Annotated in this window: 55 protein-coding genes, 1 tRNA gene and 2 pseudogenes (1 of these 58 running past the window's edge); 40 read left to right on the top strand and 18 right to left on the bottom strand. The window is 39.2% G+C overall.

Annotated features, from left to right (window positions below):
* A protein-coding gene (locus tag SMSK597_RS09750; RefSeq protein WP_000459710.1) for a hypothetical protein crosses the window boundary here: on the bottom strand, window positions 1–1,034 show its 5' portion. The gene continues 16 nt to the left of window position 1, outside the view; only the first 1,034 of its 1,050 coding nucleotides appear in the window; its start codon is at window positions 1,032–1,034; the stop codon falls past the left edge of the window.
* Between the two features lie 128 nt (window positions 1,035–1,162).
* Here SMSK597_RS09750 and SMSK597_RS09745 point away from each other — a divergent pair, with 128 nt between their 5' ends.
* From SMSK597_RS09745 to SMSK597_RS0102855, 10 genes are all read left to right on the top strand, one after another.
* A complete protein-coding gene (locus SMSK597_RS09745; RefSeq protein ID WP_001015616.1) occupies window positions 1,163–1,423 on the top strand; it encodes a hypothetical protein in 261 nt (86 codons plus the stop codon).
* A gap of 9 nt (window positions 1,424–1,432) precedes the next feature.
* On the top strand, window positions 1,433–1,633 hold the full coding sequence (locus tag SMSK597_RS09740; RefSeq protein ID WP_000969570.1) for a hypothetical protein: 201 nt from the start codon (window positions 1,433–1,435) through the stop codon (window positions 1,631–1,633).
* A 157-nt stretch (window positions 1,634–1,790) separates the two neighbouring features.
* Window positions 1,791–1,958, top strand: a complete 168-nt coding sequence (locus SMSK597_RS13605) for a hypothetical protein (RefSeq protein WP_000733224.1) — start codon at window positions 1,791–1,793, stop codon at window positions 1,956–1,958.
* 2 nt (window positions 1,959–1,960) lie between these two features.
* Window positions 1,961–4,180, top strand: a complete 2,220-nt coding sequence (locus tag SMSK597_RS09735) for a type IV secretory system conjugative DNA transfer family protein (protein ID WP_000823104.1) — start codon at window positions 1,961–1,963, stop codon at window positions 4,178–4,180.
* Between the two features lie 92 nt (window positions 4,181–4,272).
* The gene (locus SMSK597_RS09730; RefSeq protein ID WP_000871892.1) at window positions 4,273–6,000 is read left to right on the top strand and encodes a recombinase family protein; all 1,728 of its coding nucleotides are present in this window, start codon (window positions 4,273–4,275) and stop codon (window positions 5,998–6,000) included.
* A gap of 605 nt (window positions 6,001–6,605) precedes the next feature.
* Complete coding sequence (locus tag SMSK597_RS09725) at window positions 6,606–7,226, top strand: CadD family cadmium resistance transporter (RefSeq protein ID WP_000531715.1); 621 nt, start codon at window positions 6,606–6,608, stop codon at window positions 7,224–7,226.
* A 253-nt stretch (window positions 7,227–7,479) separates the two neighbouring features.
* Window positions 7,480–8,526: a FecCD family ABC transporter permease gene (locus tag SMSK597_RS09720; RefSeq protein ID WP_000949315.1), complete on the top strand. Its 1,047-nt coding sequence runs from the start codon at window positions 7,480–7,482 to the stop codon at window positions 8,524–8,526.
* Between the two features lies 1 nt (window position 8,527).
* Window positions 8,528–9,283: an ABC transporter ATP-binding protein gene (locus SMSK597_RS09715; RefSeq protein WP_000366208.1), complete on the top strand. Its 756-nt coding sequence runs from the start codon at window positions 8,528–8,530 to the stop codon at window positions 9,281–9,283.
* Between the two features lie 19 nt (window positions 9,284–9,302).
* Window positions 9,303–10,313, top strand: coding sequence for an ABC transporter substrate-binding protein (locus SMSK597_RS09710; protein WP_000753246.1), 1,011 nt, complete (start codon window positions 9,303–9,305; stop codon window positions 10,311–10,313).
* A complete protein-coding gene (locus SMSK597_RS0102855) occupies window positions 10,294–10,986 on the top strand; it encodes an alpha/beta hydrolase-fold protein (protein ID WP_000175763.1) in 693 nt (230 codons plus the stop codon). Before SMSK597_RS09710 ends, SMSK597_RS0102855 begins: the two co-directional genes overlap by 20 nt.
* 43 nt (window positions 10,987–11,029) lie before the next feature.
* Here SMSK597_RS0102855 and SMSK597_RS09705 read toward each other — a convergent pair whose 3' ends face one another.
* Complete coding sequence (locus SMSK597_RS09705) at window positions 11,030–11,779, bottom strand: lysophospholipid acyltransferase family protein (protein WP_000500204.1); 750 nt, start codon at window positions 11,777–11,779, stop codon at window positions 11,030–11,032.
* A 132-nt stretch (window positions 11,780–11,911) separates the two neighbouring features.
* Here SMSK597_RS09705 and SMSK597_RS09700 point away from each other — a divergent pair, with 132 nt between their 5' ends.
* Complete coding sequence (locus SMSK597_RS09700) at window positions 11,912–14,248, top strand: cation-translocating P-type ATPase (RefSeq protein ID WP_004238310.1); 2,337 nt, start codon at window positions 11,912–11,914, stop codon at window positions 14,246–14,248.
* 434 nt (window positions 14,249–14,682) lie between these two features.
* Here the strand turns inward: SMSK597_RS09700 and SMSK597_RS09695 are convergent, their stop codons facing one another.
* Complete coding sequence (locus SMSK597_RS09695) at window positions 14,683–17,829, bottom strand: SNF2-related protein (RefSeq protein ID WP_000621471.1); 3,147 nt, start codon at window positions 17,827–17,829, stop codon at window positions 14,683–14,685.
* Window positions 17,830–18,066: 237 nt separating this feature from the next.
* On the opposite strand from SMSK597_RS09695, the gene SMSK597_RS09690 reads away from it, so the two are divergent.
* The 8 genes and pseudogenes from SMSK597_RS09690 to SMSK597_RS13390 all read left to right on the top strand — a co-directional run.
* The gene (locus tag SMSK597_RS09690; protein WP_000624058.1) at window positions 18,067–18,744 is read left to right on the top strand and encodes a tRNA (adenine(22)-N(1))-methyltransferase; all 678 of its coding nucleotides are present in this window, start codon (window positions 18,067–18,069) and stop codon (window positions 18,742–18,744) included.
* Window positions 18,731–19,528: a Nif3-like dinuclear metal center hexameric protein gene (locus SMSK597_RS09685; RefSeq protein WP_000881129.1), complete on the top strand. Its 798-nt coding sequence runs from the start codon at window positions 18,731–18,733 to the stop codon at window positions 19,526–19,528. The genes SMSK597_RS09690 and SMSK597_RS09685 overlap by 14 nt, the downstream gene beginning before the upstream one ends.
* 16 nt (window positions 19,529–19,544) lie before the next feature.
* Entirely contained in the window at window positions 19,545–20,648 is a 1,104-nt protein-coding gene (locus SMSK597_RS09680; RefSeq protein ID WP_000754640.1) for an NAD(P)/FAD-dependent oxidoreductase, read from the top strand.
* A 102-nt stretch (window positions 20,649–20,750) separates the two neighbouring features.
* Complete coding sequence (gene galE / locus SMSK597_RS09675) at window positions 20,751–21,770, top strand: UDP-glucose 4-epimerase GalE (RefSeq protein ID WP_001156522.1); 1,020 nt, start codon at window positions 20,751–20,753, stop codon at window positions 21,768–21,770.
* 1 nt (window position 21,771) lies between these two features.
* Window positions 21,772–22,707: a glycosyltransferase family 2 protein gene (locus tag SMSK597_RS14095; RefSeq protein WP_004238307.1), complete on the top strand. Its 936-nt coding sequence runs from the start codon at window positions 21,772–21,774 to the stop codon at window positions 22,705–22,707.
* 174 nt (window positions 22,708–22,881) lie between these two features.
* Window positions 22,882–23,160 carry a hypothetical protein gene (locus SMSK597_RS13950; RefSeq protein ID WP_004238306.1) on the top strand — a complete coding sequence of 93 codons (279 nt, stop codon included), beginning with the start codon at window positions 22,882–22,884 and terminating at the stop codon, window positions 23,158–23,160.
* Window positions 23,150–23,518, top strand: coding sequence for a hypothetical protein (locus SMSK597_RS13945; protein ID WP_255261790.1), 369 nt, complete (start codon window positions 23,150–23,152; stop codon window positions 23,516–23,518). The genes SMSK597_RS13950 and SMSK597_RS13945 overlap by 11 nt, the downstream gene beginning before the upstream one ends.
* A 38-nt stretch (window positions 23,519–23,556) precedes the next feature.
* Window positions 23,557–23,658: pseudogene (locus SMSK597_RS13390) on the top strand (group 2 glycosyl transferase); the annotation flags it as partial.
* A gap of 50 nt (window positions 23,659–23,708) precedes the next feature.
* On the opposite strand, the gene SMSK597_RS12985 reads toward SMSK597_RS13390, so the two are convergent.
* Window positions 23,709–23,915 carry a ferredoxin gene (locus SMSK597_RS12985; protein WP_080551653.1) on the bottom strand — a complete coding sequence of 69 codons (207 nt, stop codon included), beginning with the start codon at window positions 23,913–23,915 and terminating at the stop codon, window positions 23,709–23,711.
* A 50-nt stretch (window positions 23,916–23,965) separates the two neighbouring features.
* On the opposite strand from SMSK597_RS12985, the gene SMSK597_RS09655 reads away from it, so the two are divergent.
* The 8 genes from SMSK597_RS09655 (at window position 23,966) to SMSK597_RS09625 (ending at window position 29,535) form a co-directional block, all read left to right on the top strand.
* Window positions 23,966–24,433 (top strand): SAG1386/EF1546 family surface-associated protein, encoded by a 468-nt coding sequence (locus tag SMSK597_RS09655; RefSeq protein WP_000410180.1) that lies wholly within the window; start codon window positions 23,966–23,968, stop codon window positions 24,431–24,433.
* 8 nt (window positions 24,434–24,441) lie between these two features.
* A complete protein-coding gene (gene cmk, locus SMSK597_RS09650; protein WP_000849398.1) occupies window positions 24,442–25,113 on the top strand; it encodes a (d)CMP kinase in 672 nt (223 codons plus the stop codon).
* A gap of 130 nt (window positions 25,114–25,243) precedes the next feature.
* Window positions 25,244–25,582: a zinc ribbon domain-containing protein YjdM gene (locus tag SMSK597_RS09645; protein WP_001061590.1), complete on the top strand. Its 339-nt coding sequence runs from the start codon at window positions 25,244–25,246 to the stop codon at window positions 25,580–25,582.
* Window positions 25,583–25,584: 2 nt separating this feature from the next.
* A complete protein-coding gene (locus SMSK597_RS09640; RefSeq protein WP_000033940.1) occupies window positions 25,585–26,214 on the top strand; it encodes a Pr6Pr family membrane protein in 630 nt (209 codons plus the stop codon).
* Between the two features lie 121 nt (window positions 26,215–26,335).
* Entirely contained in the window at window positions 26,336–27,487 is a 1,152-nt protein-coding gene (locus SMSK597_RS09635) for an MFS transporter (RefSeq protein WP_000808698.1), read from the top strand.
* Between the two features lie 96 nt (window positions 27,488–27,583).
* Window positions 27,584–28,333 carry a tRNA pseudouridine(38-40) synthase TruA gene (gene truA / locus SMSK597_RS09630; protein ID WP_000199186.1) on the top strand — a complete coding sequence of 250 codons (750 nt, stop codon included), beginning with the start codon at window positions 27,584–27,586 and terminating at the stop codon, window positions 28,331–28,333.
* The gene (locus SMSK597_RS0102845; RefSeq protein WP_000794785.1) at window positions 28,323–29,096 is read left to right on the top strand and encodes a bifunctional hydroxymethylpyrimidine kinase/phosphomethylpyrimidine kinase; all 774 of its coding nucleotides are present in this window, start codon (window positions 28,323–28,325) and stop codon (window positions 29,094–29,096) included. The genes truA and SMSK597_RS0102845 overlap by 11 nt, the downstream gene beginning before the upstream one ends.
* Window positions 29,074–29,535 (top strand): ECF transporter S component, encoded by a 462-nt coding sequence (locus SMSK597_RS09625; RefSeq protein ID WP_000814976.1) that lies wholly within the window; start codon window positions 29,074–29,076, stop codon window positions 29,533–29,535. The genes SMSK597_RS0102845 and SMSK597_RS09625 overlap by 23 nt, the downstream gene beginning before the upstream one ends.
* Before the next feature lie 73 nt (window positions 29,536–29,608).
* Here the strand turns inward: SMSK597_RS09625 and SMSK597_RS13940 are convergent, their stop codons facing one another.
* From SMSK597_RS13940 to SMSK597_RS09575, 12 genes are all read right to left on the bottom strand, one after another.
* The gene (locus SMSK597_RS13940; RefSeq protein WP_004238297.1) at window positions 29,609–29,770 is read right to left on the bottom strand and encodes a hypothetical protein; all 162 of its coding nucleotides are present in this window, start codon (window positions 29,768–29,770) and stop codon (window positions 29,609–29,611) included.
* Window positions 29,771–29,787: 17 nt separating this feature from the next.
* Complete coding sequence (locus SMSK597_RS09615) at window positions 29,788–30,870, bottom strand: M24 family metallopeptidase (RefSeq protein WP_000040937.1); 1,083 nt, start codon at window positions 30,868–30,870, stop codon at window positions 29,788–29,790.
* Window positions 30,871–30,997: 127 nt separating this feature from the next.
* Entirely contained in the window at window positions 30,998–31,780 is a 783-nt protein-coding gene (gatD, locus tag SMSK597_RS09610) for a lipid II isoglutaminyl synthase subunit GatD (protein ID WP_000263179.1), read from the bottom strand.
* Window positions 31,780–33,123, bottom strand: coding sequence for a lipid II isoglutaminyl synthase subunit MurT (murT, locus tag SMSK597_RS09605; protein WP_000770024.1), 1,344 nt, complete (start codon window positions 33,121–33,123; stop codon window positions 31,780–31,782). Before murT ends, gatD begins: the two co-directional genes overlap by 1 nt.
* Before the next feature lie 77 nt (window positions 33,124–33,200).
* Complete coding sequence (locus SMSK597_RS09600) at window positions 33,201–34,871, bottom strand: recombinase family protein (protein ID WP_000185354.1); 1,671 nt, start codon at window positions 34,869–34,871, stop codon at window positions 33,201–33,203.
* A gap of 244 nt (window positions 34,872–35,115) precedes the next feature.
* Window positions 35,116–35,310 carry a hypothetical protein gene (locus tag SMSK597_RS0102840; RefSeq protein WP_000511383.1) on the bottom strand — a complete coding sequence of 65 codons (195 nt, stop codon included), beginning with the start codon at window positions 35,308–35,310 and terminating at the stop codon, window positions 35,116–35,118.
* Between the two features lie 136 nt (window positions 35,311–35,446).
* Window positions 35,447–35,569 carry a hypothetical protein gene (locus tag SMSK597_RS13935; protein WP_000066270.1) on the bottom strand — a complete coding sequence of 41 codons (123 nt, stop codon included), beginning with the start codon at window positions 35,567–35,569 and terminating at the stop codon, window positions 35,447–35,449.
* Entirely contained in the window at window positions 35,562–36,332 is a 771-nt protein-coding gene (locus tag SMSK597_RS09595) for a replication-relaxation family protein (RefSeq protein WP_000411026.1), read from the bottom strand. The genes SMSK597_RS13935 and SMSK597_RS09595 overlap by 8 nt, the downstream gene beginning before the upstream one ends.
* Entirely contained in the window at window positions 36,319–38,469 is a 2,151-nt protein-coding gene (locus tag SMSK597_RS09590; protein WP_000828561.1) for a type IV secretory system conjugative DNA transfer family protein, read from the bottom strand. Before SMSK597_RS09590 ends, SMSK597_RS09595 begins: the two co-directional genes overlap by 14 nt.
* Window positions 38,470–38,630: 161 nt before the next feature.
* Entirely contained in the window at window positions 38,631–39,236 is a 606-nt protein-coding gene (locus SMSK597_RS09585; protein ID WP_000192865.1) for an MT-A70 family methyltransferase, read from the bottom strand.
* A 155-nt stretch (window positions 39,237–39,391) separates the two neighbouring features.
* The gene (locus tag SMSK597_RS09580) at window positions 39,392–39,637 is read right to left on the bottom strand and encodes a hypothetical protein (protein WP_001003974.1); all 246 of its coding nucleotides are present in this window, start codon (window positions 39,635–39,637) and stop codon (window positions 39,392–39,394) included.
* Between the two features lie 10 nt (window positions 39,638–39,647).
* The gene (locus tag SMSK597_RS09575) at window positions 39,648–39,908 is read right to left on the bottom strand and encodes a hypothetical protein (protein ID WP_000937528.1); all 261 of its coding nucleotides are present in this window, start codon (window positions 39,906–39,908) and stop codon (window positions 39,648–39,650) included.
* A 202-nt stretch (window positions 39,909–40,110) separates the two neighbouring features.
* Here SMSK597_RS09575 and SMSK597_RS09570 point away from each other — a divergent pair, with 202 nt between their 5' ends.
* The 7 genes from SMSK597_RS09570 to SMSK597_RS13385 all read left to right on the top strand — a co-directional run bounded on the left by SMSK597_RS09570 (window position 40,111) and on the right by SMSK597_RS13385 (window position 50,178).
* The gene (locus SMSK597_RS09570) at window positions 40,111–41,352 is read left to right on the top strand and encodes a hypothetical protein (RefSeq protein WP_000394416.1); all 1,242 of its coding nucleotides are present in this window, start codon (window positions 40,111–40,113) and stop codon (window positions 41,350–41,352) included.
* Between the two features lie 145 nt (window positions 41,353–41,497).
* Complete coding sequence (locus tag SMSK597_RS09565) at window positions 41,498–41,872, top strand: hypothetical protein (RefSeq protein WP_000287042.1); 375 nt, start codon at window positions 41,498–41,500, stop codon at window positions 41,870–41,872.
* A 107-nt stretch (window positions 41,873–41,979) separates the two neighbouring features.
* Entirely contained in the window at window positions 41,980–44,130 is a 2,151-nt protein-coding gene (locus SMSK597_RS09560) for a Dam family site-specific DNA-(adenine-N6)-methyltransferase (RefSeq protein ID WP_000921212.1), read from the top strand.
* A complete protein-coding gene (locus SMSK597_RS0102835; RefSeq protein WP_001237273.1) occupies window positions 44,127–46,139 on the top strand; it encodes an AlwI family type II restriction endonuclease in 2,013 nt (670 codons plus the stop codon). Before SMSK597_RS09560 ends, SMSK597_RS0102835 begins: the two co-directional genes overlap by 4 nt.
* A gap of 71 nt (window positions 46,140–46,210) precedes the next feature.
* On the top strand, window positions 46,211–48,769 hold the full coding sequence (locus SMSK597_RS09555; RefSeq protein WP_419992004.1) for a TrlF family AAA-like ATPase: 2,559 nt from the start codon (window positions 46,211–46,213) through the stop codon (window positions 48,767–48,769).
* A gap of 520 nt (window positions 48,770–49,289) precedes the next feature.
* Window positions 49,290–49,667 (top strand): hypothetical protein, encoded by a 378-nt coding sequence (locus tag SMSK597_RS09550; RefSeq protein ID WP_000275053.1) that lies wholly within the window; start codon window positions 49,290–49,292, stop codon window positions 49,665–49,667.
* 187 nt (window positions 49,668–49,854) lie between these two features.
* Window positions 49,855–50,178, top strand: a complete 324-nt coding sequence (locus tag SMSK597_RS13385; protein WP_141553907.1) for a hypothetical protein — start codon at window positions 49,855–49,857, stop codon at window positions 50,176–50,178.
* 612 nt (window positions 50,179–50,790) lie between these two features.
* On the opposite strand, the gene SMSK597_RS13930 is transcribed toward SMSK597_RS13385, so the two are convergent.
* Together SMSK597_RS13930 and SMSK597_RS09535 are read right to left on the bottom strand one after the other, a co-directional pair.
* Window positions 50,791–51,081 (bottom strand): DUF6900 domain-containing protein, encoded by a 291-nt coding sequence (locus SMSK597_RS13930; protein WP_000410614.1) that lies wholly within the window; start codon window positions 51,079–51,081, stop codon window positions 50,791–50,793.
* A 241-nt stretch (window positions 51,082–51,322) separates the two neighbouring features.
* A complete protein-coding gene (locus tag SMSK597_RS09535) occupies window positions 51,323–52,639 on the bottom strand; it encodes an FAD-containing oxidoreductase (RefSeq protein WP_000958909.1) in 1,317 nt (438 codons plus the stop codon).
* A 329-nt stretch (window positions 52,640–52,968) separates the two neighbouring features.
* Between SMSK597_RS09535 and cshA the strand changes: the two genes are divergently transcribed.
* The 6 genes and pseudogenes from cshA to SMSK597_RS14140 form a co-directional block, all read left to right on the top strand.
* Complete coding sequence (gene cshA, locus SMSK597_RS09530; RefSeq protein ID WP_000671123.1) at window positions 52,969–54,531, top strand: degradosome RNA helicase CshA; 1,563 nt, start codon at window positions 52,969–52,971, stop codon at window positions 54,529–54,531.
* Between the two features lie 278 nt (window positions 54,532–54,809).
* Entirely contained in the window at window positions 54,810–55,598 is a 789-nt protein-coding gene (gene codY / locus SMSK597_RS09525) for a GTP-sensing pleiotropic transcriptional regulator CodY (RefSeq protein WP_000940740.1), read from the top strand.
* The gene (locus tag SMSK597_RS0102830) at window positions 55,598–56,173 is read left to right on the top strand and encodes a cysteine hydrolase family protein (protein WP_000158717.1); all 576 of its coding nucleotides are present in this window, start codon (window positions 55,598–55,600) and stop codon (window positions 56,171–56,173) included. The genes codY and SMSK597_RS0102830 overlap by 1 nt, the downstream gene beginning before the upstream one ends.
* A gap of 80 nt (window positions 56,174–56,253) precedes the next feature.
* Window positions 56,254–56,339 (top strand) — tRNA-Leu (locus SMSK597_RS0102825).
* A 199-nt stretch (window positions 56,340–56,538) separates the two neighbouring features.
* Window positions 56,539–57,510, top strand: a complete 972-nt coding sequence (locus SMSK597_RS0102820) for an Rpn family recombination-promoting nuclease/putative transposase (protein ID WP_000603346.1) — start codon at window positions 56,539–56,541, stop codon at window positions 57,508–57,510.
* Window positions 57,511–57,524: 14 nt separating this feature from the next.
* Window positions 57,525–57,671 (top strand): annotated as a pseudogene (locus tag SMSK597_RS14140) (Rpn family recombination-promoting nuclease/putative transposase); the annotation flags it as partial.

The following is a 57,671-nucleotide window of genomic DNA, read 5'->3' as shown; positions in this document are numbered from 1 at the left end:
TCCGTCTCACATAATATGAGATTAACTTGTATAGGTATTTCCTTCAGCTCTTTTCGAAAGTATTGCCCCAACTCCCTAAAAAACTCATCATTAGTTTCAATCTCCAAAATCTCAATCAAGGCTTTAGCGGTATCTGTTAGGTGGAAGGCACTGTATTCGAATGTTATTCTTTCGTTAGATTCAGTGGTGAAAGTTAAGACAAGGTTATCATTTTGGAAGCCAGATAGTTCTCCTTTTTCCACAATTATCTCATGTCTGCCACCACCAGAAATTAACCCATATTCAATTAGGCGTGAAACTTCATTGCCTTTAACGCCGTATTTAGTAAACAAATCTAAAAAATCAGCGTGTGAAATTAAGTAATAATCTAAAATATAATCGTCAGAGAGCTCATCAAAGGATTCATCATAAAAAGTAAATGGAGCGATTTTCTTGAAAAGTTGAAGTTCTTCCTCTGAAAAGCGGTTTAGTTCTTGCTTGATTCGTTTGGAATAGCCTGTTGCTTTTGAAACTAACTCTTCCAAAGGTCGGGAGACCACTTCCATTTCTTGGCTGAAATCCAGTTCAATATATTGCTGGTGTTTGTTGTGTTGGCAAGCCAAGGCGTAAAACAAACATTCTGCTAAAAACAAATAAGGTCGCTCGGCATGGTTGAGCTGGTAAGATTGCTTCAATCCTAAAAGAATGGATTTTGGTAAATTCTGTGCTTGCTCTAATAAGTCTAAGAAGTCCTCGTGTGCTTTCTGTAATTCAAATTTATTTTCTTTGTAGTTGGTATCACTTAACCGCTTTTCAGTCTTGAAAATATAAGCTGAGAATTCTGTCTCATCTATCTCATCTTGGACGATTCCGTAAAGGGTTCGTCCTTTATTTTGTCCTGTAAATAATTTATTAAAGGTTGTATCCGATAGATAAGCCAAAGAATCTGCATGTAAGACGAGTGATAAGCCGACACTAACTTTCTTCCTATCAGACCAAGTCGTTTTATTAGCGCGTTTTAAAACAATAGAAAACAAACTAGGAATATCAAACATCAAGCACCTCCGAAACTGGCAAGATTTTAGCACAATTATTGGCAACAAATCACGCTTGGACTTTTTTATAATAAAACCATAAGTTAGCTAACTTAAAACAATTATACCAAAATTAAAGGAGAAATCTCATGAATCATATTCAAAAATCGACCCCAAAAGTAGAACTTTCTCAACTTGTTAGCCCCTATCAGTTAGAAGTAGCTAAAACACTAAGTGAAGCGATGGCAGATAATCAAGCCTTGGAGCTTCTCGCTAGCGATATTTTATATAAAGTGGGCAACCTAGCGCTTACTCAGACTGAAATACTCAAAAATACACCAGAAGCTAAAGCATATACAGATTATATTCTCAAAGCGTTCACATATTACGCTACTGAAAAGATGAAATGAGGTAGCTTTATGATGGACTACTTTATAGCTTTTATAATTATCATTGTTGTTGTATTTCTTTGGGATTGGTTCGAAAAATCCAAACAAGCAAATGAAAAATACTGTAGCGAAGAAGAAATTGCCCTGGCAGAATTTCTGAAAAAACGACAAGAAATCAATGAACTTTTCTTGGTCGCTAAAGCAGAAATGCGAAAAATTTCAAGAAAATAAAAGGATTATTTAGACTAGACAAATGGTCAAAATATGTTCAAATATACTACTGTTTCATTGCTTAAAATTCATTCCAATCGCTCTAAAAACTGAAGGTAATGAAATTTAACTTTTCACCAATTTTCTTGTATAAATGGAGGCAGAAAGGAGACCAGCCATGAAAAAACTAATAGCATATATTCTTGTATTTGTTGCTTGTGCTTGGCTTATTAACTGGGCGGTGAAACTAATTCTGGAAGTTTGGTGGTTTTTGGTTTTGACGACTGCTGTTATTTTCATTGGCTGGTTCGCCTTTCGGATTATTAAATCTAAAGATTGGAGGTAGAAATGAAAAGAAAATTCGATGCACTATCTTGGAGCGAGTGGAATTGGCAACGTCCATTTTCTGAAGAAGACGTCAAAAGTTTGCTTGGTCAGTTGGTCGGTCTAACTAGACGTAAAAGCATTGTTTTTGAAGTTCGCATGACTAAAAACCGTGTGCAGTATCTTCTGGGGACGGAAGAACAAGATAAACGTCATATTCACCAGCTGATTCAATCACATCGAGCTATTCAGTTTTCAAGAGTCTCAAAACGCGAAAAACTTTCGGTTGCACGGTTAGTGAATATCAAAGAATCTCACTATGCTTTAAAAACGGATTCTGTAGAAAACATGATACGTTCAAGCCTTACAATTTCAAAAATACTTCAGCCAGACGAAACAGTAGTTGTTCAGTTGGTCATTGGCGCAAGTTCACCACCTCGTCCACAACCAAAAGATTTGCCGAATTTATCCGCTAAATGGTATCAAGTGATTACAAATAATATTCCTGAGCTTTCCGAAAATTCAAAAAAGCTGATGAAACAAAAATTGAACCAATCTACTTTTAAGTGTGAAATTCGTCTTGGTGTCCAATCTCGCAGTATTTTGCGAACAAAAGAATTTTTTGACAGCCTACTTAGTAGTTTTCGCATGATGGAATCAAATGCAACCATTGAATTAAAACCACTAGCTATACAAAAACTCAATCAAGCACAACCTTCGTGGTCTTTTCCATATAGTTTATCTGTCTCAGACTTAGCTTGTTTCATGCTTTTACCTATTGGGGAAGAAAATATTTCAGGTGTGCCAAATGTTCACCCTAAATTAGTAGTGCCACCTTTAGGCTACAATATTAATCGGAAGATTCAGCGAAGTCTGGCGCAAACGGTTGAAAGTCAACCAAGACCAATTCAAATTTCAGCTCAAGCTGGCAAAAAGCACACCGTTTTTCTCGGCTCAACAGGTTGTGGAAAAACCACCGCTATGAGTCACTTGATTTTATCAGATATACAGTCGAAAAGTCACAGCATGGTTGTAATAGACGCCAAAGGTCAACTTACTCATGAACTTTTAGAGCGCACACCAACTGAACACGATGAAGATATTGTGGTGATTTCACCCACTTCAAAGCGAATTGTCGGTATAAATCCTTTTGAGCTAACTAAGCACGGTATTGAACCAGAAGTTATTGCAGATTATCTTTTAGAACTATTTAAAGGGCTTTATCCTGAACATTTTGGAATTTACTCACTGGATATTCTATCGCACAGTTTTCTAACACTTGCTAGGATTCCAAACACTTCTTTAGTGATGCTACCAAGTCTGCTGACTAATCAGTCTTTTCGAAATAAACTATTAAGAGAGTTAAAAGACCCAATCGGGCTGGAAAGTTTCTGGAACTGGTTTGAGCTACTCAGTGAAGCTCAACGTCACCAGATGTTAAACCCCATTTTGAATAAATTCCGACAGTTTTTGCTTCGCCCGCAACTTCGGGCAATGTTGGGACAAATTAATCCAAATTTCAGTCTTGCAGAAATCTTTAAAAGCAGAAAAATCGTATTGATTCCACTAAATAAAGCGATAATTGGTTCAGAATCTGCTAAACTCATCGGCAGCCTAATCACTTCAATGCTCTGGATGTTAATTTTGCGCCAGTCTTCGCTTGAGCCAAGCAAACGCCAATCGGTCTTTATCTATATTGATGAGACACCGAGTTTCCTAGGAATCCCCAATTCTAACTTAGACGAAGCACTTTCACAATCTCGCCAATTTAATGTTGGCTGGAATATCGGCTTCCAGCATCTTGCACAGATGTCACCCCAGTTAAAAGCTGGAATTGAATCTAATGTTGCGAATAAAATTGTTTTTGGCTTAAATCTTGATGAAGCTCGCGAAATGGCAAAATATACTCTGGAGATTGATAAAGAAGATTTTTACAGCTTACCACCATTTTGGGCATATATCAGAACAGAAATCTCACCAAATACCTACCGCTGGCTTATCTGTAAGACCTACCCACCTAAACCAAAAATTAGAGATAGTCGCACGCCATTTTTAAATAGTTTGAGTCGATACGGACAAGATATTTCAGAAATTGAAAGTCAATTCGAAAACTACATTTTTGAAAAATCTGCTTCGAAAAATAAAAATTCTAACCCAAAATTAACAGATTTAGGACGTAAAAAGCGTTCCAATCGCTCTTCGAATCGTGTTGATGAAGAAGATTCTTCAACCCCTGATAAATAAAGGTTTTCAGAATTTTTACTCACACGACTTACTCCGTAACTAAGCACATTTTACGGGAGCACACCTTTAAATTTTAATGGAGAACAAAACAGATGAAATGGAATTACAAAATAGATAATGACACGCAAATTCTTTACTTTTTAAGTCAAGCAAGATATGCGACTACACTTTCAGATATTACGGTGGTATATTGTCGCCTAAGTCAAGACGACGGGCTGGACGGAGATAGTAACTCAATTATCAATCAGAAGAAAATTCTGCTTGATGTAGTTGAAAGAGAAAGTCTCCCTAATCCTATCTTGTTTGTCGATGATGGCTTTAGTGGCACAAATTTTGACCGTCCAGCTATTTCGGAAGCTTTGCGTTTGGTGGAAAATCGGCAAGTTTCGAACTTTATCGTTAAGGATTTAAGTCGTTTGGGTCGCTCTTATATCAAGGTTGGTCAACTAACGGAAATCACTTTTCCTAGTTTTGATGTTCGCTTTATCGCCCTTAATGATGGAGTAGATTCGAATAAGCCTAATGAAACTAACTCAATTTTCTTGCCAATCAAGAGTCTAATGGATGAAATGTATGCGGCAGATACCAGCAAGAAGATTCGGGCGGTGGTTCAAGCTAAAGCCAAAGCTGGTGAGCGAGTGACTACTAACCCACCTTACGGCTATCTCAAAGATTCAAATAATCCTAAAAATTGGATTATTGACTCAGTTGCCAGTGAAGTTGTGAAACGGATTTTTCAAGAAGCGAAAAGCGGAAAAAGCCTTTCAGAGATTGCGAAAGGATTAGAAAATGACAAAATTTTTAAACCAGACCGCCACCGAATAGAAATCGGATTAAAACCTATTTCCTCCAGTTCAAATGTGGAAACTTTGCCTTATTTTTGGACGCGGGAAACCCTAAGCGCTATCTTAGGACGTGAAGAATATCTCGGGCATACGGTCAATCTTCGAACACGGACAAAGTCTTACAAAGATAAGCGTAAGGTGGATAATCCAAAGGAAGGTTGGTTGGTTTTCAAAAATACTCATGAAGCGATAATTGACCAAGAAACTTTTAATATTGTTCAGAAGATGAGGAGTCATAAGCGGTCTAATCAACGGTATAAAAATCGGATTGGTCATGAAAACTTGTTTGCTGGATTAGTTTTTTGTGGAACTTGTGGGCGAAAACATTATTTTTGCCCACAAGAGAAAAACGGACTTAATCATGACCATTACAAGTGTTCTGGCTATCGTAAGCCGATTGATAGTTGCGAAAATCCACACTACATTCAAAAATCCGCCCTGATTGAGATTATAAGTGGCAAGCTCTGCCAAACCATTCAGGAAGCCCACTTCAACCAAGAAGCCTTTTTGAAAAAGTTGGAGCAACAAAGTCAAGCGCAATTCACTAGAGATAACAAGCGCCAGCACCAGCAACTCCAAAAAGATGAACAACGTTCTAAAGAGATTGACACCATTATTCAGAAGCTTTATGAAGATAATCTACTTGGTAAAATTTCAGATGAACGCTTTGTGAAACTAAGTCAGAGCTATGAAGAAGAACAGAAACAACTTCAAACTTCCATTTCTGACTTAACCGAAAAACTCGCCAAACAACAAGAAGATAGTTTGAATATCTCCAAGTTTATGGCGAGAATTTCCAAATATACAAAGTTACCAGAGCTAACCGTTGAAATAGTGAATGAACTGATTGATAAGATTGTGATTCATAAACCAACTGGTACAAAACGTAATCGTATTATTCAAATTGATATTTACTATAATTTTATCGGGAAATTAAACAATGAAAAAAGCGAGCCAAACGACTTGGCTCGCTAATATTAACCCATTTAACTAAACTGCTATATGTCAGGTCAGCATTCGGGGAGATTTTTTTGTTTCACTAAAATTTTGTACAATCTTTGCCTCGTCGCCTAGTCTATAAACGGTTTATCTAGCAAGAATCATGATGCTAAGGGCGTAAGAAATCCGTATGAAAATAGGGAAATGACACAGTGTTCGATGAACACAAGGAGTTTCATCTTTTTCACTAGGATTTTAGCCCGGGCTCAAATCAGCTCTCTGATTTTAAGAGGGCTTTTTTATTGAGGTTTTATCGGTCACAATTTTGGAGACTACAAAAACATCAAATGGTATCAGCTAATTACACCATAAAGGTGCGTAGCTACTCGGCTTGAAAAGCCGAGTAACTGTCTACAAGCCCCCTCGGAGAGCCCACACTTTACGAAGTAAAGTATAGTATGTTATACTTTACATGGAAGTAGTCACCGAATTCCAGTTAGAAATTACTTTGTAACTACGTTTTGAGGAGGAGTAAAATGCTTTCCTATGTTCGACATTACCCACTAGCGATAGCTAAATTAATGTGTCTGTGCTCTCCTAAAATCTGCTGATTTATTACTGACCAATACAGGAGGTTTTTTATGGGACAGACAATCATATCTGCTATTGGTGTTTATATTTCCACCAGTATCGATTATTTAATTATTTTATTTATTTTATTTGCACAGCTATCACAGAATAAACAAAAATGGCATATTTATGCGGGGCAATATCTAGGCACAGGCTTACTTGTAGGGGCGAGTTTAGTTGCTGCTTATGTCGTTAATTTCGTGCCTGAAGAATGGATGGTTGGATTGCTTGGTTTAATCCCTATCTATTTAGGGATTCGCTTTGCAATTGTTGGAGAAGGTGAGGAAGAAGAGGAAGAAGAGGAAGAAATTATTGAAAGATTAGAACAAAGCAAGGCAAATCAACTGTTTTGGACAGTTACATTGCTGACAATTGCGTCTGGCGGAGATAATTTAGGTATCTATATACCTTATTTTGCTTCGTTAGATTGGTCACAGACCCTCGTGGCCTTGCTTGTGTTTGTAATCGGCATAATTATCTTATGCGAGATTAGTCGGGTGTTATCCTCTATTCCGTTACTATTCGAGACAATTGAAAAATACGAGCGAATCATTGTGCCCTTAGTATTCATTCTACTTGGACTATACATCATGTATGAAAATGGCACGATAGAGACTTTTCTGATCGTGTAGATTTTTTTCACTAGGATTTTATCCCAATCTCAAATCAGCTCTCTGACTTCAGAGGGCTTTTTGCGTTGGCACCTTACCTCGATATACTCAAGTATAATCTTTGCTTATGCTTCCTAACACTGTATGGAAAAACCAACCATAATTTTTCTGATTTTAATTGTATTTTTTCCATAGCTTGTTACACAGTTGAAAATATGGTATACTTTTCATGAGAATTTTCTAAATTTTTAAGATTCTATCAAAGGAGGTTTGCATGCTTTCCAAATTTTCTGGAAGCCGACAAGACCAGCAATTTGTGTTACTTTTAGTTATTTTGCTAGGTATTTTAGGGATTTCTCTCTTTCTAGCAGTTTCTATGGGATCTGTTGCGATTGATCTAGGAGATACCTATCGGATTATTTTGAGCAGGTTGGGGTTTCCTCTTGAGATAGGAGAGGTTTCCAAGTCTACTCTTGCCATTGTATGGAACATGAGATTCCCCCGAGTATTGTTAGGTCTGATAGTAGGAGCAGGCCTTTCTATGTGTGGAAGCGTGATGCAGTCCACAGTGAACAATCCCATCGCAGAGCCTTATGTCTTAGGAATATCTGCGGGTGCAACTCTAGGAGCAACCTTGAGCATCATTCTTGGTTTAAAGGTGATGATTAGCCTTGGAGCTTTTCTTGGAGCTATTTTGGCAACAATTGCTGTCCTCATCATTGCCTCTATGCAGGGAAGGATGACGACTTCCAGTCTGATCTTATCGGGAACGGTGGTCAACGCTCTCTTTCTGGCTTTTTCAAACTTTATTATCTCAGTTGGCGCTAATGCGGATAGTGTGATGACCATTAAGTTTTGGACCATGGGATCGCTCGCTGGGACTTCCTGGGCAGACTTGGTCCTGCCAACTATAGTAGTAGGAATGGCCTTTCTATTTTTCTCTACTCAGTATCGTGTTTTCAATGCGATGATGATGGGAGATGAGGCTGCTTTAACTTTGGGGATTCCCTTACGCTTTTATTGGTATCTTTATGTGACAATGGTGGCTGTGCTGACAGCTGTCTTGGTGGCGACTTGTGGGATTATTGGATTTGTTGGTCTAATTACTCCTCACTTAGCTCGAGGATTAGTAGGAACAAATTACAGGAGACTTTTTCCTGTTGCGACCTTGCTGGGTGCCCTCTTTGTCATCTGGGCAGATGTACTCTCTCGTATCATTATTCCAAATGCTGAGTTGCCTATTGGTATTTTCACAGCCTTAGTAGGTGCTCCCTTCTTTGTCTACATTGTTGGAGGTAGGCGAAGGGAGGTGAGGGTCTGATATGGACTTGACTTGTCAGGATATCCATTTTGGACTAGGAGAGAAAAAAATCCTCAAAGGAGTCTCTCTTAAAGTTGAAGGGCATCAATTTCACACGATACTAGGGCCAAATGGAAGTGGAAAAACCAGTCTACTTAAACTCCTCTATCGTCAGGAAAAGGCGGACAAAGGCTTGATAAGCCTAGATGGAAAGTCACTGGAGCATTGGTCAATCAAAGAAACAGCCAAGCAAATGGCGGTCGTGACCCAGTTTAATCAATTGCAGTTTGATTGTACAGTTGAGGAAATCGTCTTGTTGGGAAGAACTCCCCACCTCTCTTTTTTACAGAAGGAAAAGGAAAGGGATTATGCCCTCGTTCAAGATGCTCTTGTCAAGGTGGATATGCTTGAGAAGAAAACTCGTCTCTATTCGTCCCTATCAGGGGGAGAGAAACAGCGAGTCTTGTTAGCCCGCGCCTTGGCGCAAGAACCGACTCTCTTGCTCCTTGACGAACCAACCAATCACCTGGATATCAGGTATCAGCTAGACTTGTTGTCTATTGTGAAGAATCTCAAGGTCAATGTTCTAGCTGTCCTGCATGATATTCAACTTGCTTGTCGCTATTCGGATTATCTCTATCTGATGAAAGAGGGAGAAATCCTTTATCAAGGTACTCCAAAGGAGACCATCACCCCTGAGTCGTTGCAAACTGTATACGGAGTTCAAAGTCAGGTTACTTGGACCGAGGACCAGCAAGCCATGATTCACTATTTATAAGAATGAAAAGGAAAACAAGATGAAAAAAACACTCAGTATTTTACTCGTAACAGTAGCTACCTTAACTTTGGCAGCTTGTGGTAACACTACTACAGAAAAAACTACCACACAGTCTAGCATAGAAACAAGTCAAAAGGCGAGCACAGAGACGACTTATCCGCTAACTATCAAAACTTATGATGCTAAAGGAAATGAAGTCGAACAAGTTTTTGACAAGACACCTGAAAAAGTTATTACAAACAATCTTTCAACCACTGAAATCTTATTGGAGTTGGGGTTGAAGGATAAAATTGTTGGCATGCTTAACCCTGATAATGCTGTGACGGACAAATACAAGGACGCGATTGCGACTATTCCTCAAATTGGGGATAAAAAAACAGTCTCACAAGAGACAGTCCTTTCTTATGAGCCAGACGCTGTGATGGGTCGAAACATGATGTTTTCTGAAAAATCCTTGGGGACAGTTAGCACTTGGAATGAAAACAAAATCCCAGTTTATACTCAAAAAGCTTCTCTCTCAACAATTCAGCAAGATTTGGGGAATATCGTAGAAGATGTCAAAAATCTTGGAATGATTTTTAATGTTCAGGACAAGGCCAATGAATACGCAGCCCAATTACAAACTAAAATTGACGCTGTTAAGAAAGCAAACCCAGCAAGTCAAGGTGAAAAGAAAAAGGCTTTGATTATGGTTGCTTATAATGATGAAACCTTCGGTGCCTACAAGTCTGCTTTGCAAGAAAGTTTGCTGAACCAACTTGGTTATACAAACGTTGCTACGGGGACATCAGGCTTGACCTTGGAAAATCTTGTGTCAATGGATCCTGAATTGATTATCTATGTAACCAGCGACCGCAATAAAAAATTGGATGAAAAAGCAGTAGAGTTGATGAAGGCAAATGCTGTTTTGGAAAGCGTTCCTGCTATTAAGAATCAAAAAATCATGACCATCTCTTACGATGAATTGATGGACTATGGTCCAGCAGTGATTGATTCCCTTGAGAAAATCAATGACTTTATCAATAAATAATGAGTTTGATTGGGAAGGAATTCAAGTCAAAATCAGCCTTCCTTCTAACTACGACCCCAATCAAACCTATCCGGCTATTTTATTGAATGATGGAAACTTGGATCTCCTATCCTTCCTTTCCGAATCTGTGATTTTAGTGGGCTTGACCTCTAAAAATCGCCTAGATGACTACACTCCCTGGAAGGCAGCTGCTCTGAGAGATGGAGCTCCAGATTTTGGAGGTCAGGCCAAGGTATATCATGATCATTTATTTGGAGGTCTTTTAGATAAGTTGCAGTCGCTTTATCGACTGGACGAAACTCGCCTTGCTTATGGAGGCTACTCACTAGGTGGTTTGGCGGCAGTCTATAGTCTTTTCAGCTTTGACAAGGTTTCCTGTGTCTTTTCGATCTGCGGTTCCTTTTGGTATCCTGATTTTGTGACTTACTGCAAGGAAGAAAATGTGAAAAATTTGGACTGTTTGCTGTATTTACAGAATGGTCAAACAGAAGGAGCACACCATACTAATCGCTTGGCTCAAGCACCAGCCTATGCTGAGCAGATCCATACCAGTCTTCAGAAATGCTATCCGAACGGCCAGTTTGTCTTTGATCCTTATGGACACCATGAACAAGTGGATGAGCGATTTCTAGCCTTTTCCAGCTGGTTGGCCCAAAAATGGAAAATCGAATAAAAGAATTATCCCTTGGCAAAAGCCAAGGGATTGTTGTATTTATTTAAGCAAGTTTTTCTCTATTTTTATCTGGATTCCAGATGAAGCTTGCGATAAAGCTAAAGATGATGGTTAGGATAGCGAGGATAATGGCAAGGATGAGGGCAGGGATGCGGATAAGCCACCAGAGTGGGTTTGGTTTTTTATCATTGTGCCATTGTTTGGTTTCTTCGTCCAGACGTTGGAATTCTGTTTGGATACGATTGGCGACTGTTTCAATGCCTTCATCATTCATTTTCTTGATATCTGAGATATCAATTGGATTTCCAAAGTTCATATCCACACGCTCACGGCTAACCAAGCCTTTCAAGGTCATAGGACCTGTGTAGGTAACCGGCATGATACGGACCTTGGCCATTTTGGCAATCAGAGCTACGCCCCCCTTGACATCGTTTGAGTGACGGCTCCCACTTGGAAACATGATGAGAGAGCGGTCACTTTTTTTGAGAACATTGATAGGGTATTTGATGGCTGAGGCGCTAGGATTTTCACGGTCAATAGGAAAGGCCCCGCACATACGAATCCACCAACCAAATATACGGTTGGTAAAGAGTTCTTTTTTTGCCATAAAGATGAATTGTTTTGGCTTGGTCGCAAAGGCCATGTAAACAGGATCCCACCAGGTGCGGTGAGGGGCAACCAAAATATAATTTTCATCTTGATTAGGAATTTTATCAGTATTATGATAATGGGCATTGCCATTGATGGACCATAGGAGCAAGACAACCAATCCACGTAAATAAGTATAAAACATGCGATTTCCTTCGATTCTTTTCTTGTTATTATTATACCTTATCAAAGGAGGGCTGGCAAACTTTTCCCTTGACTAGGTGTATATTTGGGATGAGATTAGAATTCTTTTAGAAAAAATGATATGATAGAATTCATGGATAAAAATAAGATTATGGGATTAACCCAAAGAGAAGTCAAGGAAAGACAGGCTAAGGGCTTGGTCAATGATTTTACCGCTTCGGCCAGCACCAGCACTTGGCAAATCGTTAAACGAAATGTCTTTACCCTTTTTAACGCTTTGAACTTTGCCATTGCTTTGGCCCTTGCCTTTGTGCAGGCTTGGAGCAATCTGGTCTTCTTTGTCGTTATCTGCTTTAACGCTTTTTCTGGAATTGTGACCGAGCTACGCGCCAAACACATGGTGGACAAGCTCAATCTTATGACCAAGGAAAAGGTCAAGACTATTCGTGATGGCCAAGAAGTGGCTCTGAATCCTGAAGAATTGGTGCTAGGAGATGTCATTCGTTTGTCTGCAGGAGAGCAGATTCCTAGTGATGCCTTGGTTTTGGAAGGTTTTGCGGAAGTCAATGAAGCCATGTTGACGGGGGAAAGTGATTTGGTGCAAAAGGAAGTGGCTGCCTTGCTTTTGTCAGGAAGTTTCTTGGCTAGTGGGGCAGTTTTGGCTCAAGTTCACCATGTTGGATCTGATAACTATGCTGCCAAACTCATGCTGGAAGCCAAGACCGTTAAACCTATTAACTCCCGTATCATGAAATCGCTGGACAGGTTAGCAGGTTTTACTGGGAAGATTATCATTCCTTTTGGTCTGGCTCTCTTGCTGGAAGCCTTGCTTTTAAAAGGCTTGCCTCTTAAGTCATCCGTTGTAAATTCGTCGACAGCCCTTCTGGGAATGTTGCCTAAGGGAATCGCCCTTTTGACCATTACTTCGCTCTTGACTGCAGTGATCAAGCTGGGCTTGAAAAAGGTCTTGGTGCAGGAGATGTATTCTGTTGAGACCTTGGCACGCGTGGATATGCTCTGTTTAGACAAGACGGGCACCATCACCCAAGGAAAGATGCAGGTGGAGGCCGTACTTCCTTTGACCGAAGAGTATGGAGAGTCAGCGCTTGCTAGCATCTTGGCCAGCTATATGGCCCATAGTGAGGATAAAAATCCAACAGCTCAAGCCATTCGCCAGCGTTTTGTGGGAGAAGTAGCCTACCCTATGCTTTCCAATCTGCCTTTCTCAAGCGACCGCAAGTGGGGAGCCATGGAATTGGAAGGCTTGGGGACAGTTTTCTTAGGGGCACCTGAGATGTTGCTAGAAAATGAAGTCCCTGAAGCCAGAGAGGCCTTGGAGAGAGGGTCACGTGTCTTGGTCTTAGCTCTCAGTCAGGAGAAATTAGACCATCACAAACCACAAAAACCATCTGATATTCAGGCTCTGGCCTTGCTGGAAATCTTGGACCCTATTCGAGAGGGAGCAGCAGAGACGCTGGACTATCTCCGTTCTCAGGAAGTGGGCCTCAAGATTATCTCTGGTGACAATCCAGTTACGGTATCCAGCATTGCCCAGAAGGCTGGTTTTGCAGACTATGACAGTTATGTAGATTGCTCGAAAATTACGGATGAGGAATTGATTGCTATGGCTGAGGAGACTGCCATTTTCGGACGTGTTTCCCCTCATCAAAAGAAACTCATCATCCAAACACTGAAAAAAGCGGGGCATACAACGGCTATGACAGGGGATGGAGTTAATGATATCCTGGCTCTTCGTGAGGCGGATTGTTCTATCGTAATGGCGGAAGGAGACCCAGCGACTCGTCAGATTGCCAATTTGGTTCTCTTGAACTCAGACTTTAATGATGTTCCTGAGATTCTCTTTGAAGGTCGTCGTGTGGTCAATAATATTGCCCATATCGCACCGATTTTCTTGATTAAGACCATCTACTCATTCTTGCTCACAGTCATCTGTATTGCCAGTGCTCTTCTGGGACGGTCTGAATGGATCTTGATTTTCCCCTTCATTCCTATTCAAATTACCATGATTGACCAGTTTGTGGAAGGTTTCCCACCATTCGTTCTGACTTTTGAGCGAAATATCAAACCTGTCGAGCCAAACTTCCTCAGAAGATCCATGCTTCGTGCCCTACCAAGCGCTCTCATGGTCGTCTTCAGCGTCCTGTTTGTGAAAATATTTGGAAGTAGTCAAGGTTGGTCTGAGATAGAAATCTCAACCCTACTCTATTATCTCTTGGGGTCAATTGGTTTCTTATCTGTATTTAGAGCCTGCATGCCATTTACCCTATGGCGTGTCCTCTTGATTATCTGGTCAGTAGGTGGTTTCCTGGCTACGGCTCTTTTCCCGAGAATTCAAAAACTGCTTGAAATTTCAACCTTAACAGGACAAACATTACCTGTTTATGGTGTCATGATGTTGGTCTTTACCGTGATTTTCATCCTGACTAGTCGCTATCAAGCCAGAAAATAAAGAAAGGCTGCAATCTGTGGATTGCGGTTTTCTTATACGACGAGTCTATCGTAGATCGGATGTGCAAGGCCTACGTGGAGATCATCTATCGGTGAACCCAAGAGCGACTCTCAAGCCTGTTTGTATTGGGATAGCAGATTCAAATGACTGTAGCTAGACTATTTGAAGTCTGACGCAAGAAATAATACTCTTCGAAAATCTCTTCAAATCAGGTCAGTTCTATCTGTAATCTCAAAGCTGTACTGTGAGAAACTTGTGGTTGACTCCCTGGTTTGATTTTCCTTGAGTATAAAAACTGTCAGATCAAATCGTATCTATACGAACAGAAACGTGATGGTAAGTCGTATAGAGCTCATAGTAGGACGAGGAAAGTCTAGAACATAAAAAAGAACTAGATAGATCCGCTAATTGTGGTTACTCTAGTTCTTTTTCGCTTATTCAACACCTAAGATTTCTTTAATATCATCAACGCTCAGATTGCTTCTGCTTTCTTGTCCTTCAAGGACGGTGTTGAAGAGTTCTTTTTTACTTTCTTGGAGTTCTTGGATTTTTTCCTCTATGGTACCAAGGGTGATGAGGCGATAGACATCTACTTGTTTGGTCTGGCCAAGGCGGTGACTTCGACTGATAGCTTGCATCTCGACTGCTGGATTCCACCAGAGGTCACAGAGGATGACGGTATCAGCTCCTGTTAGATTAAGTCCTGTTCCACCTGCTTTTAGGGAAATGAGGAAGCAGTCTTTTTCTCCCTGATTGAAGAGATTGACCATCTCTTGACGTTTATCTGACGGTGTTTGTCCTGTTATTTTAAAGTGAGACATTTCTTTTTTCTCTAATTCTTGCTCAATGAGATCAAGCATAGAGGTGAATTGTGAAAAGATAAGTGGTCGTGATCCTTTTTCACGAATAGTGTCCAGGAGCTCGAATAAGCTGTCCATTTTTCCACTATCTCCTTTGTAGTCTTCTAAAAAGAGAGCTGGGGTATTACAGATTTGTCTAAGTCGTGTCAGTCCTGCTAAGATTTCAATTTTATGACGTTTAATCTCATCAGCGCTGGCTCCTGCAACCATTTCTTGCATGCGTCGAAGTTGAGCTAGATAGAGCGTTTTTTGTGAACTGCTGAGTTCATTACTGTAGAGGTGCTCGCTCAGTTCAGGCAATTCTGTCAGAACTTCGTCTTTTTTCCTACGCAAGACAAAAGGTTGAATCAGTTTAGCAACGAGTTGAGGTGATAATTTTGAAAATTCCTTTTTACTTGGTAGGAGTCCTGGTAATACTATCTGGAAAATAGACCAAATCTCTTCGAGACGGTTTTCAATAGGAGTTCCAGATAGGGCATAGCAGGTTTTGACATCAAATTCTCTTAAAGCTTGTGCTGTTTTGGTCTGACTATTTTTTATCATCTGTGCTTCATCTAAGATGAGGTAGTCGTAAGACTGCTTTTGATAGTGTTCAAGGTCAGATCGAAAAGATGGGTAGCTTGTAATAGTGATAGTGGCAGATTTTTCAATTTGTTTGATACGCTCAGTTTTTGTGCCGTAGGCTACTTCAACCTGTTTGTGAGGTACAAATTTTCGGAATTCTTCCTTCCAATTATAAAGAAGGCTGGCTGGAGCTAGGATAAGAGCTTTCTGGTCTGGTTTAAGGTTGGCTTCCAGAAGAGTGATGGTTTGCAAGGTTTTCCCTAGCCCCATGTCGTCCGCCAGGATTCCCCCAAAATGATAATGATCTAGCATACTCAGCCACTTGACTCCTTCCTTTTGATAGGAGCGAAGTTTGGCCTTGACTTCATAAGGCTTGATATCAAATTCTTCAGGGTGGGTCAGGTCATAAGCCATCTTTTTGAAATCACGAGAAAAATTGACATGTTCATTGTCTTTGAAGGTTTCAGAAAGGCTAAAGGCACGAGATTTGTGCATCTTGATTTTTCCGTCTGAAAATTTAGCTCGAAGATCTTGGAGACTTTGGGCAACCTTGAGACTTTCATCGTCAAAGACTAGAACCTTTCCTTGCTTGGTTTGGTAGTGGCTTTCTTGATTCCATAAAGCTTGGATAGCCTTTTTAACCTCATCTTCTGAAATCATAGAAAAATCAAACTGAACTGAAAGGAAGCCTTCGTCGTCAAAAATGTCAATAACAGCAGGATCTTCTACTAAGAGTTTTTCAAGCGATTCATCTAGTTGAACTTGACCCAGAGTACGAAAACGGGGTAGTTCTTTTAGGAAGAAATCAACAATTTTGATTTTGGAAAGACTATGAAATTCCTCTTTGAAACCAGCAGAAAGCAGTTGATGATAGATTTTTCTAGCTTTGCTAGCTTGGTAAGTATAGGGGAGGGTTAGGAGATCTTGTTTAGAATGGACTTGTTTTTCTCCAAAGGACCACATCATGTTGAGGGCAATTTCATTTCTAGTCTTGGAGAAGGCAAAGGTGGGGATAAAGTCATGGATTTGTAATTCATCTGGAATACTGATAGGAACATAGTTTGAGATGATAGTACAGATTTGCATGAGTTCAGCCTTATTTTCCTGTGAAAAGATAAGAGGAGAACTTTCTTGATAATGATAGATCCAAGTAGCTAATTTATCTAAAAAGTAACGGTGCTCTTTTTTAATGATGTGGAAGTGATTGTGTCGAATCCAAAGTTTTTCTTGAATAATGAAACCAAAATAAGCTGTATTGATGATTTCATAATAGTTATCAGATTTGACAACTTTAAAAATTTCTTCTTCTGGGATAAAGGGACTATCATCTAAGAATATAAGAGGGTATTCGGCTTTTGAGGTTACATATTGGAAGACATCCAAAGCTTGAAAAAGTGGCACGAGGTCGTTTAAATAGCTAACAGGAGTCTCTAAATAGCGTCCACAATCTCTAGGGCTAATGCCATAACTAAAGCTGAGATGAGAATATTCATTTCTATCGATGAAATATTTTTTGATATAGAGGAGTAGGTTTTGGGATGCTTGATTAAACTGATCCAAGGATAATCTGATTGTCCCGATTTTCTGTGAAACAAAGTAATCTTCCTGTTGGAAAATGAGAAAAATGAAGTGAGCTATATCCTTGATAACATAGGCACGAGAAGCCTGTTCTACCTGTAGTTTTAAGGTCCAGGCTAGGCTATGATTTCGGATTTCGACTTGTCCATGAAGGGAAAGTGAAGGCGCCGTAGCTTTTTCTTCTACCAGTTCGTCATGGAGTTCTTCAGATGGCAAGGTAGGGATCAGTTGGCTGGCAAAACTTGGTTTATGACTAGATTTACGAATGCGTTCTTGAATAGCTTGGGGGAGGCTACGAAAGTAGAGATCCATGGCAACCCAGTGTTTACAGACTTCCTGATTTTGGAAATCCTCACATTCGCAATGAAAGCCAGTCAAATCGAAGTGCTCCATACTGGTCAGGATGTTGGGCTCCAGATGCATGGCAATACCATTATAGGTATTTGGGTGCTTAAAATATTCCTTGTTTTCAGTATCAAGATAGTTTTTTATCTGTTGGAAAATAGTTCGTCCATCCATTCTCATACGAGCAGGTAGTCTATCGGGAACCGTCATTGAAGTAACCTCTGTTCTAATCATTCTTTTCTCTATATTATCAGATTTTATAGGAAAAGAATAGATTTATCTTACATAAATTGCATCTTGATGGGGATGGGAAAAGTAAAGAGTTTCTCTTGAGTGTAAATCTCTCAAGTGAATCCATCTATTGCGTTAGGCCATTGAAATTTCTTTCGCTGGAGCTACTTATATTACTGGAAAGTTGAGGATTGAAATGTGGTATAATAAGAGGTAATAGAGTTTGGAAAGTGAGAGAAGATGATTTCAAAGAGATTAGAATTAGTGGCTTCCTTTGTGCCACAGGGTGCCATTTTACTAGATGTGGGGAGTGACCATGCTTATTTACCGATTGAGCTAGTTGAAAAAGGTCACATTGAGCGTGCCATTGCGGGTGAGGTGGTGGAAGGTCCCTACCAGTCTGCAGTCAAAAATGTTGAGGCTCACGGTCTAAAGGAGAAAATCCAAGTTCGTTTAGCCAATGGCTTGGCAGCCTTTGAAGAGGCAGATCAGGTATCTGTCATCACTATTGCTGGTATGGGTGGTCGTTTGATTGCTAGAATTTTAGAAGAAGGCTTGGACAAGTTAGCTAATGTAGAACGATTGATCCTCCAGCCCAATAATCGTGAAGACGACTTGCGTATCTGGTTACAAGAGAACGGATTTCATATTGTAGCTGAAAGCATCTTAGAAGAAGCTGGTAAGTTTTACGAGATTTTGGTGGTGGAAGCAGGACAAATGAAGTTATCAGCCAGCGATGTCCGCTTTGGTCCTTTTTTGTCCAAAGAAGTCAGTCCAGTATTTGTCCAAAAATGGCAAAAAGAAGCTGCTAAGCTAGAGTTTACCCTTGGACAAATCCCAGAAAAAAATCTGGAGGAACGTCAAGTTCTAGTAGATAAAATTCAAGCCATCAAGGAGGTTCTCCATGCTAGCAAGTGAAGTTATTAAGGCGTATGAAGCCTTTTGCCCCCAGGAATTTTCCATGGAGGGAGACAGTCGTGGCCTGCAAATTGGCACTTTGGACAAGGATATCCAAAGGGTCATGGTGGCTCTGGATATTCGTGAAGAAACGGTGGCTGAAGCCATTGAAAAGGGTGTAGACTTGATTATTGTCAAGCACGCGCCGATTTTCCGTCCCATCAAGGATTTGGTAGCTAGCCGTCCACAAAATCAGATTTACATCGATCTCATCAAGCATGATATCGCAGTTTATGTCAGCCATACCAATATTGACATTGTTGAAAATGGTCTCAATGACTGGTTTTGTCAGATGCTAGGTATCAAGGAAACGACTTATCTACAGGAGACAGGTCCTGAACGTGGGATTGGGCGTATTGGGAATATTCAGTCTCAGACATTTGGAGATTTTGCCCAACATGTCAAGCAAGTCTTTGGTTTAGATAGTCTTCGATTGGTGCATTATCAAGAGAGTGATTTGCAGAAGTCTATTTCAAGAGTGGCCATCTGTGGTGGTAGCGGGCAGTCTTTCTATAAGGATGCTTTAGCTAAGGGAGCTGATGTCTATATCACTGGTGACATTTACTACCACACTGCGCAGGATATGCTGTCTGATGGCTTGCTAGCATTGGACCCAGGTCACTATATCGAAGTGCTGTTTGTGGAAAAAATCGCAGAGCTTCTTAATCAATGGAAAGAGGAAAAAGGCTGGGAACTAGAGATTTTACCTAGTCAAGCATCGACCAATCCTTTCCACCATATCTAATTAGAAAGTGAAAACAATGAAAAAAGTTGCTATTATCGGAGCAGGAATTGTAGGTGCAACAGCTGCCTACTACCTCTCGAAAGAAAGTGACCTAGAAGTAACCGTTTTTGACCATGGACAAGGTCAGGCTACCAAGGCCGCAGCAGGAATTATCAGTCCTTGGTTTTCCAAACGCCGCAATAAGGCCTGGTACAAAATGGCGCGCTTGGGGGCTGACTTTTATGTGGATTTGTTGGCTGATTTAGAGAAGTCAGGGCAAGAAATCGATTTTTACCAGCGTTCGGGAGTCTTTCTCCTGAAAAAGGATGAAACTAAGTTGGAAGAACTCCATCAACTAGCCCTCCAGCGTAGAGAAGAATCTCCTTTGATAGGGCAATTAGCCATTCTAGACCCAGCATCAGCTAATGAATTATTCCCTGGCTTGCAGGGATTTGACCGCCTGCTCTACGCTTCTGGTGGAGCGAGAGTAGATGGCCAACTTTTAGTGACTCGTTTGCTGGAAGCCAGTCAAGTCAAACTGGTCAAAGAAAAAGTGACCCTGACACCTTTAGCATCATGCTACCAGATTGGTGAAGAGGTGTTTGAACAGGTTATTTTGGCGACGGGAGCTTGGTTGGGACACCTGTTAAAGCCTTTAGGTTATGAAGTAGATGTTCGTCCCCAAAAGGGGCAACTCCGAGATTATCAGCTTGCCCAAGACATGGAAGCTTACCCTGTTGTTATGCCAGAAGGGGAGTGGGATTTGATTCCTTTTGCAGGTGGGAAATTATCCCTAGGTGCCACACATGAAAATGACATGGGATTTGATTTGACGGTAGATGAAACCTTGCTCCAGCAAATGGAGGAGGCAGCCTTACCTCACTATCCAGTTTTAGCTAGAGCGACTTCAAGGGCTGAGCGTGTGGGAATCCGTGCCTACACTAGTGATTTCTCACCTTTCTTTGGACAAGTGCCAGAATTGGCAGGTGTCTATGCTGCTAGCGGACTAGGTTCATCAGGCCTCACAACTGGTCCTATCATTGGTTACCACCTAGCTCAACTGGTCCAAAGCAGGGAAATGACTCTAGACCCAGCAAACTACCCAATTGAGAACTATGTCAAACGACTAAAAATCGAATAAATATTTTACTGAAATTTTAGCCTCCCCTCTAGGATGGTAAATGACATTCCCTATCAAAAATGGTAAAATAAGAAAAAATGATCCGAGAATCGAGGAAAAAAGATGCAAGAAAAGATTTTGGTAACGGGTGGTGCAGGTTTTATTGGAACCCACACTGTTATTGAGTTAATCCAAGCAGGTCATCAGGTTGTTGTGGTGGATAACCTTGTTAATAGTAATAGAAAAAGTTTAGAAGTTGTTGAAAAAATCACAGGAGTTGAAGTGCCTTTCTATGAGGCAGATATCCGTGATACAGATACTCTTCGTGATATTTTCAAACAAGAAGAACCAACAGGGGTCATTCACTTCGCTGGCTTGAAGGCTGTTGGAGAATCTACCCGTATCCCTCTTGCCTACTATGACAATAATATCGCTGGAACTGTTAGCCTTTTGAAAGCTATGGAAGAAGCCAACTGTAAAAACATTATTTTCAGTTCTTCTGCGACTGTTTACGGGGATCCTCACACTGTTCCAATCCTAGAAGATTTCCCACTTTCAGTGACAAATCCATATGGTCGTACTAAGCTTATGCTAGAGGAAATTTTGACGGATATCTACAAGGCAGACTCAGAGTGGAATGTAGTCTTGCTTCGTTACTTTAACCCAATCGGAGCCCATGAGAGTGGAGATTTGGGAGAAAATCCAAATGGTATTCCAAACAACCTCTTGCCATATGTGACTCAAGTAGCCGTTGGAAAATTAGAGCAAGTGCAAGTGTTTGGAGACGATTACGATACGGAAGATGGAACTGGTGTTCGTGACTATATCCACGTTGTCGATTTGGCTAAAGGTCACGTTGCAGCTCTGAAAAAAATCCAAAAAGGCTCAGGTCTAAACATTTATAACCTTGGAACTGGTAAAGGCTATTCTGTTCTAGAAATTATCCAAAACATGGAAAAAGCAGTGGGACGTCCAATTCCTTACCGCATTGTAGAACGTCGCCCAGGGGATATCGCAGCCTGCTATTCAGATCCTGCAAAAGCCAAAGCAGAACTAGGCTGGGAAGCAAAATTAGGCATCACCCAAATGTGTGAAGACGCATGGCGTTGGCAAAGCAAGCATCCAAATGGATTTGAAGACTAAGATGGTGATGTCAATCATTGTCCCCTGTTTAAACGAAGAGGAAGTACTTCCTCTTTTTTATCAGGCTCTGGAAGCCTTAATTCCTGACTTGGAAGCAGAAATCGAGTATGTCTTTGTCGATGATGGATCAAGTGATGGAACCTTGGAACTTTTAAAGGCCTATCGGGAACAAAATCCGGCAGTGCATTATATTTCTTTCTCGCGAAATTTTGGCAAAGAAGCAGCCCTCTATGCAGGCTTACAATATGCGACAGGAGATCTGGTGGTGGTAATGGATGCAGACCTGCAGGATCCTCCTAGTATGCTGCTTGAGATGAAAGCTTTATTAGACCAAAATGCAGACTTGGACTGCGTAGGAACACGGAGAACTAGTCGGGAGGGAGAACCCTTCTTTCGTAGTTTCTGTGCTGATCTCTTTTATCGCCTCATGCAAAAAATCAGTCCAGTAGCCCTGCCGTCAGGTGTCCGTGATTTTCGCATGATGAGAAGGTCTGTGGTTGATGCCATTTTAAGCTTGACCGAGTCCAATCGTTTTTCTAAGGGGCTTTTTGCTTGGGTCGGCTTTAAAACCCACTATCTGGACTATCCAAATGTCGAAAGGCAGGCTGGCAAGACTAGTTGGAGTTTTAGGCAACTTTTTTTCTACTCCATTGAAGGGATTGTTAATTTTTCAGATTTCCCTTTGATTATAGCCTTTGTAGCTGATCTCCTATCTTGTTTTATTTCTCTACTGATGACCTTTTTTGTTGTGGTTCGGACTCTCATTTTGGGCAATCCGACATCAGGTTGGACCTCTCTGATGGCTGTTATTCTCTTTCTTGGAGGAATCCAACTCTTGACCATTGGGATTCTTGGCAAGTACATCAGTAAGATCTATCTAGAGACTAAAAAAAGACCACTTTATCTCGTCAAAGAAAAAAGTTATCATAGATCATGAAAAAGTAGGAGTTATCTAGCGCAGTCACTTTTTTGTAATTATAATTTTTTTGGTCTGGAACTTGAGTGATTTTTAAAAAAATTAGGGATTTGACATGATATAAATGAACTATGTGGAATAAATTTACTGCAAAGACGATAACTTAATAAATAAAAAATTCAGGAGGGTTATTTTATGCTAAGTAAAGAGGATTATATTGAAGAAATCGGGCTTATAGAAAACCAAAATTATGTAGAGGTTGAACTGTATCCTTTAGTTGCTGATATAATTAAGCCAACTTTAAAAGATAGTTTATCAAAAAGATATGTCTTCGGAAGAAGAAAGAGTAATATGGGGCAAATATATTATGGTCTAAGTAATTTTCCTGATATAGTTATTTTGGATAAGAATTATCAAAATAAAGCCAGAAAAAGTATAGAAATGGAAGAAACTTCGAGGATGCGTGGAAATTAAGAATTTAAACCATAATTTAATTACAGAGGAAGAAATCAGATTAATTTTATCGAACAGTTTTGAACATATAACTCGAGAGATGGGACAACTTATTGGAGACCTTTTATGGTATAAAAAAGTAATTTATACAAATGGAATTCAATGGAGATTTCTAAGTTTAGATGATAACAATGAAATGAATCACAAAATTCTTAAAGTGGTAAATAAAAGAATTAAATTAGAAGATGGGAAAAATACTTTTGATTGGTGGAATCAGATTAAAGATTTATCGTTTAACTATACGGATATATGCCTATCTGAAGATTGTAGACAAGAGTGGAATAAATTTGTAAAAAGGGTAAAGGAAATAGAATGGTAGAAGTCTATTCTCATTGAGACATTTATATTTTAAGTTACAGTAAGATCTATCTAGAGACTAAAAAAAGACCACTTTATCTCATCAAAGAAAAAAGTGCTCTTCCTGATTTTACAGAAAAAAATAAAGTGAAAAGACTATAATTTTACATGGAAATGTGCTAAACTAGAGGGAGTGGATTATCGCCATTGATTTAGGCTTTCTGGTTTCCAATCAGGGCGCGAGTTGGGCAATTTTTAACAGCCTCTAAGACATCCTGACTAGGAGAAATTTCTTTTTCCAGCTGGTCAGGATCATCGTAAAAACGCACGATTCCATTATCGTGGTAATCAAATAGATCAGAATAAGTTTGGCAAAGCCCACAGGCGATACATCGTTCAGGTATAAGTGTGATTTTCATGTTCATATTTATATTGTAATAAGAAACGTAAAAAAAACAAGGAGTAGGGTATGGAAAAAGAACCGTGGCAAGAAGATATTTATGATCAAGAAGAATCAAGAGCAGAGCGTCGTAAGAGAACTCAAGGCAGAGATGTAGTGGCCAATCGTGTCTTGACGATCTTAGCTAGTATTTTCTTTGTAATTGTGGTAGTGATGATTATTGTTCTCATCTATCTATCATCGGGTGGGAGTAATCGCACAGCAGCCTTGAAAGATTTTCATGATTCTGATACAAGTGTAGTACAAGTCTCATCTTCAAGCAGTTCCCAGCCTGAGCAGAGTTCAGAATCTTCTTCTGAACACTCGGAGGAAGCTACAGATCCAGAAGGGACGACAAAAGTCTTAGCTGGAGAAGGAGAAGCAGCCATTGCAGCTCGCGCTGGAATTTCGATTGCTCAGTTAGAAGCCTTAAATCCTAGTCATATGGCTACAGGGTCTTGGTTTGCTAATCCAGGTGATGTTGTCAAAATAAAATAGGAGTTGATATGAAAACAATTCAAATTGCTATTGACGGCCCTGCTTCAAGTGGTAAGAGTACGGTCGCAAAGATTATTGCCAAGGACTTTGGATACACCTACCTAGATACAGGTGCTATGTATCGTGCGGCGACCTATATGGCTCTCAAGAACCAGTTAGGAGTGGAAGAGATTGAGGAGCTTTTAGCCTTGTTGGACCAGCATCCAATCAGTTTTGGGCGTTCAGAAACTGGAGAGCAGCTTGTCTTTGTAGGAGATGTGGATATTACCCATCCTATCCGTGAAAATGAAGTGACCAATCATGTTTCTGCTATTGCAGCAATTCCTCAAGTGCGTGAGAAACTAGTTTCTCTCCAACAAGAAATCGCCCAACAAGGCGGGATTGTCATGGATGGTCGCGATATTGGGACTGTTGTATTGCCACAAGCAGAATTGAAAATTTTCCTAGTAGCTTCGGTAGATGAACGAGCAGAGCGTCGTTACAAGGAAAATATTGCCAAGGGAATTGAAACAGACCTTGAAACCCTAAAAGAGGAAATTGCTGCGCGTGACTACAAGGATAGTCATCGTGAAACTTCGCCTCTAAAACAAGCAGAGGACGCTGTCTACCTTGATACAACTGGTTTGAACATTCAAGAAGTAGTTGAAAAAATCAAAGCAGAAGCTGAAAAAAGAATGTAGATGTAGAAAAGCCGATAGATTGATATCGGTTTTTTTCTAAATTTGTCAAAATGCTGATTTTAAGGTATAATAGTTGCTGTTCGAGAAATTTTGATTTTCAAAGAATAGTGAATGATGATAAGGAGAAACCATGAACAACCTACCAAATTGCCCAAAATGTAACTCAGAGTATGTCTACGAAGACGGTGCCCTACTGGTTTGCCCAGAGTGTGCTCATGAGTGGAATCCTGCTGAAGTTGCAGAAGTAGAAGAGGGCCTTGTTGCTATCGATGCCAACGGGAATAAATTGGCTGATGGTGATACAGTAACTCTCATCAAGGACTTGAAAGTAAAAGGTGCGCCAAAAGATTTGAAACAAGGAACGCGCGTGAAAAATATCCGCATCGTAGAAGGCGACCACAATATCGACTGTAAAATTGATGGCTTCGGTGCTATGAAACTCAAATCAGAGTTTGTGAAGAAAATTTAAGCATGTCAAAACACTATAAACTTGTATTTTATAGCCGTATCTTCTTGTTTCTAGCGGCTTTTACGGGAGTTTATCTTGAAATCGCCAAGCATGGTGGATTTGGGATGTTGCTCTATTATACGGTTCTGTCCAACCTCTTAGTAGCGATTTTTACGCTCTATCTCCTAAAGGTTATGAGCCGTTTAGGTGAAAACTGGCAAAGGCCAAGTTTCTTGCGCTTAAAAGGTGGAGTCACCATGAGTATCATGATTACCTGTGTGATTTACCATTTCCTATTAGCGCCCATTGCGACTAATTTCTATACCCTAGAAAATTTCCTTTGCCACTATATCGTTCCCCTCTGGTTTTTAGCGGATACCCTCTTTTTTGACAAACAGGGTCAATACAAGATTTGGGATCCAGTTGTGTGGACGATTTTACCTTTGCTGTATATGATGTTTGCTCTTTTTAATGGCTTGGTACTGAAACTTGATGTTCCTAATTCTAAGGTCAGTCCCTTCCCTTACTTCTTTTTGAATGTGAACAAGGGTTGGGATGTCGTGTTCAAGTGGTGTCTGATTATCTTTGTTGCCTATATGGTAGCAGGATTTATCTTCTACTTTATTAAGCAAATCAAGAGAAAATCATCCTAAGACACAAGGGATTCATTTTCGAGTTTAAGAAGGAGTCTACAAACCAATGGGACTTCTTCTTTTCTTGCTTTATAATTCTCAAAAGAGTAGAAGATTAAGAGAAAATATAGAAAGAGATTTCATGAAACAATTTTTAGAACGGGCCAGTATTTTGGCTCTCTCCCTCGTTTTGATTACATCCTTTTCCATCTCGAGTGCTCTGCCAGCCATGTTTGACTATTATCAAGGCTATCCTAAGGAACAAATTGAGCTCTTGGCGAGCTTGCCTTCCTTTGGAATCATGATGATGTTATTACTAAATGGTTTTTTAGAAAAAATATTCACTGAGCGATTACAGATTAGTTTGGGCTTGCTGATTTTATCACTGAGTGGAATAGCACCCTTTTGGTATCAAGCCTATCCCTTTGTCTTTGGAACACGGATTCTTTTTGGTTTGGGTGTTGGGATGATCAATGCCAAGGCCATTTCTATTATCAGTGAACGTTACCAAGGAAAAACGAGAATACAGATGTTAGGGCTACGCGGTTCTGCAGAGGTCGTTGGGGCTTCCCTCATTACCTTGGCAGTCGGCCAATTGTTGGCCTTCGGTTGGACAGCTACCTTCCTAGCCTATAGTGCTGGATTTTTGGTACTGACCCTTTATCTGCTCTTTATCCCTTATGGAAAGGAAAAGAAAGAAGTCAAGAAAAAAGCGAAGGAAGTAAGTCGCTTAACTCGAGAAATGAAAGGCTTGATTTTTATCCTAGCTATCGAAGCGGCAGTTGTAGTTTGTACCAATACAGCTATTACTATTCGTATTCCAAGCTTGATGGTGGAAAGAGGGCTTGGAGATGCCCAGTTATCTAGTTTTGTTCTTAGTATCATGCAGTTGATCGGGATTGTGGCTGGTGTGAGTTTTTCTTTCTTGATTTCTATCTTTAAAGAGAAACTGCTCCTCTGGTCTGGTATTACTTTTGGCTTAGGGCAAATTGTGATTGCACTGTCTCCATCCTTGTGGGTGGTAGTGGCAGGAAGTATTCTGGCTGGTTTTGCCTACAGTGTAGCCTTGACGACGGTCTTTCAACTTGTCTCTGAAAGAATTCCAGCTAAACTCCTCAATCAAGCAACTTCATTTGCAGTTTTAGGCTGTAGTTTCGGAGCCTTTACGACCCCATTCGTTCTAGGTGCAATTGGCTTACTAACTCACAATGGTATGTTGGTCTTTGCTATCTTAGGATTTTGGTTGATTGTAACCTCTGTCTTTGTCATGTACCTACTTCAAAAGAGAGCTTAGGATTGATTCCTAAGTTTTCTTTCGGGATTTTTGTACCCAGACAATATTTGTTTTAGACCCTTGTTTATAGATTATTTTCTTGATAAAATAGAAGTTATGACAAGATATAAAGCAACTATTTCCTATGATGGTTACGCCTTTGCTGGTTTTCAGCGCCAGCCTCATGCGCGTAGTGTTCAGGAAGAAATTGAAAAAACCTTGACTAGATTGAATAAGGGGCAAGCCATCACTGTTCACGGTGCTGGTAGGACAGATAGTGGGGTTCATGCTTTGGGACAGGTTATTCATTTTGACCTGCCTTATCAGATGGATGAGGAGAAGCTCCGTTTTGCTTTGGATACCCAGTCCCCTGAAGATATTGATGTGATTTCGATTGAGCTTGTGGCAGATGATTTTCATTGCCGTTATGCCAAGCATAGCAAGACATATGAGTTTATCGTAGACAGGGGCCGTCCCAAAAATCCGATGCGCCGTCACTATGCTACTCACTTTCCTTATCCGCTTGACGTGGAACGGATGCAGATGGCAATCAAAAAGCTAGAGGGAACCCATGATTTTACAGGTTTTACAGCCTCTGGGACTAATGTGGAGGATAAGATTCGCACCATCACAGAAGCTAGTCTCAGGGTTGATGAGACAGGACAATTTTTGACCTTTACCTTTTCAGGAAATGGTTTCTTGTATAAACAGATTCGAAATATGGTGGGGACACTGCTTAAAATCGGCAACAAGCGTATGCCAGTAGAGCAGATTGACCTCATCTTGGAGAAAAAGGACAGGCAGCTTGCAGGTCCCACTGCAGCATCAAATGGTTTATATTTAAAGGAGATTCGTTATGAAGAATAATCGTATTTTAGCACTTTCAGGAAATGATATTTTTAGTGGTGGTGGATTGTCCGCTGATTTGGCTACCTATACCTTGAACGGCTTGCATGGCTTTGTAGCAGTGACTTGTTTGACAGCCTTGACAGAAAAAGGATTTGAAGTCTTTCCAACTGACGATACCATTTTTCAACATGAATTAGATAGCTTGCGTGATGTGGAGTTTGGGGGGATTAAGATTGGTCTTTTACCAACTGTCAGCGTAGCTGAGAAGGCTCTGGACTTTATCAAGCAACGCCCAGGAGTGCCTGTGGTTCTGGACCCTGTCTTGGTCTGCAAGGAAACACACGACGTAGCTGTAAGTGAACTCTGTCAAGAACTGATTCGTTTTTTCTCTTATGTTAGTGTGATTACGCCTAATCTTCCTGAAGCAGAATTACTAGCAGATCAAGAGATTAAAACCCTTGAAGATATGAAAACTGCAGCACAGAAATTGCATGACTTAGGAGCGCCAGCAGTCATTATCAAGGGAGGCAATCGCCTTAGTCAGGATAAGGCTGTGGATGTCTTTTATGATGGACAAACCTTTACAGTCCTAGAAAATCCTGTTATCCAAGAGCAAAATGCTGGCGCAGGTTGTACCTTTGCCTCAAGCATTGCAAGTCACTTGGTTAAAGGTGATGAACTTTTGCCAGCAGTAGAAAGCTCTAAGGCTTTCGTTTACCGTGCCATTGCACAAGCAGATCAGTATGGAGTAAGACAATATGAAGCAAACCAAAACAACTAAAATCGCCCTTGTATCCCTATTAACCGCCCTCTCTGTGGTTCTAGGTTATTTCTTAAAAATTCCAACACCGACAGGCATTCTAACACTCTTAGATGCAGGTGTCTTCTTTGCGGCCTTCTACTTTGGTAGTCGTGAAGGGGCTGTAGTCGGAGGACTAGCAGGTTTCTTGATTGACCTCTTATCAGGCTACCCTCAATGGATGTTATTTAGCTTGGTCAACCATGGCTTGCAGGGATTTTTCGCAGGATTTAAAGGAAAAACTCAGTGGCTAGGCCTTATCTTAGCAACTGTTGCCATGGTAGGGGGCTACGCCTTAGGTTCTACATTGATGAATGGCTGGGCAGCAGCCCTACCAGAGATCCTATCAAATTTCATGCAAAATATGGTAGGGATGATTGTAGGATTTATCCTTAGTCAAAGTATCAAGAAGATTAAGTAAAGAGGCTGAGTCAAAAGTCTTTCAAATAAGAAAAACGCATAGTATCAGGTGTTGAACCTTGATATTATGCGTTTTATTGTGGGAAGATTTTATACTCTTCGAAAATCTCTTCAAACCGCGTCAACGTCGCCTTGCCGTAGATATGGTTACTGACTTCGTCAGTTCTATCCACAACCTCAAAACAGTGTTTTGAGCAACCTGCGGCTAGTTTCCTAGTTTGCTCTTTGATTTTCATTGAGTATTAGATGAATATTAATCAAAATAAAGCAAGTCTTTGCTGGTGCTTGTAAAGAGGTCAAAGCCATCCTTGGTAACAACACCGCAGTCTTCAATACGGACACCGACCTTGCCAGGAATATAGATACCTGGTTCAACAGAGAAGCACATGCCTTCTTCGATAACCATGTCGTTTCCTTCCATGATAGATGGGAATTCGTGGACATCCATACCGATACCGTGACCGAGACGGTGGTTGAAGTACTCGCCGTAACCAGCTTTTTCGATAACCTCACGGGCAGCGCGGTCCACTTCATGGGCAGTCACACCCGGCTTGATAAAGTCAAGAGCAGCCTGTTGGGCTTCGAGGGTCAAGTTGTAAATATCTTTCTTGAATTGGTCTGGTTTGCCGACAGCGACCGTACGAGTCATATCTGACGCATAGCCGTTGACTAGAACACCAAGGTCAAAGAGGAGAAGGGCGTCATTTTCGACCTTATTAGCTGCTGGGATGCCGTGTGGATTTGCAGCATTATCACCAGTTAAGACCATGGTATCGAAGCTCATTTCATAACCTTCACGTTTCATGGCAAAGTCAATTTGAGCGATGATATCTGTCTCTGTCTTATTAAGAGAAATATTGTCAAAGCCAACATTAACAGCCTTGTCCGCATAGAGACCTGCAACCATCATTTTTTGCACTTCGTCAGCTGATTTGATGAGGCGCATGCGTTGGATACGAGGAGTGAGGTTTTCAAACTCAGCAGTTTCAAAGACTATTTTCAAGCCATGATATTTGGTCAAGATGAGATTGTCAAACTCAACAGCGACACGTTTGAAATCAAGCTGTGGAAGAGCATGTTTCATTTTTTGCCATGGATTTTCAGAATCCACATAGCCCACAACTGGGAAGGAAACAGTACTAGTAGCACGCTCCACTTCAAGGGCTGGGACAAAGAGGAGGGGTTCCTGATCCGCTAGGACAAAAAGGAACATTTGGCGTTCATGGGGATCACTGTAAAAGCCAGTGAGGTAATTGATTGTGACGGGGTCAGATACGACAGCGACGTCTAGTTTTTCTGATTCAAGATATGTTACGATTTGTTGTAATTTAGACATATGCTACCTTCTTTCTACTCCTCTATTTTGGCAAAAAAAGAGAGAAAATGCAAGGGAGAAGGGTAAAAGAAAAGACAAAAAGAACTCCGACAAGATAACGGAGTTCTTTGATATAATTTCCCTTTGTTTAAGAAAAGTCAGCCTTGCTTTTGACGTCGCTGTATTCCTCAGAGATTTCTTGGCTGAGAATGTCCTCATAAGCAGGGAGTTGAATGTCCTGACCATATTTCTTCTTGAGGGCTGTAGTGACTAGGCGATAAGCTAGATTGGCATTACGAGATAGGATAGGCCCGTGGAAGTAGGAACCAAAGACGTTCTTATAATGAACCCCTTCGCCGACTTTTTCTTCGTTATTTCCATTTCCATAGACAACCTGTCCCAGTGGTTTTTGGTCATCAGAGAGGAAGGTACGGCCCTGATGATTTTCAAAACCATAGTAGGTTTCATCGAAATCTTCATTGTGAATCTTGATGTCACCGATAAAACGGTTATTGGTCTGGTTGAGGGTGTAATGGCCCATGACCCCTAGCCCTTCGATACGTCTCCCTGAAGCTTCCACATAATATTGCCCCAATAATTGGAAACCACCGCAGATAGCCAGAACCACACCGTCGTTTTGGATGTAGTTGTCAATGCTCTCTTTTTTAGCAGGTAGGTCGTCCGCAATAATACTTTGTTCAAAGTCTTGACCGCCACCGAAAAAGGCAATGTCGTAGTGATTTTCATCAAAGTTATCATGGAGAGAAACGATGTCAACCGTCACATGGGCTCCCAGTTTTTCAGCCACATACTTGAGCATGAGGATGTTTCCATTGTCCCCATAGGTATTCATGAGATTTCCGTAGAGGTGGGCAATGTTGAGCTGATAGGGGTAATTGCCAGCTTTTGAGGAAAGTGAAGTATAAACCATTAGTTCATCTCCTTTCTAACAATCTGACGACTAGCCAGCAGTTCGCGGAATTCCAGCATAGCAGTATAAGTAGCTAGGATATAGGCATGCTTGCAGTCTTGGTTCTCAATGGTCTTAAGAACTTGTTCCAGACTACTTGTTTCAGTAATTTTATCAGCTGGATAGCCAGTTACTCGGAGACGACGTGCAATTTCAGAATGGCGAACACCTCCAGCATTGATTTCGGGAATGTCCATGTCAGTGATTTGTTCAAAGTCCGCATCCCATATCCAGCTAGTATCAATTCCGTCTGCATAGTTGGCATTTAGGAGAACTGATAGACTAAATGGATAAGGTGCTAGTTTAATCATTTCGATAGCTTGGGTCGCACCGACTGGATTTTTAATCAAGACGAGGGTACATTCCTTGTCACCAATATGGAAGGTTTCTTGGCGTCCAAAGACCGCACGGCTCTTATCAAATCCTTGCTTGATGAGTTGTGAATCTGCACCGAGGAAACGGGCGATGGCAACTGCAGCTAGGGCGTTGTAGATATTGTAGAGCCCGCCGATTTGAATACCGTATTCTTGTCCGTCAATGACAAAGCGAGAGCGATTGTTGGTCAACTCAACCAGTTTTGTCAAACGATAGTCTAAATCAGGACGTTTACATCCGCAGCCTTCACAGATATAGGCACCCAAGTTTGCATAGGTATTATGCTCATATTTGAGGATGTCTTGGCAGTCAGGACAGAGAATCCCTTCTGTATTATAGTGAGCCAGCTGGGCTGGCCCTTTCTCCAAGTCAAAACCAAAATACTCTACAGGATTTGGAATAGCTGGCTTGTAAAAAAGTGGACTGTCTCCATTAAGGAGAACAGTGGCAGTAGGCACCTTACGAATAGCGTCCAAAATCATCTTGTAAGTTGTGTAAATCTCACCATAGCGGTCCATCTGGTCACGGAAGATATTGGTGATAACAAATAAGCTTGGCTGGATATAGTCGCAGATACGAGATAGACTGGCTTCATCGATTTCTAGAACGGCAATATTTTTCCCAGTTTTTGAAGATTTGGCTGTTAAGAAGGTTGTCGCAATTCCTGTAATCATGTTGGCACCGCTTGGGTTGGTCAGAACTTGACCATAAACCTCTTTTAAAATGCCGACAGTGAGGGCAGTTGTTAGGGTTTTTCCATTTGTTCCAGTGACCACGACAATCTCGTAGTTCTTAGCTAGGTTTTGTAAAATATCTTTATCAAATTGAAGGGCGACTTTTCCTGGAAGCGTACTTCCACGTCCAAGACGGCTTAAAATGAAGTGGGAAGAGCGTCCAGCTAGGAGGCCCAAAGTAGTTTTTAATTTCATGTTTCTATTATACCATACTTCACTCAGCAGTCCTATTCTTATATACAGAGCGATATATAACTCGCTCATTTAAATACTTAAATATCACCAATAAATCGGTAGTGTATTTCCAGTTTAATTTGTCTATTCTTGCCTCTACCAATCGGTTGGTGAATAATAATTTTGTCAATCAATTCGTTGACAATTTTTGAGGTTAAATTCTCAAGCTGAGTATATTTTCGAATGGTTGTCATAAATTTTTCAATGTTGTGGGCAGATTTCATTTTCACCCCAAGAGTTGTGGTGGCAGTTTGGACTTTTTCCTTCAACTCGGCTTGTTCCGCCTCATAGCTGTCGCACAATTTTTTGAAGCGGTCATCCGCAATCTCACCCAAGAGTTGCTTTTCGTAGAGTCGCTGGATGATAGTATCCAACTCTACCATTCGCTGTTCATTTTTGGTCAGCTGTTTTTTCAGTTCGCTAAACTTCTTGGTTTCTTTGATTTCAAACTTGTTCTTCAAGCGTTGTAATAAATCTGCTTCGTTAATCTGAAACGAGTTTATCAGTTCTTGAAGCTCGCTTAAAATTAGGTTTTCCAATACTTCTTTACGAAGATAGTGACCGCCCGAACAAGTATCGCCAGCTCGCTTAAAATGGTAACATTTATAATGGTCGAGGTTCACACCATCTTTTTCTTGTGGGCAAAAACTTAATTTATGCTCGTTTTCGCAATAAAGCAAGCCTGCAAATAAATTTTCGTGTCCTGTTTTGTTTTTCCAGTTATGCCTTTGAACGACTCGCTTGTGGTTCATCATTTTTCTTGCAATTTCGAAATCTTCCTTCGAAATAATTGCTTCGTGGCTATCTGGGAAAATTAGCCAATCTTCACGAGGTCGCAGGCGACAATTTCGCTGTTTGTAGGAAATTTTTGCGGTTTTCAAGTTAATGGTTGAGCCGATATACTCCTCTTTTTCTAATATTTGCCAAATCATCTGAGTTTTCCAATAACAAGGGTCGCTCTCTAAAATCCGATAGTTCGCAATGCCCAGATTTATTTTGTAGCGAGCAGGAGTGAGAATTTTGTCACACCTTAAACCTTGAGCTATCTCAGTTGGCGTTCTGCCTGAAATATACTCCGAAAATATTCGTTTAACGATTTCTGAAGCATATTCATCTACCAACCACTCCTTACGATTTTCTGGATTATTGAGGTATCCATAAGGGGTAATCCAGCCGATTTTTTCACCATTTTTGGCTTTGGTATGTTTCGAAAGCTTAATTTTCTCGCTACACTGCATACTATACCAGTTGTTAAACAGGGAAACTAACGGTGTGAGATAGGCATCTTGGCTGGATTTCTTGTTGCTATCTATATTTTCTTGTAGGGAAATGAAGCGAATGTTTTTCGAAGGGAAAACCACCTCTAAAAGATTTCCTGAAAGCAGGTAATCTCTTGAAACACGGCTCAAATCCTTTACCACAAAATTCGAAACTTGGTTGTTTTTAACCAATGCCAGAGCTTGTTGGAAAGCTGGACGCTGGGCGTTTGAACCTGAGTAGCCATCATCGTAAAATACAATTGGGTTGCTCAAATTCTCTCGCTCCGCCAGTTTGCTTAAAATCAAGCGTTGGTTGGAAATTGAGTTAGATTCACCTTCGTTTGCGTCTTCTGCTGAAAGCCTGCAATACAAAACACTAATCTCGCTCAGGCCTTCAAATTCAACCTTTGTCCAATCTGGAATTTGCTTTGTTAATGTGCTGTTTGTCATCGTGTCTCCTTTCAATTACACTCTAACCCATGGACAGGATACCTCGAAAGGGCAAAGAAGTCCAGTGGTTTATGGGGTGTAAGCGATTTTTAGGTAATTTGTGGTAGAATAAAGCTAATAAAAATATTGAGGTGGTAGATTTAGTTGTTGAAGTTCATCCTATTTTAGAAATTGAAGATAGGGATGTCATTGTAGATACTGACATTAATATTCTTAAAAAAGAGTCCCAAACAGGACTCATAAATCATAAACCGTTCAATTTTTTAATTTTACGATTGTATTTTTTGACCTGTCTTGTTGATTTCAAAATCGGAATGTATTCTCCTTTAGGGAGTGTTATCTCTCCATTATCTGCTCTTCGGGAGAACATTAGAAGTTCCTCGAAAGCCCTAACTCGGCGTTCGAGTGCTCTATCTTTAAAAAATTTAATTATTCCCATCTTACCTCCTCCTCGAAAAAGAAAAAACGAAATAGAACAATTTACAATCCACAGGTCTGTAAAGTCCTACTTCGTTTTTAAGTATGTTTGAATTATACTATAAAATAAATGCTTTGTCAAGGTGTAGAACAATTCTTTATTTTTCCTGCAAAATCAGCTTTTCAAGTAATTCTTTTAAACTTTTCGAACCACCAAATTTTCGGTTAATATTAAAAGTTGCTCGCCCGATTTTAACAATTCGTTCTTTTTTGTTACTCATCTGTTCGTCCTCCAATCCATGAACTAAATTCCTCCAGCGTTACCACCTGAAACATTGGGTGAAAGTTGTTTAGCTCGCTTTCTATTTTCTTCGAAATCGCTTCTTTTCGTTTATCGTGTGGTACAATCCATATAACTAGTGGAAACACACCGTCTTGCTCTCGTTGCTCAATGCCTGTTTGGTAGTAGGCGATGTATTTTTTACACTGATTTACCACTCGGTTGAGGCTTTCGGTCGCCATATCAATTTCATAAAAATAACTATCCTCGTATTCGCCCAAAACCAGCTGGGCAAAAGCATCAGGTTTCAGAAAAATCTTCTTGCCCGAAAAGGTGGCGTAGGTGCGGTGGCAGGTGGGTTCAAAATTGAACCGTTCCAGCTGGATTTTGCCAACTTCTTCCAACAATTTCAGAAAAACATACGCTTGTGTCACCGCCAGCGTGTGTTCCAAGTGGTGGGCGGTGGGTTCATACTTATTTTTAAAGCGTTGTGGACGATGTAATGCTTTTAAGCCTTTTATCGTAATGTGCCAAACGAAACTGCCTGAACCTGCTCGCACACCACCGATTCGCCGTTCGAGATGATTGATGAGTTGGCGATTTTTGATCTGGTTTAAAAGCAAGTTGGCTCTTCGGAAAGCAGTTCGCGAATGTTGGCTATCCTGAAAATAGAGGGCAACAATCTGCTTGGTGGTCGCATAACGGCACTGGGCGAGTAGGGTTAAAATCTCTCGTTCTTTTTCTGTTAGTTCAATTTTCTCCATTTTGTCCTCCTCGCTTCTTCCGTCCTAAGTTTTCGGGTGGAATTTCATCTTTCTTGTTTTGAAGTGGTGTATTTTCGAAATTGGCTAAATCGTCGCCGTAGTATTCCAAACTTTCGGCATAAAGTTCATCAATTGGCTGAGCATTTTTCGAAAGAGGCAGACTTCGCCCTGAGACCCACTTGAAGTGGTTGTAAAAAATCGGCATTTGGGCATAAAAGTGAAAAGGTGCAAGGGTCATAAAATCTTCGAAAGTGAGCTCTGAAGATTGGCTGGCGAGTTCCTTGGCTTCGTGGTGTTCCAGCGTGAAAATGATTTTACTGCGACAATTACTCAAAACGCTAGTACGCAGAGTAGATGGCAGTTGCGTCAGGTGCTGGCTGGCGAGAATGTAGCCCACTTTCATTGAACGAGACACTGCAAGGGCATCCTCCAAATCCACAGGGAGCTTAAGGAATTGCCCTAGCTCATCAATATAAATGGGTAGGAAAGGGCGATTTTCGGGAGCGAGATGGGCTTGGTGGAGGGTTAGCTGGTAGATGTAGTTGGTGATAAGCGAACCGATAAATTTAGCGTTTGTCACTCCAATTTGTCCTCGGTTGAGGTTAACTAAGACTACTTTTTTACTGGTGAAGAGCTCCATCAGGTTAAATTTTTTCGAAGTAGAGGCAAGCATGGCTCGCAGTTCTTTTCGAAGCAAAAGCTGACGGATTTTGTTTAACACTGGCGAGATTAACACCTCACGGTTGGCATCGCTTAGCTGGTTGTATCCCTGCCAAAAATCCAAGAGAAAAGGGTCGGAAATCTGACTTAATAGTTGATTTCGAAAGACAGGATTGGTTAAAAACTGAGGTAATTGGGGTAGATTAGAATTTTCAACTTGTGCCATCACGGTTAAGGCGTGGCTGAGTACATCAACCGTGCGAATACCCCAGTTGTCGCTGAAAAGTTCTTGAAAAAGATTAAGCAACATATCCGCCACCAGCTCAGGCGAGGTGTAGCGAGTCAGGTCAAAGGGGTTGAGACCGATAATTTTGTTGCTGGAGCTGGGGTCAATGATAACCAAATCTGCTCGTCGTTCTTTTGGGAAATGAGCCAACACTTCTCGTACCAAGTCGCCTTTGGGATCAATTAACAGCGTGCTTCTGCCTGCTTGAATATCTGTTAAAATGAACTGGGCAAGCAAGGTAGATTTTCCAACGCCCGTTCCACCTAACACCAAGAGATGCTGGGTAGCGTCTCGAGGTAAAATCTGGAGTGGTTCGTTTTTGATACTTTCACCAAATTTTCGAACAGGCACATCTGGAACTTTATAGCCCAAAGGCAGACGGAGAATTTTGGGGTGAATATTGGCAATCCCGGCCAGCTCGCCTTCGCCAATAGGGGCAAGCCAAAAGCTGGCAAGCTCCTGCGAAGAAAGGGTGAGCGGAAAAGCCCACGGAATTTGAACCTTATTCACTTTCTCGCTTGAAATCGGGTTGAGAAAAAGTTCGACACCGCTGGATTCTAACATTCGAAAGGCTCCTAAAACAGTATGATATAGCTCATTCTTGCGAAAATGACTATCACTTCGCACACCAATCCGTACATCTGCTTGAAACTGGGCGTGGCAGAGTTTTTCCCGAATTAACTTGTCAGCATCTTTGGAAAGTTTTGGAATATTACCCGAAATCCATTGCCACCAAGTGGCGTTGAGGTGCGATAAATCCCGAGCCAGCGGTTTTGGCGAACGAGACTTGCCCACCACAACCTGCACACAAATTTCTTCCTGCGGTTTTAGGTGATGACTCAGTGCCAAAAAGGAACGAGTGAAGTTTTCAACGCCATCTGTTTTGAGGCTAAAATGGTTGCGTTTGATAGCTACACGCCACGCTTTTTCAGATGTTTTTCGCTCTTTAGGGCGAAGTTTTGAAAGCTGAATGTCATTGGAAACCTGCATCATTTTGTGTAAATAGGGCGTGTCCAGTGGGCTACTGAGAAGCAAATATCGCACCTCGTTTTTCGTTAAACGAATCTCCAAAACGAAGGGCTGGCGTCTGGTGTAGCCTGAGAGTCGCACCATCAAATCTAGTATGTCTTGAAATTCCACAGGACGAGTGTAATCCATTTCATAAATTTCAAAATTTGTTGGGCGTTTCATTGGTCACCTCCAATCTCTTTTGTTTTTCCAGTAGCGAAAAGTAAGCATTCCGCCACCAAGTAATACGGCAAGCAGGCTTAAGGGTAGGGCAATTTCGATTAGCCAGTAAATCGCCCGATTGACTAAATATGCCAGCAGAACGAAAAGCAAGGTGTAGCCAACTATTTTTCGCACGAGTCATCATCTGCCTTTCTGTAGTCAATGGGATTTTTAGAATATTGAGGAACGGGATAATGAGAGATAATAATGTCGCTCTCGACTTCATTACCCCATATAGCCCACTTTTTATTAGAAGACACAGGTCGCCTTGCAAAGAGCTCCAAATAATCTGGCTCAGAACAGCGTTCGATGATAGCGAAGAGTTCTTCAGGCTTGTGGCTGTGATCTTGTTTGGGGAAGAAACCCCAATTCATCTGCCCTTTGAACTTGATGGGAGCTTTTCCTCGAGTTGCGAAAATGACATGCTCGGTAGAATTTCGGAGATAAGTTCCCAAGCCCAGAGTTGGTTTAACCCAAGTAAAAATGCTTTTTGGCTCAAAGCCCCACGCCCGAATAATATCGTAAGATTCTTCCATATAAGAGTTGGAAGTCCAAAACCAGAGATGGGCGTTGTCTGCAGCGATGTCCTTGATGGGCATATTGCGGATCTCCTCATGACTCATCAGGTTGTAATGCTTGCAGGCTCCGTAGCTACCTGTTTGGTTCTTCATATAGGGAACATCAGCAAGGATGGTTTTGAATTTCTTTGGTTGAGTTAGTTGTGTCATTTTAAAATCCTTTCTGTTTGTGACGCTCCGAGCATACCAGAAACCGCTGGCAAAAGGGAGCATAAGCAGTTTATGGATTAGGAGCGATGAGAATAGTGCTGTATCTGTTAAGGTGCTATCATATTGCTGTTTTGTTCGGTGATGTAAAAATTACTTCACTTTCGAAGTTCTTTGAGTAGTTCCGCCTGAGCTGAGAGGAATGCCTCGTTGATGGCTTGTCTACTCTCGAGAAATTGAGCTAGTTCAATTTCTTCTTCAGTGTAAACAGGAGGAAGATTTTCATTTTTCTCTTTGACAGGTTGTTTTTTAGATTGAGAATCAAGATATACCAACAAGGCAATAATGCCAGCCAAAAAGCCAAGAGAAACGGCAAAAATTATGGGTAAGATAAGTTCATTCATAGGGAACCTCCTATCTTATCTGCTGGGAGGCGACCAAAGCAAAAGTCTTGATGATGAAATCTGTGCGTTCCTTGGCATGGGGAGTTTTTGCCAGAATATCTGCCTCGAGCTTCGAAAGGTCGCCCACTTTGTTAAGAATGTCTGCCGTTAGAAGCTGATTCTTCTGAAGAATAGCCATATCTTTGGATAGAGTTTTTGCGACTTCAAGCTGAAATGGATTCGCCAGTTGAGAGATTGTATCTGTTTGATTTTGAGTATTTTGTGGAAGCATAGTTTTTCTCCTTTATTTTTAATGGAATGCATGTTGGTCTTATTCGCCGATAGGCAAGTCCTCCTTTCCTACCACACCTGAGCTCTGGTGTGGTATAATGTTGTTAGCTAACTGATGGTTTAAGTATATCACCGACTGATTGTCCTGTCGTTGTGAGAAAAGAGCCTAAAGTTGTGGTTACAAGTTGGAGGAGGAAAAAGCTATGGAGTTTATTCGATTAGGAACTTTTTGCCAAATTATCAATAATTCACTTTTTGAGAGAATAAATTCTGATTTTGAATTTAATAAAAACCAAGAAAGTGTCGTAACAATGATATTGCGTATCTTGTCTTATGATTCAAATGATGAGTTGGATGAAAAATATAATGGAGAAGATGGCGAGAAAATATTGGATAAACCTTACTGTAGTAAAATCTGTAAGGGAACAGAAAAAATCCATCTATCCCTCCTAAAATTTTTACAAAAAGATGATTATATAGAGCGAATTTCGACTGTGGAAGGGCAGTTTTCAAGTATTGAAGATGACGCCTATTTCTCGAAATCAGTCGCTTGTCGTAAAATATTAGAGCTTTTCACTTCTCCAACTTACAAAATTATTGAATTCATCGAAAATCCTCATATTGAGAATCGCTGGGAAATTGATGTCAACCAGCTGGAAGAACTCTATAAAAATAAGGAATATGACCGATTTTTAGCGACCTCCTTAGTCTTTATCGCTACTTATATCTCAAATTTAGATAAGAAACACCAATCAGAACTTCAGGAAATCGCTTCTTTGCCAGAGGTCTCAAGTGAGATGTTTGACTCTATTTGTCGGGGCAGATGTTTTGACTCTTTCAGACGCAAAATCCGCATCATTCCACGTAAGACTACAAAAGATTTTCTTATCAAAAGTGAAACTGTTTTTGAGTCAAAGTTTGTTAATCCAAGATTGATGGAAGATGGAAAATTGACCTATTCTTTCTCTTTCGAAACAAAAGAGGAAGCTGAAAATCATCATTTGAAGGTTACAATTAACGGAGGAGACTTGGAAGTTCACTCGAGGCTTGATACAAGTTACGACAGCATCTACCCTTACAAATTGATTCATTCCGTTCACGATATACCACATCACCGCTACTACGAAGTAAAATTAGAAGTGGAACAAATCCGCAAATGTCCCGTCTTTCAAACTTCTTATCGTTTGACTGCACCGTGCAAAAGTTTTAAAGTTGATGTCAGTGTGATTGGTGAAGACAAGGACGATTGGGTAACTTCGTTCAATATGTTTTCGCAAGCCAAATACCGAGATTCTAAACATAATCGTATTAATACTATACCTGGTAGCAATGCGGACAGCGTTGATATCAATCAGTGGATTTCAGAACGAACAGGTTACTCTTTAAATGTTCGTCCTAAAAGAGACAAATGGCTGGATTACATTCCAGACATTGACAAAACATAAATATTAGTGTATAATAAAGCTATAAAATTTAATATTTTCGCAACTTTCCAGAGCACTTCTGAGAATAGTTAATCACTTGCGTTCGGTAGAAAATAAAACAATCTACCGAGTAAGCGGTAGAAATCTATTTTTAGAGGTAACTCACATGTATTCAAAACGCTATAAACAAATCATTTGGAATGATACTGCAGCTAATCCCTACTCAAAAGAAAATCTTGCTCGTAGATTATTAACTTATATCGATGATGCTGAAAAAATTCAGGCATTAACAGGTTTTAACGAGAAAAAGCAAGAGGCTTTAAGAGAAAAGAATAGTCAAGCAGTGAAAGTTTTTAACGATTTTCTTCTTCATACGATAGAGTGTCAAAATCAAGGTATTGATTTCAGAAGTTCCAGAAACGGAGCAGATTTAGACACTGCTGTAATGGAAGTTTTAGATTTAACTGAAGAACAATATGTTTTGCATAAACAAACCATTCTAAGGCGTTTAGAGCGTAAACAAGATAAACGTTCAATTTAACTCCAAGACCCCATGTGGGTCTTTTCTTTATTTTACGCATGAATATTGCTTGGATAATTCATTCAAATATGATATACTCGTTACTGTAAAAGGAGATGGATGCCTAAATGTTAAAAACACAAGAAATTGCTGATAAATACGGTATAACAAGACAGACATTGAATAATTGGATGCAAAAGGGAATAATTTCTCAACCTCGAAAGAATAATCGTTCTGCTTATGAATGGGAAGAAGAAAATGAAAAAGAGATTGTAAGAGTAATTTCAGAAGAAATTCCTGCAAAATATTATGTTTCAAATAAAGAGACATTGAAAATTGGAAATCGACGCTATCTTGGAAGTAAACAAAAGATGCTCGATTTCATATTAAAGACAGTATCAGAAAATATCGGAAATATCGACAGTGTAGCAGATATATTTGGTGGAACAGGTGTTGTTGCAGACCTATTCAGAAAACAGAATAAAAAGGTTATAGTAAATGACATACTCTATAGCAACTTCGTTTCCTTTCAAACTTGGTTTTCGAATGAGGATGTAGATATTGATAAAGTTTCTCAGATAATTGACGAGTTAAATAATTTATCCCCTAAAAAGGGCTATGTTTCTAAGAATTTTGGTGATGCATATTTTTCTGAAGAAAATGCTGGAAAGATTGACTCAATTCGCGAAGAAATTGAAAAATATAAATCAGGCAATCAGAGAGAGTATTTCATGTTACTTACTAGTCTACTCTATGCTATGGATAAAGTAGCTAATACTGTAGGTCATTATGATGCTTATAGAAAAAAAATGGACTCAAATAAGAAAATATATTTAAGAGTTCCTGAGTACAATAAAAATGATTGCAATAAAATCTATAATGAAGATGCTAATAAATTAGTTAAAGAAATTTATGCAGACCTTGTTTATATTGACACGCCATATAACTCACGTGGTTATGAAAATGCCTACCATGTTTTAGAAAATATTGCTGAATGGAAAAAACCAGAGGTAGAAGGTGTAGCAAAGAAGGCAGTTAATCGTTCAGAAAAAGGTTCTGACTATACAAAAAGTAAAGCCCCTCAGGCTTTTGAAGATTTGATTCTAAACATTGACGCTAAATATATATTGGTTAGCTATAATAATATGAATAAAAAGGGTAATTCACGCTCAAATGCTAAAATTTCAAATGAAGAAATAATTGAGATTTTATCGAAAAGAGGCAAGGTTCAGGTATTTGAAACTAATTTCGCACCTTTCACGACAGGTAAGTCTAACATTGAAAATCATAAAGAACTACTTTATTTATGCACCATCTTCCCTGATAATAGAAAAGAAGAAAAGTTAATAAAAAGTGCTCTTAACTATACTGGGGGAAAGTATAAGTTGCTTCCTCAGTTGTTACCTCTTTTCCCTGAAAGCTATAATAATTTTATTGACTTATTTTCTGGTGGAGCAACAGTAGCAGTTAATCTCGCTAACATTGATAAATCAAAAAGTAAAAAGTATATCATCAATGATATAAGTGAGGAAGTAATTGATTTTTATAAATATTTGGAAAGTCAAAAAGATGGAACGGTATTTTTGGATAAAGTAGAGAAAGCTATAGAATTTTATAAACTTTCGAACACACAGAAATATAGCTATGCTCACTACGGTGTAAACAGCTCTACAGGACTGGGGTCGTATAATAAAGAAGCTTTTCTAAAACTTCGTCAAGACTACAATAAGAAAAATTATAATAAATTTGATAAGGAAGTGTTATTTTATCTATTAATTGTATTTGGTTTTAACAATCAAATAAGATTTAATAATAAAGGAGAGTACAATCTTCCTGTAGGTAAGCGTGATTTTAACGTTAATATGAAATCTAAACTAATTACGTTCATTCAAGGTTTACAAAATTACAATTTTGTTATCCAATCTTGTGATTTTCGTAAAACTATGAATCAAGTAAATAAAGGAGATTTTGTATATGCAGATCCTCCTTATCGCATTACTACTGCCGCTTACAATGAAAATGGTGCGTGGACATTAAAGGATGATTTGGATTTGTTTAAGTATTTAGATAGCATAAACGATAAGGGAGCTTATTTTGCTCTTTCTAATGTTGTCATTCATAACAATAAAGAAAATAAAGAATTGATGAAATGGGCTTCAAAGTATAATTTACATGTATTGGATTACCATTATAATAATAGTAATTATCAGTCTAAGGCGAAAATGAGTAATACTGTTGAAGTCTTGATTACAAACTATAATTCGAAAGGTGATATATGAGGCTAAAAGAGTCAACAAGCATTTTTAATATGGGTGATACGAGTATTCGTGTTAAAGAAGTTGTCCCTATCTACAAACAGATTTTAAAAACTCTTAAAAAGCATAATAAGTCAAATCAGAAATGGAACAATGAGAGCCAAGCAAGTTTTTATTCATCAGTTTTAAGCGATTTTGCAAAAGTTGAAACAGAGGATGGAATTAGCCTTTTTGGGAATTTGAATAGAAATGAAATAACTGGTTTAGACAAGAGAGGGAGAACTCTAACAAATGCTCTTGTCAAGATTGGTTTTATTAACTATGAAAGAAAATTATCTCAAGTCGGATTGAATTATATTTCTGAAACTGAGCAGGCTTTTGATAAATTAGAAGAACTTTTTGGTTTAACAATTGATAATCTTGTTTATTTTAGGCAATTATTGAAGCTTCGCATATATGATAGCAACTCTGATAAATACTTCTATAATTTCCGTTTTGCTCTTGCTTTTTTGAACAGATATAGCAAAGTTCCTGTTAGAGATTTTCTATGGATAGTGGAAAGCATTAAGCCAAATTTTTCAGAAGAAAAAATCAAAGTGATTATCGATAATTACCAATCTGTTTATGATAACAATAAAACTCTTGAACAGTATAGAGATGAAGAGTTCGCTAATCATATATTGATTCCTGAAAGAGTGGATGAAGCTCGCAAAATGTTTAGGAATAAAAATTTTTCGGATGAAAACTTCAAAAAACTTTTTCCAAATCGAAAGAATAGTAATAAAAGTTTAGAATATAAAAGTTTTGTTCTTTCAATTATAAAATTTACAGAAGAAAAGACAGAGCGGTCATTTGAAGAAATGATGAATCTTTCTAAACAAGATGCTATTAAGAAAGCTTTTGGAGATGGTAAGGCTGTTTTCAAGTATAAAAATAAAGATTCTATTCAAGATTTTATAACTAAAAACAGTGATAATCCATTGCTATCAGGTCAATATTTGGATATATATTATGCATTTGCATGGTCTAAGCATAATGATTTGATTAAAGAATACAGTGATATGTGTAAAAGAATATTTTCTTTGTCTGGAGTAATCAGTTTTAATCAAGGAATTGTATCGCTTGGTCGACCTTGGATTTTTCCTAAACTTTTCTCTTTATTAAATGGTAATTTTAAGATTTCTGGGGAAGCAAGCTATGAAGAGTATGAGAACGATATAAAGAGTTCTTTTTATCAAGATATCTGTATATCGGATATTTTAGAATTATCTTATACTCAAGTTTTAGAAATACAAAATCAGATTGCCGAAGAATTTGGCATTGCTAATATTTCAAATATTAAACAATTTATAGCAGACAAACAGGAAAGAGAGTTTAGGGAATTTGTTGAACAAGAATTTGGTATCACTAAAGTATCTGAAGTTTTGAGTTTTATTTCTCAAAGAAATGATAAGAAAGTTCAAGAACTTGTTACGGATAATGCCTTAGTTCCTACTATTTTCGAATATATATTGGCCATTGCATGGTATTATATATCAGATAAGAAGTTTCAACTTAGAAAATCCATGCAGTTGACATTTTCTGCTGATAACCTCCCACTATCACATGCTGGAGGCAATAAAGGAGATATCGAGATTGAATATAGCGATAAAATGCTTTTACTTGAAGCGACATTAATGGATAAATCAACTCAAAAACGTGGTGAATTAGAGCCAGTTATACGTCATTCTGTAAATTTAGCATTATCTACTAATAAACCGTTACAAACAATATTTGTAGCTAATGAAGTAGATGATAATGTGGTTAATATTTTTAGGGCTACATCGTTTATTCAGCTAAATGGAACATTAACGAAAGGTAGCGTAAAAGGGCTAAATATCTTTGCTTTGACAATTCCAGAAATTATAAATATTTTGGATAGAAAGATTAACGAGCAGAGAATTTTCGAAAAATTAGATGATTTTTCTACTATCGAACCTTATAGGATAGAAAATGGATGGCGTGAAGAGATAGTATCTGAAATTTTAGCATAGCCTGTAGGAAATGCTAGTAATTATAGAGGTTTGCATAAGATAATTTGATGTAGAAAGGTTTGTATTCAATGATTCAAAGAGGTTCAGAGTTTAGAAAATGGGATTTACATATTCATTCTCCCTATACAGTGTTAAATAATCAGTTTGATAAGTTACCCGATGGAAGTCCAGATGTAGAAAAATTCATTCAAAAGATAAAGGATGAAGACATATCAGCTATTGGTTTGACTAATTATTTCAACTTTAGTGATAATGATTTTATGTTAAAGGACAGGCTGAATAAAGAAGGAATTGCAACTTTTTTAAATCTTGAGGTTAGGTTATCAAACATTAATAAATCTGATGAACTTTTTGACTATCATGTAGTATTTGATAATGAGGTTCAAGACGATATAGTAAAAAATTTACTTGGTCACTTAAAGGCTAATATTGGTGATGGCGAAAAATCATTTAATCGTTTAAGTAAAACTGAAATAGACAAGAAGGCTCACATTCCTTTTAAAGATTTATTAAAAGTCTTAAATAGTGATAGAGAACTTAATGGTCGTTTTCTAACTGGCTTTCTTTCGAGAGGTCACGGTAGTGCAACTAGTGATTCTGATTCTAAAAATAAGGCAGTTTATGAAGATATTTGTATCAATTCTGATTTTTTGATTCATTCTAGCAATGAAGTAAATATCACAAAAGATAGAGAATTTTGGCTTGATAAATCCCCGCATATAAGACCACTACTTCAATCCTCAGATTCTCACTCTTTGGAGCAAATAGGAAGTAAATATTCTTGGGTAAAAGCAGATTTAACTTTTGATGGCTTAAAACAAATAAAGTATGAACCAGAATATCGCATTAGCGTTGAGAAAGAAAAACCAACTCTCGAAAAGGATGAGCTTGTCATTGATAAGATTCTATATAACGGTCAAGATATTTATCTATCCGAAAATCTAAATACAATTATTGGTGGTCGCTCAACTGGTAAATCAACTCTACTAAATTCTATAGCTAAAAAGCTGGGACGAGAGCTGAATGGTGATTCATATTATTTTGAAAATATGGATGATTTTCAAATTATTTGGAAAGACCAGCAAGAAGATAATTCCAGACAGATAGAGTACATACCTCAAGAGTATATGTTTGCTTTAGCCAGAGACAATAAGAAGCTTAAAGATTTGGTAGGAAGTATTATTCAATCCAAAGAAATGAACTCTGAATTAAAGAAATATGAGCAAAATTGCACTACTATACATCTTGAAATTAGAGGGTTACTTGATAGTTATAAAGAGAATCAAAAAAATATTCATGAGCTAATTAAGCCAGAAGCAGAAAAACAAGCTACTCAAAATCGAATAAAAACATACGAAACTAAGAAAAAAGAATTATTAAATGCTAGTGAGATAACGGAGCAAGAAAGAGATTTATTTGAAAATAAAAACAAAGAATTGCAGTTATTGAAAACACAAAAAGAGATTCATGAATTTGACTTGCGATATGTATCAAGCATTCTTCCAATTACATTTGAGATTAAAAGCTTGCCCACAACGACTACTCCGTCTCAAGATTTAAGGGTTAAAATTGGTCAGATTACAGCTCGGTTGCATGATTCTGTCAAAGCACAACTGGATCATGAAATTAGGATAATTAAGTTAGAAAAAGAAAGTCTAATCAAAGCTAGTGAAAATAAAATTGCGGACATAGAAAATGATGACATATACAAGAAATGTGTTGAGGCAATGAAAAATAATTCAGAGATAGCGAGGTTAAATTCTTTAATTAAGAATGAAGTTGATATTTTAGCCAAAATTGAAGCATTTGAAAAACAAAGGGATGAGTTCGATAAAGTAACAGAAGAAATTCAAAAAGAGATTATTTCGAAATATAAGGAATACTCTAATATTAGAACTGAATTATTGAATAATTTCAAGATTGAAGATGATAATGGAGATAATTTAAAGATTTCAGTCAAGTTCTCATTAATTGATTTAGAGGCTGAATTTGATTATATTAATGCTCGAGGTCGTTCGAAACAAGATTTTATAGAAAAAATGATAGATTCTTTTGAAGAAGTTGTTGATTCAATATTTGACGAGGATAGTCTTGCGTTTAATGGAAATAGGGACAAATTCAGTCACATTGAGCATTTCTTCACTACTAATTTTTACGAATATGGTTTTGAGATTGAATATCAAGGTGATAAATTTGAACAAATGTCTCCAGGTAAAAAAGCGTTTATTGTATTAAGATTAATATTAGAGTTTTCAGATAGTAAAATCCCCGTATTAATTGACCAGCCTGAAGATAGTTTGGATAACAGGGCAATATATAGTGAATTGACAAAATACATCAAAAAAACTAAAAAGAATCGACAAATAATCATAGTTACTCACAATCCTAATATAGTTGTATCTGGTGATGCGGAAAATATTATTGTAGCTAATCAGCAATCTGATAATTCTCCAAATCAAAATGGTAAGAAGTTTGATTATGTAAATGGTGCTTTAGAGAACCGTAATAGTGATTCTACATCTGAATTCATACTTCAAAAATACAACATCAGGGAACATGTATGTGATATTTTGGAAGGTGGAGAAGACGCATTTATGAGGAGGGAGAAAAAATACAGTATCAACCGTTAACAATAATTTATATCTGCGAAATAACAGGAATAGTTATTTTTGTGTTAAAGTCTAACACACACATTTAGCTCGAGGAGACTCGGGCTTTTTGGTTGGGTGAATGTTTTTACGCAGTGGAGAAAGGAAAAATATTTAAGGTAAATCGATAGCTTTCTGCGTTCTCTTCGCCTTTCGGTTCGGGTTGCTTAACTTTGCACTAACACCGCCGTTTCTGCCCAATTTTGGCACACGACTTATTGTATTTTTATACAATGTTTGTCTTTGTAGAGGGGGGAGGAGTCTTCAAGAAAATATTCTAAGCTTTTTATTTCCTTTTTCTGCTTCTGTTGCTATGGATTAGCTTTCGAAAATCTCCAGCAGTTGAGCTTTTCACAACTTCACATTCTCACAAAAACACCAGCAAAAAATCTGCATTTTATACCTTTAAACCGATGTAAATTAAACTCAAAAATAGACTAGACTTCCGTACCAAAGAGAGTTATGATGGACAGGTAAAAGAAATTTAACAGATAGGAGCGATATGTACATCGATTTAGAAACGGAAATTTATCTACAAAAATTAGAAGGTGACATTCGTAGCCAGCTATATTGGGGCGTAGTGCCAGAAATACCAATTGAATGGCAACCAAACCAATTAGGATTTTACCTCAGCGACCCAATATCTTTGCCTGCATTTTTAACGAGACTGCGAGTTTTCGAAAAAGGTTTTGCCTTCGATGATGTTGAAACTAATGTTTTTAAACGCAAGATAACAGTTTTCGCCGTTAACGAAAACAAAGAGAAGTTTATTGCGAAAATCAAAAAGTTGCTCGATTGCCAAAGTAGAGGTGAGATGTGCGAAACCTTGCTATACATTTTGGCAACGCCAGTGACCTATATCGATGAGGCAGTTTGTTAGCTGAAATTTACGACAAAATCACCCCAGTTTTGCGACTGGGGTGTTTGTTTCGAATTGAAAATATAAAGAAAATTTTTTAATACAGTGTAAAAATGTCAGAAAAATTAAAAACAGTTACAAATAATATACTACTATTGACAAAGTGTAAGAATATGGTTTATATTAGTAACACCGAAGATTTCTTGTTTTGTCTAACCAACACATTTTTAATGAAAGTGAGGATGGGACAGAAAAAAGGATAAATTTAATTTCAATGCTTATAGGTGCTGGAGGAACTGGGAGCGTGTGTAGTTTTATTCAGCCAATGCCTTTTTGGAATCTTGTTGTGATAGTTGTAGGGATTATTATAGCTATTTCTATTATTTCATATAGCATACACGCCATTCTTAATTCTGACAAAAAATCCAGAAACTTAGATGGGATTATATTTGCTTGGACTGGGAGGGAAAACAACTACCTTAAACCTAAAAATAAAGCCTCGCCAAAATATGAAAGAAAAAATCACCACTAATAGTGGTGAAGCTAATGCAAATCAGTCTTATCGTTCTCTTGTTGGTTAACTATAAGTCTGATAACTAAAAATAAGAAATCTTCTTCCCAGCGGTAGAGCAAGTATCGTTGGGTTTTTCTTTTTTTCTTTATCTCAAAAGCATATATTTTATAGCTATCTGAGATAACTTAATCTATTATACAGACTTTAAGTAATTGTGTCAACAGTTTTGTTGAAAAAAGCGTTAAAATAACTAAAATTAAACTTGGCTTTGTAGCTCAATGTTTAAAACTTCGACCTTTTCTTTCTGTAATTTGCAATTCCAAACGGCAAAATCGTCCAAATCTTCCGTTCTATAACAAGCAGTATAATATTTTTTGGCACGCTCAGGATTAAGAAAACGGCAAGCATAAATCCAAGAATATTCGTCCGTGATGGGGAGTTGCACTTCGAAAACGAGGATTAAAAACACATCCTCCACCGTATAACAGTGTAATTCTTCGAAACTTGTAAGGTGAACTGTTTCAATTTGGAGGAGTTTGGGTGGTAGAAAATTTTGAAATTTGGCTGAATCATATCTCTCCAGTAGTAGTCAAAATTTTCGAAGGCTTTTAGTTTTGCTTTGTTGCCAATTTAAAGCTCGGTGGGTACTGGAGCTTCTTGCGACAGTTTGCCTAACTCGTAACTCACCCGAAGCATTTCTTGAAGCGTCCAGACCGAAATATCGTGAAAATCTTGGCTATCTAAGTTTTGGCGCTCCAGCGTAGGGATTCTGCCAATCATGCTGGCTACTATAGCAATTTCTTGGTCTCGGGTGGTGTCTTTGTTTTCAAAATTGTGGATATTTTGAATGCGGTCTTGAAGCGAGAATTGCTCTTGTTCAAGCTCATTATTTTGAATATTTCTGTTGGTGAATTTTTCCATAGAAATCTCCTTTGCTTTATTAGTGTGTCCATCATAACTCTCCGTAAGGAAAGAGTCAAGCACTTTTTCACAAAAACCCAACGACCTGAAATCGCTGGGGTTAAGGGCTAGAGTTGGTTAATTGTTGGACTGCTGAGTGAGGTGTGTACATTATATCATAAAAGAGAGAAAAGACAGATTTGAGATTTCGCAGAAGTAAAAACAGCCCAAAGAGGGCTGTCAGTTAAGATGAGACTTCAACTTAAATCGCAAACAAGTCATTCAAGTTCTCAGCCAAGGTTGGGTGAGTGAAGATTTGTTTTGTGAAGTAAGTGTAAGGAATCTTGTTGTCCATAGCAACAGTGATGATGTTGATGATTTCTTGAGAACCTTCTGAGAAGATGCTTGCTCCAAGAATTTCTTTTGTTTCAGTATTAACAACAGCTTTGAAAGCTCCGCGAAGGTCTCCGTTTACGTGGCCACGAGGCATAGCAGCAACAGGGATTTCCTTAACGGCGTATGAAAGTTTCAAATCAGCTGCTTGGCTTTCAGTCAAACCAACTTGTGAAAGTGCAGGTGTGATAAACATGGTGTTTGGTACATTGAGACGGTCTTCAAGAGTGTAGCTGCCATCTCCAGCAAGGTAGCTGTATACAACACGGAAGTCATCAAGTGAAATGTAAGTAAATTGAAGGCCACCGTTGACATCCCCAACTGCAAATACACCAGGAACATTTGTTTGACAATGTTTGTCTACTTTAATAGCGCCACGTTCAGTTAGTTCAATATCTGTATTTTCAAGTTGAAGTGGTTCTACATTTGGTTTGCGTCCAGTTGCATAGAGAAGGGCATCGAAACGGTAAGTTTCGTTTTCAGTCACGACAAGGACTTGGTCACCGTCGTTTTTGATTTCAGTAGTATGGATATTTTGAAGCAATTCAATGCCATCTTCTTCCATGTATTGTTTAGCAAGAGCTGCGATGGAAGGTTCTGCACGAGGAAGGAAAGTATCCAAGGCATCTAGGACTGTGACCTTGCTTCCAAGTTTGTTGTAAAGGCCAGCAAATTCAAGACCGATATTTCCACCACCAAGGACTCCAAGTTTTTCAGGCAATTTGTCCAAGTTTTGGATACCTGTTGAGTCAAAAACGTTCTTGCTTGTAGCAAGTCCAGGGATTGGCAAGACGTTTGAAACAGCACCAGTGTTGATGACGATTGTTTCAGCAGTCAGTTCTTTCTTTTCATCACCAGCTTGGATTTCGATGACTTTATTTGAAAGGAAGTGAGCTTCCGCATCAAAAATATCTACGCCTGTACCAGCAACAGTCGCATAGTTTTTACCGTTGAGGCGACCAGTGATAGTGTTTTTGGTAGCAATGACTTCTTCAAAAGACAAGTCTTTCTCAGCAGCAACTAGCAAAGTTTTAGTTGGGATACATCCGATGTTGATACAAGTTCCACCGTACATAGCTTTGCTACGTTCAATGAGGGCAACTTTTTTGCCAGCTGAAGCCAATTTACCAGCTAGTGTTTTACCAGCTTTACCAAATCCGATAACGATTAAATCATAAGTTAACATTTAGAGTTCCTCCTATTCGAATTTCATTCTAGCACAAGAAAAAAACTTTTGCACAATTCTGCTACGCTTTAAAAAAGTTTATGAAATAGTGGAAAGTTTAACTTTATTTTCTCAGAAAAATCGTTTACATGACTTTATCGATGGATTGGGCTATCTTTTGCTTCTCTCTTGTGTTATACTAGATAGGTTGCAAAGAAAACAGTACTTTTCTTTTGTGGAAAAGAAGCAACACGATTTTATATCCAGTATATGAAAATACGTCATAAAAAGAAAAGTATAAACTAAGTCCTATAGGGTGGCTTCGCACCACCTTTAGAAAGAAGAATAACGTGAAATTTAATGAATTAAACTTGTCTGCTGATTTGCTAGCAGAGATTGAAAAAGCTGGTTTTGTAGAAGCCAGTCCGATCCAAGAACAAACCATTCCCTTGGCCCTTGAAGGCAAGGACGTTATTGGTCAAGCTCAGACTGGTACAGGGAAAACCGCAGCTTTTGGCTTGCCAACCCTTGAAAAAATCCGTACAGAAGAAGCGACTATCCAAGCCTTGGTCATCGCTCCAACTCGTGAACTAGCTGTCCAAAGTCAAGAGGAACTCTTCCGCTTTGGCCGTAGTAAGGGAGTCAAAGTCCGCTCAGTATATGGCGGATCAAGCATTGAAAAACAAATTAAGGCTCTTAAATCGGGTGCCCATATCGTGGTGGGAACACCAGGTCGTCTTTTGGACTTGATCAAACGCAAGGCCTTGAAATTACAAGATATTGAAACCCTCATCCTTGACGAAGCGGATGAAATGCTCAACATGGGCTTCCTTGAAGACATTGAAGCCATCATCTCCCGTGTCCCTGAAAGCCGTCAAACTTTACTTTTCTCAGCAACTATGCCAGATGCCATCAAACGTATCGGTGTTCAGTTTATGAAAGAACCTGAGCATGTGAAGATTGCTGCCAAGGAATTGACAACAGAATTGGTTGACCAATACTATATTCGTGTTAAAGAACAAGAAAAATTTGCCACCATGACTCGTCTTATGGATGTAGAACAACCAGAACTTGCTATCGTATTTGGTCGTACCAAACGTCGTGTGGATGAATTGACTCGTGGACTTAAAATCCGTGGCTTCCGTGCAGAAGGAATTCATGGTGATTTGGACCAAAACAAACGTCTTCGTGTCCTTCGTGATTTTAAAAACGGTAATCTGGATGTTCTAGTTGCGACGGACGTTGCAGCGCGTGGCTTGGATATTTCAGGTGTGACCCATGTCTACAACTACGATATTCCACAAGATCCTGAAAGTTATGTTCATCGTATCGGGCGTACAGGTCGTGCTGGAAAATCAGGTCAGTCTATTACCTTCGTTTCACCTAATGAAATGGGTTACCTCCAAATCATTGAAAACTTGACTAAGAAACGTATGAAAGGTCTCAAACCTGCAAGTACAGAAGAAGCTTTCCAAGCTAAAAAACAAGTGGCTCTTAAGAAAATCGAACGTGATTTTGCAGATGAGACTATCCGTGCCAACTTTGAGAAATTTGGTAAGGATGCTCGTAAGCTAGCTGCCGAATTTACTCCAGAAGAATTGGCAATGTATATCTTGAGTCTGACTGTTCAAGACCCAGATAGTCTTCCTGAAGTGGAGATTGCACGTGAAAAACCACTGCCATTTAAACCATCAGGTAATGGTTTCGGTGGTAAAGCTAAGGGAGGTCGTCGTGGAGATGACCGTCGTGATAATCGCCGTGGCAATGGTCGTCGTGATGATTTCAAAAAAGGAAGTCGTAGCAATGATCGTTTTGATAAGGAAAAACGTTATCGTAAGGATAATAAAAAACCACGCAATACTTCAAGTGAAAAGCAAACAGGCTTTGTTATTCGTAACAAGGGCGATAAATAAGAAAAAGCGGTTCAAAATGAATCGCTTTTTTATATAAGGAGACCAAGGGTGAAAGAAGATGGTGATAGCAAAGGATAGGTGAAATGGAAAGGTATTATCCGTCTATCTTCTTATGATAATATAATATTAAAAATAAATTAGTTTGTCAATGATAAAAATCTATTTTTCTAAAATATTTCAGCTAGTCTAAATTGCAATTAAATAAGCAATTTTCAGATAATAATTGAAAATTCAAGCTGTTTATGTTATAATGATAGCGATTAAATTCGAGGTGAAAAATGGCACATTTATTAGAAAAAACAAGAAAAATTACTTCTATCCTGAAGCGCTCGGAGGAGCAGTTGCAGGAAGAACTTCCATACAATGCGATTACCCGTCAATTGGCAGATATTATTGACTGTAACGCCTGTATCGTCAATAGCAAGGGGCGTCTCCTTGGTTATTTCATGCGTTACAAAACCAATACAGATCGTGTAGAGCAGTTCTTCCAAACTAAGATTTTCCCAGATGACTACATTCAAGGTGCGAACATGATCTACGATACAGAAGCCAATCTGACAGTTGATCATGATTTGAGTATTTTCCCTGTAGAGAGTCGTTCGGATTTTCCAGATGGCTTGACGACCATTGCACCGATTCATGTATCAGGGATTCGCCTTGGTTCTTTGATTATTTGGCGTAATGATAAGAAATTCGAAGATGAGGACTTGATTCTTGTTGAGATTGCTAGTACCGTTGTTGGGATTCAACTCCTCAACTTCCAGCGTGAAGAAGATGAGAAAAATATTCGTCGCCGTACTGCTGTTACCATGGCGGTTAATACTCTGTCTTACTCCGAACTCCGTGCTGTTTCAGCAATTTTAGGGGAATTAAATGGAAATGAAGGGCAGTTGACTGCATCAGTGATTGCAGATCGTATCGGAATCACCCGTTCTGTGATTGTCAATGCCCTTCGTAAACTTGAGTCTGCAGGGATTATTGAAAGTCGCTCACTTGGAATGAAGGGAACCTATCTTAAGGTCTTGATTTCAGATATTTTTGAAGAAGTGAAGAAAAGAGATTACTAATGACTAAGGCTTTGATTTCGATTGACTATACAGAAGATTTTGTTGCTGATAGTGGGAAGCTGACAGCAGGCGCTCCAGCTCAGGCAATTTCGGATGCCATCAGCAAGGTAACTCGATTAGCTTTTGAACGCGGAGATTACATCTTCTTTACCATCGATGCTCATGAAGAAAACGATTGTTTCCATCCAGAAAGCAAGCTATTTCCTCCTCACAATTTGATTGGGACTAGTGGACGCAATTTATACGGAGATTTGGGGGCATTTTATCAAGAGCATGGTTCAGATAGTCGTGTCTTTTGGATGGATAAACGCCATTACTCAGCTTTTTCAGGGACCGACCTGGATATCCGTTTGAGAGAGCGTCGCGTTTCTACAGTGATTTTAACTGGTGTCTTGACGGATATCTGTGTGCTGCATACAGCTATAGATGCCTATAATCTAGGATATGACATTGAAATTGTTCAACCAGCCGTTGCTTCCATCTGGCCAGAAAATCATCAATTTGCTCTAGGTCATTTCAAAAATACACTCGGAGCTAAGTTAGTAGATGAAAAGCTAAATGAAATTTCAGAGTAATTTAGTTGATGAAATGAAAAAAATTGAAAAAAAGTGTTGACAAGCATCCCAAAAGTTGATATACTAGTAAAGTAATCGACGCGGGGATGGCGGAATTGGCAGACGCGCAGGACTAAGGATCCTGTGACCGCTTTAGGTCGTGAGGGTTCAAGTCCCTCTCTCCGCATAGGATAAGAGTTAGCTTAGGCTAGCTCTTTTGTTTTTTATCAGATTTATAATATCCGTGGTGGGCAGCCCTCGTTTTCAGATAAATAATATAGTTTAAAATTTCTCTACTCTTTCTATTTTTTCCGAATAAATAGATAGAAGCAGAGAATCTAGTCAACCTAGATTTAAAACTGTGGTATAATAAAAGGAGGAAAAGGATGATTCTAAGACATCCGGGCATTAGCCCAACTAATGACTTGGTTGCTAAGAAGATTTTTAGCAATCCAGAAATCACTTGTCAATTTATTCGCGATATGCTGGACTTACCAGCCAAAAATGTAACTATTTTGGAGGGAAGTAATATTCATGTCTTGCCTTCCATGCCCTACTCGGCACAGGATTTCTATACCAGTATAGATGTTTTAGCTGAACTAGATAATGGAACGCAAGTAATTATTGAGATTCAGGTGCATCATCAGAATTTTTTCATCAATCGCCTTTGGGCTTACCTATGCAGTCAGGTTAATCAAAACCTCGAAAAAATTCGCCAACGAGAAGGTGATACACACCAGAGTTATAAACACATCGCACCTGTTTACGCAATCGCTATTGTGGATAGTAATTATTTCTCAGATGACTTGGCTTTTCATAGCTTTAGTATGCGAGAGGACACGAAAGGTGAAGCCTTAACCATCACAACTAATGGACAAGAAAACCATTTGGTCAAGATGGCGTTCTTGGAATTAAAAAAATACAGAGAAACCAGCAAAGATGAGGTTCGCAAGCCGTGGTTAGAGTTTTTTGGTAATAAGCCCTTTACCCAAGAACCCGAGCGAGCCATCAGCCAAGCAGACCAACTGCTGGACTATAAGAGCTGGTCCGAGGAGGACAGGAAGATGTTTAGCCAACTACGTATGCGAGAAGAACAAGCCTTGTTGGCACAGGACTATGCCTTGGAACAAGCTGAAGAAAAAGGTTTAGAGAGAGGTCTTGAACGCGGTCGCGCAGAGGGTTTAGAGCGTGGACGAGCTGAGGGAGTTGAACAGGGATTGGAGCGCGGGAAAGTTGAAGGAAGGGAAGAAGGAAAACTCTTTGCCTTCCTAGATATGGTCCGTCAAGGTATCCTGACATCTGAGGTTGCAAGTGAGCAATTAGGCATGACTGTCGCTGAGTTTGATGCCTTGTTGTAAGACTAGTACTAACGGTCAAGATGGCGTTCTTGGAATTAAAAAAATACAGAGAAACCAGCAAAGACGAGGTTCGCAAGCCGTGGTTAGAGTTTTTCGGTAACAAACCTTTTACTCAACAACCCGAGCGAGCCATCAGCCAGGCAGACCAACTGCTAGACTAT

The organism is Streptococcus mitis SK597, assembly GCF_000148545.1.
GTDB classification, from domain to species: Bacteria; Bacillota; Bacilli; order Lactobacillales; family Streptococcaceae; genus Streptococcus; species Streptococcus mitis_C.
The sequence above is the reverse complement of the archived record's forward strand: the minus strand, read 5'-3'. Positions and strand labels throughout refer to the sequence as shown.

Coding starts and splice junctions, on each gene's coding strand:
- SMSK597_RS09550 (WP_000275053.1), top strand. CDS start 49,290: ATGTACATCGATTTAGAAACGGAAATTTATCTACAAAAATTAGAAGGT.
- murT (WP_000770024.1), bottom strand. CDS start 33,123: ATGAAATTAAAAACTACTTTGGGCCTCCTAGCTGGACGCTCTTCCCAC.
- SMSK597_RS09730 (WP_000871892.1), top strand. CDS start 4,273: ATGAAATGGAATTACAAAATAGATAATGACACGCAAATTCTTTACTTT.
- SMSK597_RS09720 (WP_000949315.1), top strand. CDS start 7,480: ATGCTTTCCAAATTTTCTGGAAGCCGACAAGACCAGCAATTTGTGTTA.
- SMSK597_RS09565 (WP_000287042.1), top strand. CDS start 41,498: ATGTATTCAAAACGCTATAAACAAATCATTTGGAATGATACTGCAGCT.
- SMSK597_RS0102855 (WP_000175763.1), top strand. CDS start 10,294: ATGACTTTATCAATAAATAATGAGTTTGATTGGGAAGGAATTCAAGTC.
- SMSK597_RS09725 (WP_000531715.1), top strand. CDS start 6,606: ATGGGACAGACAATCATATCTGCTATTGGTGTTTATATTTCCACCAGT.
- galE (WP_001156522.1), top strand. CDS start 20,751: ATGCAAGAAAAGATTTTGGTAACGGGTGGTGCAGGTTTTATTGGAACC.
- SMSK597_RS13940 (WP_004238297.1), bottom strand. CDS start 29,770: ATGAAAATCAAAGAGCAAACTAGGAAACTAGCCGCAGGTTGCTCAAAA.
- SMSK597_RS09635 (WP_000808698.1), top strand. CDS start 26,336: ATGAAACAATTTTTAGAACGGGCCAGTATTTTGGCTCTCTCCCTCGTT.
- SMSK597_RS0102835 (WP_001237273.1), top strand. CDS start 44,127: ATGAGGCTAAAAGAGTCAACAAGCATTTTTAATATGGGTGATACGAGT.
- SMSK597_RS13930 (WP_000410614.1), bottom strand. CDS start 51,081: ATGGAAAAATTCACCAACAGAAATATTCAAAATAATGAGCTTGAACAA.
- SMSK597_RS14095 (WP_004238307.1), top strand. CDS start 21,772: ATGGTGATGTCAATCATTGTCCCCTGTTTAAACGAAGAGGAAGTACTT.
- SMSK597_RS09595 (WP_000411026.1), bottom strand. CDS start 36,332: ATGGAGAAAATTGAACTAACAGAAAAAGAACGAGAGATTTTAACCCTA.
- SMSK597_RS09700 (WP_004238310.1), top strand. CDS start 11,912: ATGGATAAAAATAAGATTATGGGATTAACCCAAAGAGAAGTCAAGGAA.
- cmk (WP_000849398.1), top strand. CDS start 24,442: ATGAAAACAATTCAAATTGCTATTGACGGCCCTGCTTCAAGTGGTAAG.
- SMSK597_RS13950 (WP_004238306.1), top strand. CDS start 22,882: ATGCTAAGTAAAGAGGATTATATTGAAGAAATCGGGCTTATAGAAAAC.
- SMSK597_RS09640 (WP_000033940.1), top strand. CDS start 25,585: ATGTCAAAACACTATAAACTTGTATTTTATAGCCGTATCTTCTTGTTT.
- SMSK597_RS09735 (WP_000823104.1), top strand. CDS start 1,961: ATGAAAAGAAAATTCGATGCACTATCTTGGAGCGAGTGGAATTGGCAA.
- SMSK597_RS09715 (WP_000366208.1), top strand. CDS start 8,528: ATGGACTTGACTTGTCAGGATATCCATTTTGGACTAGGAGAGAAAAAA.
- SMSK597_RS09580 (WP_001003974.1), bottom strand. CDS start 39,637: ATGAATGAACTTATCTTACCCATAATTTTTGCCGTTTCTCTTGGCTTT.
- SMSK597_RS09680 (WP_000754640.1), top strand. CDS start 19,545: ATGAAAAAAGTTGCTATTATCGGAGCAGGAATTGTAGGTGCAACAGCT.
- SMSK597_RS12985 (WP_080551653.1), bottom strand. CDS start 23,915: ATGAAAATCACACTTATACCTGAACGATGTATCGCCTGTGGGCTTTGC.
- SMSK597_RS0102840 (WP_000511383.1), bottom strand. CDS start 35,310: ATGGGAATAATTAAATTTTTTAAAGATAGAGCACTCGAACGCCGAGTT.
- SMSK597_RS09740 (WP_000969570.1), top strand. CDS start 1,433: ATGATGGACTACTTTATAGCTTTTATAATTATCATTGTTGTTGTATTT.
- SMSK597_RS09655 (WP_000410180.1), top strand. CDS start 23,966: ATGGAAAAAGAACCGTGGCAAGAAGATATTTATGATCAAGAAGAATCA.
- SMSK597_RS0102830 (WP_000158717.1), top strand. CDS start 55,598: ATGACTAAGGCTTTGATTTCGATTGACTATACAGAAGATTTTGTTGCT.
- SMSK597_RS09570 (WP_000394416.1), top strand. CDS start 40,111: ATGGAGTTTATTCGATTAGGAACTTTTTGCCAAATTATCAATAATTCA.
- SMSK597_RS13935 (WP_000066270.1), bottom strand. CDS start 35,569: ATGAGTAACAAAAAAGAACGAATTGTTAAAATCGGGCGAGCAACTTTT.
- SMSK597_RS09625 (WP_000814976.1), top strand. CDS start 29,074: ATGAAGCAAACCAAAACAACTAAAATCGCCCTTGTATCCCTATTAACC.
- SMSK597_RS09645 (WP_001061590.1), top strand. CDS start 25,244: ATGAACAACCTACCAAATTGCCCAAAATGTAACTCAGAGTATGTCTAC.
- SMSK597_RS09690 (WP_000624058.1), top strand. CDS start 18,067: ATGATTTCAAAGAGATTAGAATTAGTGGCTTCCTTTGTGCCACAGGGT.
- SMSK597_RS09685 (WP_000881129.1), top strand. CDS start 18,731: ATGCTAGCAAGTGAAGTTATTAAGGCGTATGAAGCCTTTTGCCCCCAG.
- SMSK597_RS09615 (WP_000040937.1), bottom strand. CDS start 30,870: ATGTCTAAATTACAACAAATCGTAACATATCTTGAATCAGAAAAACTA.
- SMSK597_RS09695 (WP_000621471.1), bottom strand. CDS start 17,829: ATGATTAGAACAGAGGTTACTTCAATGACGGTTCCCGATAGACTACCT.
- SMSK597_RS13605 (WP_000733224.1), top strand. CDS start 1,791: ATGAAAAAACTAATAGCATATATTCTTGTATTTGTTGCTTGTGCTTGG.
- SMSK597_RS09710 (WP_000753246.1), top strand. CDS start 9,303: ATGAAAAAAACACTCAGTATTTTACTCGTAACAGTAGCTACCTTAACT.
- codY (WP_000940740.1), top strand. CDS start 54,810: ATGGCACATTTATTAGAAAAAACAAGAAAAATTACTTCTATCCTGAAG.
- SMSK597_RS09590 (WP_000828561.1), bottom strand. CDS start 38,469: ATGAAACGCCCAACAAATTTTGAAATTTATGAAATGGATTACACTCGT.
- SMSK597_RS09560 (WP_000921212.1), top strand. CDS start 41,980: ATGTTAAAAACACAAGAAATTGCTGATAAATACGGTATAACAAGACAG.
- SMSK597_RS09745 (WP_001015616.1), top strand. CDS start 1,163: ATGAATCATATTCAAAAATCGACCCCAAAAGTAGAACTTTCTCAACTT.
- SMSK597_RS0102820 (WP_000603346.1), top strand. CDS start 56,539: ATGATTCTAAGACATCCGGGCATTAGCCCAACTAATGACTTGGTTGCT.
- SMSK597_RS09535 (WP_000958909.1), bottom strand. CDS start 52,639: ATGTTAACTTATGATTTAATCGTTATCGGATTTGGTAAAGCTGGTAAA.
- SMSK597_RS0102845 (WP_000794785.1), top strand. CDS start 28,323: ATGAAGAATAATCGTATTTTAGCACTTTCAGGAAATGATATTTTTAGT.
- SMSK597_RS09600 (WP_000185354.1), bottom strand. CDS start 34,871: ATGACAAACAGCACATTAACAAAGCAAATTCCAGATTGGACAAAGGTT.
- SMSK597_RS09585 (WP_000192865.1), bottom strand. CDS start 39,236: ATGACACAACTAACTCAACCAAAGAAATTCAAAACCATCCTTGCTGAT.
- gatD (WP_000263179.1), bottom strand. CDS start 31,780: ATGGTTTATACTTCACTTTCCTCAAAAGCTGGCAATTACCCCTATCAG.
- SMSK597_RS09705 (WP_000500204.1), bottom strand. CDS start 11,779: ATGTTTTATACTTATTTACGTGGATTGGTTGTCTTGCTCCTATGGTCC.
- truA (WP_000199186.1), top strand. CDS start 27,584: ATGACAAGATATAAAGCAACTATTTCCTATGATGGTTACGCCTTTGCT.
- SMSK597_RS09575 (WP_000937528.1), bottom strand. CDS start 39,908: ATGCTTCCACAAAATACTCAAAATCAAACAGATACAATCTCTCAACTG.